The organism is Psychromonas sp. (assembly GCF_983033635.1).
The window spans coordinates 12,596-55,917 of record NZ_CEZLMY010000004.1; the positions used below are offsets into that span (position 1 = coordinate 12,596).

The window sequence follows — 43,322 nt, forward strand, 5'->3', positions numbered from 1 at the left end:
GATACATACTTAATCAAACTGATTACAAGTTTTATAAATAACTTAAGTCAGAAATAAAGAAACCTAGGAGCTTATTATGGTAGCAGTAGTAAATACAAACGTGATGTCACTGAATGCACAACGTCAGTTAAACAAATCACAAGGCACACAAAACCAAGCTATGGAACGTTTATCTTCTGGCTTACGTATCAATAGTGCTAAAGATGATGCAGCGGGTCTTGCAATCTCAACTGGCATGCAGTCACAAATCAAAGGTATCAACCAAGCGGTTCGTAATGCCAACGATGGTGTTTCAATGGCGCAAACTGCAGAGGGTTCAATGGATGAGATGACTAACATCCTACAACGTATGCGTGAACTATCTGTACAATCATCAAATGATACTAACTCAGCAGAAAACAGACAGGCAATCCAAAAAGAGGTTGACCAACTGCATGGTGAGCTTGACCGTATCGCTGAAACTACAGAATTCAATGGTACTAAATTACTTGACGGTAGTGCTGGCTCAACAACACTGCAAATTGGTGCAAACTCAGGTCAAACATTAAGCTTCTCAATTGATTCTGTAACAACCAATGATTTAGGTTTAAACGGTAACTTAAATAAAGGTGATGTAAACGGTGGTCGTGTAACAGTTGGTGATATGACTGCTACAGAAGTTGCTATTAATGGCGTAGCAATTGGTGAAGTTGAAACCGCCAAAGACTACGGTAATGCTGCGGGTAATATGGCCAGTGTTATTAATGAAAAAACAGCTGAAACAGGTGTAACTGCAAGTGCCTATAACGTGGTACAAGGAGATGCATTAGATTCTAATGGCGCAACACCAAGCGGTGTTACATCAGGTATGAGTATTGCGGTGGGTAATGGTGCTGCAGTAACACTTGGTGCCACCTCTTCAATGGATAACTTAGTTGAAACGATTAACCGTGATGTTGAGGGTGTAACTGCCTCATTAGGTGATAAAGGTGAGTTAGTATTATCAAATGATACGGGTGCATCGATTACTGTTGATGGTTTGACAACAGGCTCAGGTATGACTGATATTGACGGCACTGCACAGGAAGGCTACATTGCCCTTGATAGTAAAGATGGTAGTCCAATCACTGTACATGACCAAGAAGATCCTGCTGATGCATCAGATGCGACTAATATGGGCTTCAGTGTAACCAATGGTGCTGGCTCTGTTCTTGCCTCTGCGGGTACTTTTGCTGCACTTACAGAAACTTCTGGCGTACAAATTAATGGTGTAGACTTAGTATCAACAACTGCTACCATAGCTGGTCATGTCGCTGCAATTAATGGATTAACGGATCAAACTGGTGTAACTGCAACTGAAGATGCTAGTGGTGGTATCCAATATTCGACAGCCGATGGCAGTGCTGTAGAGATCACCTCTAATGCGGATACACAAGCTGAACGTGATACCTCACTAGCAGCTCTTGGTTTCAGCAAAGAGATGGGTGGTAAAGTCATTGACTCGATGGGAACTAACGTAAGCACGGCAGCAGGTGCCTCTAATACGATTGATAAGATTGATGAAGCATTAGATAAAATCAGTGGTTCACGAGCAAACCTAGGTGCGATTCAAAACCGTTTAGGTTCAACGATTTCTAACTTAGAAAACGTATCGCAAAACTTATCGGCTTCTAACTCGCGAATTCAAGATGCAGACTTTGCGGCAGAAACCTCTAAAATGAGTAAAGCGCAAATCTTACAACAAGCAGGTACCTCAATGTTATCGCAGGCAAATGCGTCAGCACAAAGTGTACTCTCTCTTCTTGGTTAGAAGGGTAGCTAGTTAAGGATACAATATAGCTCCCTAGTGATAGGGGGCTTTTTTGCTTTTAAAAGTATTGAACGAAAGTGGAGGTTATATGTCTGATTTAAGTGTTAATGTCTCATCATCGGGGTTTATCGGCTTAGAGTCGGAAAAAGTGCCTGCTGAGCCTGTCAACAAAAAAACTGAGTTTGAAGTGAAAACCTCAGAAGTTGATGCTGCAGAAGTTAAAGCTGAACAGGAAAAAAAGGAAGTGGCACCAGCAGAGGTGCAAGAAGCTGTTGAAGAGATGACCGCATTCGTACAAAGTATGCAGCGTAACCTCTCCTTTACTATTGACGAGCAACTTGGCGAGAAAATTATCTCTGTGACAGATACGGAAACTGATGAAGTGATTCGACAAATTCCATCCGAGGAATTAGTTGTTTTACGTAAAAAAATGGATGATGTGGTCGGTATATTATTTGATACAAAAGTATAGCCGCTTATTCCCATGTTTTTTCGCTGCAATCTTATTGGCGATTTATTGTTATTGTGCATCTGTTAACACAATATTTATTTTATTCCGCTGTGTTTATGGGGACGGTAAAGTAATAAAATACGCTTAAGTAATAAAATAAAGTTAAGTAATATAATATCAGCGGTTATATTATTCACCTTTACTTTATTATAAAGTTTAATATGGTCTGATTATTGCTTTAAAGTAGATGGGTTTATCTGCCTATGCCGATAATATTATTTATTTTGCCAAGTTCGTAAGGAGTATTTATGTCTTCAATCACCTCTACAGGTCTGGGCTCTGGACTTAATATAAATGATATTGTTACTGCGATTGTCGGTGCTGAAAAAGATCCCGCTTTGTCAAAAATGACGGCAGCTGCCGGAGAAGCAACGGCAATGATTTCCGCTTACGGTCTGCTTAATAGCGAACTTTCCTCTTTTAAATCATCCTATAAAGATCTCGGCTATGCCTCTAGTTTTGCCGCAGCCACCGCAACCAGCAGTGACAACTCTATTCTAGATGCGACATTAGGTTATGGTGCTGAAACCGGGCAGTGGGAATTTGAAGTCAAGCAGCGTGCACAAGCACATACCTTGGTTTCTGCAGAAGCCAATGCCTTTACAGAGGTAACAGATGAAGTAGGTGAAGGGATTATTAAACTGACATTCGGCAGTTACAGCGCAGATGGCAGTACCTTTACCGCAGATCCGGATAAAACGTTTGAAACAATCAATATCTCGAATACGATTGATCCCATCACGGGTAAAAGTAATAACTCGCTTGAAGGGCTGCGTGATGAAATTAATGATAAAGATAACAATTATAGTGTCTCAGCATCGATTATAAATGATGGCAGTAACTACCGTTTAATATTAACCAGTAAAGAAACAGGCGAGCAGAGCGCAGTTGAACTCACCGCCACCGATCTGGCGGGCGATCCTATTCCTGCAGGAACGGGCTTAGACCGCTTTACTTTCAGTGCGGCGAGCAAAAATATGAGCCAGACTGTAGACGCTCAAGATGCTGAAATTGTTATGAACGGCATTACTATTACCAGTGCGACCAATGAGGTAGACAGTGTTATCGAAGGAGTTACGTTAAACTTAAAAGGCGCTGAAGTAGGTAAAACAGTTACTTTAAAAATAGATAGCGATACCAGTAAAGTGGAAGAGCAAATTCAAGCTTTTGTTGAAAATTATAATAATACTATCACTAAAATGAATGAGTTAACTACTTTTAATGGCGTCGGTGCAGCTGGTAACGGTGTGCTTAATGGTGATTCAACGATACGAAATATTCAAAGTATGATGCGCGGTGTGTTAAATACACAGGTGGATCATATTGATGGAACGATTCATAGTTTTGCCGATTTAGGTATGTTAACGCAGCGAGATGGAACACTCGAACTAAATGCGACTAAGTTTGCCGAGGCTTTAAAAAATGATATGTCAGGTGTTGCAGACTTTTTCACCGCAACGGGCGCGGCTACTGATTCGCAAATTTCATTTGATAGTAATGATAGTGCAACAAAACCAGGCACCTACGCGGTGGAAGTGACACAACTGGCAACGCAAGGTGCTTTAGCCGCTACCCTAGGGCCGGGTCTGGTGATGGATGACACCAACAATAGTTTTCAAATACGGGTCGATGGTTATGAATCAAGCTCTATTGATTTAAATATCGGTACCTACAGCACCATTGAAGAGCTGGCGCTCGATTTACAATCTAAGATCAATTCCGATACAAATTTTGTTGATAACGGCATCAGCGTTAAAATTATTAATGATGCTGGAAAGCTTTCTATTAGCTCCAATAAATACGGTTCATCCTCTACTGTGGCATTTACCAATAGCGATGCTAATTTTATAGCAAATTTAGGCTTTACAGGCTCCACTAGTATTACCGGATTAAATGTTGAAGGCAAGATTGACGGAATCGCTGCGAGCGGCAGCGGTCAGTACTTATTATCTGAAACGGGTGACTCAGACGGTATTAAACTGCTTATTGAAGGTGGTGCCCTCGGCAGCCGTGGAAATGTCACCTATGCCGAAGGGATGACTAAGTTGATGAATGACATATTAGATGGAATTATAGATAAAAATGTCTCTGAATCCAATGGTGATATCGAGTCAAGTCAGGGCATTGTTGATGGTAAAATCGATTCATTGTACAAAAAAATAACCAACTTAGAAGAGCAGGAAAAAGCCCTGATATACCGCACAGATAAACTCGAGACTCGCTTGTATAAAGAGTTTAATGCGATGGATATGGCGGTTTCAAATTTGAATAATACCATGAGCTACTTGCAAAGTGCTTTAGATGCGTTACCTGGGTATACCCGTGAAAAATAATTAGCTGGCGTAAATGGGAGAGGGTGTTGATTATCAATCTCTCCTTCCTATCTATTATCTCCAATAGATTTAACGATATAGCGCACATATTATCTATTTTCTCTTATTTTGTAATTATCCTCCCTATATAATTGATCCCTGAATTAATTTATTTCAATTAGGTGCTTAGATGACGTCTCAGATAGATCCTTTAATAGTAAAAATACAAACGCAATTATTAAGGGCGACCTTTATGAAAAATATGGCGACATTAAAGGAGAGAATGCCGGAGATCTATCGTTATTATGAAAATTATACGCCGCAAAATGTGCAGCTTGCCTTTGACGAGAATGGCTTCATTAATTTAGTTGCTGATAATGCATTTGTGTATCAAGAAGATCCTAAGTTATCCTCTCAGCAGCAGGTTGATGCTTTTATAACCAAACCACCTCAGTTTGATTATGACGTTTATGTGGCTAAAAATCATCAAAGCAAGTATGAGCATGAACGGGTTATCCATCGCATATTTAATAAGCGTCACGATGAGTTAGGGGCAAACAGTTTTAATAGATTAAAAGTAGGAGATAGCATTAATTACTTGACCATAATGGGTAGTGGTCTTGGTTATCATATTGAAGACTTATTTGAAAAGTTTGCTATCCGCTCCGCTTTTATTTATGAGCCTGAGCCGGATTGTTTTTATGCAACGCTGCATACCCTAGATATCACAAAATTATTAGATGCTTGTCGGCAAAGAGGAGGTGAAATTAGCTTTAAAATAGGGGGGAATGAAAGAGAATTTGTTAATGAAATTTATCACAGCTTCAAAAGACAAGGCTTTTTTAATCTTGCGCAAATGTACCAATACAGGCACTACAAAAGCGATAAAACGACGGATGCCTTTAAAAAAATAAAAGAAGTGATGCACCGCTATCAGGCTGGTTGGGGGTTTTGTGAAGATGAAATTATCGGGATTTCTCATACTCTAACGAATATTTCGACTAATAAAGCACATACGTTATTACAACATGCAAAATTTCAAGTAAAAGAGCAGCCTGTATTTATTATTGGTAATGGCCCCTCTTTAGATGAGTGCTTGCCGTTTATTAAAGATAACCAAGAAAATGCGATAATTATCTCCTCGGGTACCTCGTTAAAACCACTACTTGATTATGGTATTCAACCGGATATGCATGTAGAGCAAGAGCGTCCCGCATTTATCTATCCGTGGATTAAAAAAGTGGGGCATGAGGAAGTATTAAAAGAGATTCCCCTTCTTTGTTTGAATACCGTCTACCCACGAATTCTTGCCTTATTTAAGCAGCCCTATCTGATGCTCAAAGCTGCTGATGCTGGCACGAGTTTTATCCATGATCATATTTCAGATAAATATGAAGAATTATTTTTCTGTAATCCAACTGTAACCAATGCCTCGACAGCAGGTGCGATTGCGATGGGCTTTAAGAAATTCTTTCTTTTTGGTTTAGATTACGGCTTTAAATCTGTAGAAAAACATCACTCAAAAGGCAGTGCTTATTATGATGCTGATACCGACTTTAGTTTATCGGGGGAGCTGACCGTCGCGGGTAATTTTGTTGAGTCGGTGCAAACGACGAGAATATTTGATAACTCTCGCAGTGTGCTGGAGATGTTGCTGGAACAGAATCCAGACGTTAAGTGCGTTAATAGTAGTGATGGCGCTAAAATTTCACTTACGACGCCATGTCGTGTAGAGAAACTTGCTAAACTAGCTAAAATAAAAAATAAACAGCAGGTTGTCGAACATTGTTTAAGTAGTAGTTTTGATAGTGATTATATGATCAATCATGATCTTTTCAGTGAATTCGATGCTGTTATGAAGCATTTTGATCTGTATATGCAAAAGCTGCTTAGCATGCTTGATGGGGTGAAAACAAAAGAGCAGTTAACCCAAGCTTTCTCTGCCCAGTACCGATTTATTAATGATCTTGATAATGATAAAGAGATAAAGCTTTTCCATCGTTTCTTTAAGGGATCTTTAAACTTTTTACAAACCAGTATTATGAGTAATGTAAGTCGCTACGATAATGAGCAAGCTCGTCATGCGTATATTCAATTTTGCATTAAAGAGATGTCTCAACATTTTGTTTGGTTACTAGCGGATCTTAAAGTCCATTATAATCAACCAGCAAGAGCGTAGTGCCATCAAGTAAGGAATATAAATATGCAACAAAACAAGTTGGTGGCTAAACTAAAGCTGGCAAGTTTAGAGTCGAGCAAAGAAAATTACATTAAGTCGATAGCTCTATGTAAAAGCATTATTAAAAAAGAGCCTAATTATGCGGTTGCTTATAAGTTACTGGTCACGAATTTACTCAAACTAAGCCGCTTTGATGAAGCAGAAAAAATATTAAAAAAAGTGATTCGCTTAGTAAATGAAGAGGAATCTTATCCTCTACTTCATCTGCTTGGGTGTAATTATATTAGCCAGCGAGAGTATCAAAAAGCGCTTTCTATACTGGAAGATCTATTTAATCAAACGGGTAATAGTAAAGTTTTACTGGACATTGCGTTGTCATATTTCAATTTAGATGAATATGAAAATGCGCGCGATGTTTATATGAAGTTAATAGAGTTAGAGCCAAATAATCACCAGGCAAAATTTAATTTATATCCCATTCTTTTACATTTTAAAGAGTATCAAGATGCGTGGGTGTGTTTCCATAGTCGACTTGAGCGACAGGAAGTAAAAGATCAGGTGCATTGGTTTGCCACTCCATGGAGCGGAGAGTCACTTGTTGACAAAACTATACTGATTTACCCTGAACAGGGTATAGGTGATAACCTTGCATATACGAGCTGTTTTGCAGAGGCTGTAGCCGATGCAAAAAAATCTTATATTGTTTGTGATAATCGCCTAAAAGCTTTATACCGGGATAATTTTCCAACTGCACACATTCTTTCCTATGCAGATGTGAACCGAGAGCAAGCAATTAATGCAGATCTTGATCTGCAAATTTTAGCCGGTTCATTATCTTACCTTTATCGACCTTGTGAAGAATCTTTTGCCAAACCAGCCAATCTAACCATTCCTAGCGAGTTGATTGCAGCGAAAAAGTCGCGTTTTTCTAAAAAAAGATTACGCATAGGGGTTTCATGGTTTCATGGGCGAATCAATGATGGTAATAAGTTTTCTATGTATCTTGAAGAGTTGTTACCTTTATTAAAAGTCGAAGGTATTGAGTGGGTTAATTTACAATTTGGTGATTGGCAGAAAGAGGTTGAAAGCCTCAAAGCTAAACACGGTATATCAATAAGTCATTTCGAAGACTGCTCGGCAGCGGGTGATTTTGAACATTATGGGGCACTGATTGCAAATTTAGATCTGGTAATTTCAGCGAGTAATGCAGCCTTAATGTTCGCATCAAGATTAGGCGTTAAATCATGGATGTTCTCACCGGGTAGCTGTCAGTCGAAAGAGCCAGAGAACTTCAAAGACTCCCATTTTATTAAAAATAGTCGTGATTTTTTTCAAGGTCAGCATAAAAACTGGGGTGGGGTGGTACAACAATTTTGTGATGAAATTAAGTTACTTTGATGCGGGAATTTATAATGCTCTCATAAAGTAGTTTGTTAATAAATGTATATAACCTTGAATATATTGCAACGCGCAATACTAGCGCGTTTCTATACTGAGGAACAAGGGAATAGACTAATCAATATTGATTATTAAACATAACTTATCTCGCTTTAAAAAATGGCTAATTATTTGTTTATTATGACTTATTTATAAGCCTTTAATTTATTTTTATTACGTTTTTGCAATAAAGACATTTCTTTTAATTGCTTAAAATGCTGTTCAGATTTGTTCTGCAGTGTTGCAATATTTGTTTCAAGCGTTTTAAGTTGCTCTATAACTGTGCTTAATGTTTCAGCTGAGTTGCTATCTAATAAAGTTTTAATTTGATTTGAAAAAATATCTTGCTGCTGCTGAAATAGATCATACTCTTGTTGATCAAGAAAAGTAGTCAGCTGTTGTTCAAGCTTAAACAGTTCGTCAAGTTGTTGTTCTATTTTACTCTGCATTATTTTTACCATCTTATCGGTGAATATATTGGAGAAGATTATACTAACCTGGTCAGGTTCGTTTCAGCTATAGAGGAAGCGTTTCTCTCGTTTGTACTATTTTTTGTACTGCTGACGCACATCATGCGGAATTGCATCCCAGCCTGATTTTATTTCTGCAATTAGGCTGATAACTTCTGTTAATGGCTCGATATCATTTTTGATATTGGCCTGGGTTACCTGGCTTATCATATAAGCGTAGAGGTTATAAAGGTTTGCAGATATTTCGCCACCTTGTTCCATATCTAAGCTGTTTTGTAGCTCGCCAATCAAACCAATTACTTTGCTAAGCATTTTGTTTTTGTTTTCGATCTCTTTGCGCTCAATAGCCCCTTTTGCTGCTGCTAAATTACCCATTATATGTTGCATAACAAGTGAGATCAGGGTGTGTGGATCCGCTTGTTCAACGTGTGCCATGCTTGTATTTTGATATTTTTTGATAGAACCGCGCATAATATGATTATTTCCTTACTGACTAACTTTTAGGTTAACTTTATCAGTTTACATCTGGTATTAATAAATGCATCTTTTTTAGAATAACTATGTGTCTTTTGACGCTTTATTAATTTTAAAGTAAATTTCATTAGTGATATACCAACAAAGCAATATATATACCAACAATTATAGATCAGTCATCGCTTAATGATTGTTCATTATTTGAACAACTCGGTGTCCTCTTCGCTGTCAGAATATGGTCATCGTCATGTTTTTGACTTTTATCGTTTTTCATTTGTGAAAAATATTATAAACTTGGCCGAGTTTAATTTTATAAGTGAATTTATATGGAATCTCGATCTCCAATTTACCTGGTTGATACTAGCCAAGAACAATACGATACATTAGCAACCGTTTTACATTTTATTGGTGAAACATGTGAAGCTGTCGCGAGTGTGGATTTATTAAATAAAGTTAATGAGCACAACCCGTTATGTATTATTTTGGGTGGGGCAATAGCTTCCTCTGAAGATCTTTTTAAGGACTTTTCTAATACGCCTTTTTTAACATTATCAGGACAAGTCACCAGTACAGAAAGAAACCATCTTGGCGTGTTAAGTTTGCCCATTGTTTATGCTGAATTAACGCAGTTATTACATTACTGCCAGTCATTTCATAATCCAGATAAAAAACTGCAAAAAGCCAATAAATATCTAATGTCATCTTTAGTTGGTCGTGGTTTACGTATTCAAGAGATTCGCTATTTAGTTGAGCAAGTTTCAGATAGTAAAGCTAATGTACTTATTCTTGGAGAATCGGGAACCGGTAAAGAAGTGGTTGCGCGTGCTATTCACGAAATATCAAACCGTAAAAAAGGGCCATTTGTACCTATTAACTGTGGTGCAATTCCTGCTGAATTACTTGAAAGTGAGTTGTTTGGTCATGAAAAAGGTGCTTTTACAGGGGCTTTTTCTGCACGTAAAGGACGTTTTGAATTAGCAGCTGGTGGCACGCTGTTTTTAGATGAAATTGGTGATATGCCGATGCCGATGCAGGTAAAGCTGTTGCGTGTTTTACAAGAGCGTACTTTTGAACGTGTAGGTGGAACAAAATCTTTACAGGCCGATGTGCGCGTTGTTGCTGCCACCCATAGAGATCTCGAAGCATTGATTACGGAAGGTAAATTTCGCGAAGATCTTTATTACCGTTTAAATGTATTCCCAATTGAAAAACCTGCGCTTCGTGATCGTCAGGAAGATATCCCGCTGTTATTACAAGAGCTTTTATCGCGCTTAGAGGGGGATCATAAAGCGACATTACGTTTCACACAGCGCGCACTTGATTCATTAATGAAACATGATTGGCCGGGTAATGTACGAGAATTATCTAACTTATTAGAAAGGTTACTTATTTTACATGCCAATAAGATTATCGATCTTGGTGATTTACCTATCAAATACCGTCATATTGACGCACAAGGTGATTTTGTTGAGCAGATTCAATATAGCCCAGAGGAAGAAGCGTTAGCTGAGCGAGATGCACTGTGTGGTATGTTTGGTGATGCTCCAGTGGTTTCTGATGAATCTGAATCGTTTGATGAGTCGCTAGGCTTTTTAGGGCACCTTCCTGCAGAGGGAATGAACCTTAAGAGTAAACTCACAGAGTTTGAGATTGAGATGATTCGCCAAGCATTAGAAAGTCAAGATGGAGTTGTTTCTCATGCGGCGGAACTGTTATCAATGCGACGCACTACTCTGGTTGAAAAAATGAAGAAATACGGTCTTAATAAAGATGGCTAAATGCTCTTTTGGCCAGTGATTAAATAGCCCGTGACAGTGTTTGTCTCGGGCTTTTTTTTTCTCAAAAAACAGTGTCATATTTATGGCTGAATGGTTTTAAGTTATTGTAATTTAATTACTTTTAAGTGTTGGCATAAAAACTGCTTTATAGCGTGTAAGAGCAAACTATAAAGCAGGGTTATGTGATGAATACAATCAATCAACAAGCAAAGGCACTGGAGCAGGAAAGTTTTTCTGGCGAGCTTAAGCAGTTGCGTGCGCAAGCAAATTATATGGAGCAGCTTTATAGTGAGTTGCCATCTGGTTTAATTGTGATTGATGGTAATGGTGTTGTTGAACAGGTCAACCGAGTTGCAATTTCATTATTAGGTGAGCCGTTAAAAGGGCAGTTATGGAGTGATATCATTAACCGTTCATTTGCGCCTAAAAATGATGATGGTCATGAAATTTCTCTAAAAAATGGTCGCCGTATTCAACTTTCTATCTCATCGCTTGAAGGCCAGCCAGGGCAACTTATCTTATTAACAGATTTGACCGATACCCGTGAACTGCAGGAGCATGTTGCAAAATTAAAACGTCTCTCTTCACTGGGTAAAATGGTTGCTTCTCTTGCTCATCAAATTAGAACGCCACTTTCAGCTGCTATGTTATATGGTGCAAACCTTGCGAATAAAACTCTGACTGAAAGCTCTCGTTCGCGTTTTCAGGGTAAATTAATGAATCGCTTGAATGATTTAGAAACGCAAGTAAATGATATGTTGTTATTTGCACGCAGCGGTGATCAAAAAATTGTTGAAGAGGTTTCATTAGTGGGCTTGCTTGAAGAGGTGCAGGATGCAAGTGAAAGCATGATTTTACAGGTTGAAGGACATCTGCAATGTCGTCTGCCTGATCCCGATCTGCTTATTATGGCTAATAAAAATGCACTGGCAAGTGCAATGACCAATCTTATTTCCAACGCAATTGAGGCCACTGGCAAAGGGGCTCAGCTTTATATAACAACCGCGCGCAGAGATGAAAACTTAGTGGAAATTTCAGTAATGGACAATGGCCCGGGTATCGAAAAAGGGCATATTGCTAAAGTAATGGAAGCGTTTTATACCACCAAATCACAAGGTACGGGATTAGGGCTGGCTGTTGTGCAATCTATTGCGCAGGCGCATAAAGGCAGCGTTGAGGTGAAATCAGAATTTGGCAAAGGCAGCTGCTTTACCTTGGTATTACCGTTACATCGAGTCGGTGAATACCGCCATCAGTTACATAATATGCAGTTTAATCAAGTGGTAGGAGGCTAATATGTCACAGGGTAAATTATTAGTTGTTGAAGATGATGCGGGTTTAAGAGAAGCCTTGATTGATACCTTACTACTTGCTGGTTATAACTGCTCGGAAGTGGATAGCGGAGAGGCGGCTTTGGTCGCTTTAAACAAACAGAAGTTTGATCTGGTGATCAGTGATATTCAAATGGGCGGCATGTCGGGTTTGACCCTGTTACAGAATATTAAAGATAAATACCCAACTTTACCGGTTTTATTAATGACCGCTTATGCAACCATTGATGATGCGGTAAATGCGATGCGTGATGGCGCAATTGATTATCTGGCCAAACCATTTTCGCCTGAGGTTTTGTTAAATCAAGTGAGTCGCTATGCACCTGTTCATAAGGTTGAATCACGCACTCCGATTTACGGCGATAACAGCACTGAAAAACTGTTTAAAATGGCAGAAAAAGTAGCGGCAAGCGATGCTTCCGTAATGATTACCGGTCCAAGTGGATCAGGTAAAGAGGTTTTATCGCGTTACTTGCACGATAAATCGTCTCGCTGCGAGCAAGCTTTTGTGGCGATTAACTGTGCGGCAATTCCTGAAACCATGCTTGAATCCACTCTGTTTGGTTATGAGAAAGGTGCATTTACCGGCGCGGTGCAAGCTTGCCCCGGTAAATTTGAACAAGCGCAAAACGGCACTATTTTACTTGATGAAATCACTGAAATGCCTCTGGAGTTACAAGTTAAATTATTACGAGTATTACAAGAGCGCGAAGTAGAGCGCCTTGGTGCACGTAAAACCATTAAATTAAATATTCGTGTGATAGCAACGAGTAACCGTGACCTTAAAAAAGCAGTTGCAGAAGGAAGCTTCCGTGAGGATCTTTATTACCGCTTGAATGTATTTCCATTGCAATGGCTGCCATTAGCAAAACGTACAGGAGATATATTACCGCTAGCGGAGCATCTGCTAATGCGCCATGCTGTTGATCAGTCTCAAGCCATTCCCGTGTTAACACAAGCCGCAAAAGCGATGTTATTAGCTTACCCTTGGCCGGGTAATGTACGTGAACTTGATAATGTTATGCAGCGTGCGTTAATTTTATCTGATGGAGAAACGGTTGATCAATCATCGCTTATTTTAGAAGATATGCAGTTTGAACATATTTGTGATCAACAAAAACCAAGCGAAGTTATCGCTGATGATGACCTTGTGCTAAACAATAATGCTCAACATATTGACAATGAAATTGTTGCTGATGAAGTGGCAGCATTAGGGCAGGGTTTAAAAGAGCAAGAGCAAAAAATAATTTTAGATGCACTGCATACTTGCCAGGGTAAACGTAAAGATGTCGCTGAGCTGTTAGGTATTAGCCCGCGCACCTTACGTTATAAAATCGCACGAATGAAAGATCAGGGTATTGCACTGCCAGTGTAGTGTATATCAAACGGCTTGAATAACTCTCTTTAGGCCGCTTGGCTACTTATCAGCTAAGGCATGGCGAATAAAGCCATTATGTTTGCTGAGTTTTTGCTGAGCAGTTTGTGCATCTAAACCGCTAAGTATCATTAAAATAGCTGTTTTACAGTGGTTAGCCGATTGTTCTAGCGCTTGTATTGCTTGTTGTTTGCTGCAGCCAGTCGCTTCCATAACGATATTTTTTTGACGCTGTAGCAATTTGGCATTGCTTGCTTGAACATCCACCATTAAATTACTGAACACTTTACCAGAGCGGATCATCGCCGCTGTTGTGATCATGTTTAGTATCAGCTTTTGTGCTGTACCTGCTTTCATACGCGAAGAGCCCGTTACTACTTCCGGCCCCACTATCGGCGTAATACTAATTTGTGCTAATTCACTCATTGGACTTTGTTGATTACAGCTAAGTGAAACAACGGTTGCACCTGCTGATAATGCGTATTCCATTGCCCCTAATACATAAGGCGTACGGCCGCTTGCGGCGATGCCGACCAGCACATCTTGAGCGTTAAAATTGATCTGCTTAAGATCGCTTGCACCCAGTTCACGATTGTCTTCTGCATTTTCTACCGCTTGTAAAATGGCCTGATGACCGCCTGCAATTAAACCAACCACAAGATCAGGATTAGCGCCGAACGTAGGAGGACACTCACTGGCATCTAAAATGCCTAATCGACCAGATGTTCCTGCGCCACTATAAATCAAACGCCCCCCAGATTGAAAAGCATTTACAACAGTATCAACGACTTGTGTTATTTCTGGAATAGTCTGCTGCACAGCAAGTGCGACTTTTTTATCTTCGTTATTGATCACTTTTAAGATCTCTAATGTTGATAAAGTATCAATCTGTTCACTGGCCTGGTTGCGGCTTTCTGTTACGAGTTTACTTAAATCAATCTTCATTTAATCTATCCATTAGAAATTTTAAAGCCTTTATGGTAACGCAGAACGCTGTGAAAGTGATTGTATAAATTGATAATTATCAAGTTTGATTGTTTAAAAAAAAGATATTAATAACAACTATTGCAAATGATAGCTATTATCATTACTATTAATGGTAATTGATAACTATTATTATTTGGAAAGAAGATGCTGATAAAAAAAATATGTACCTCTGCCATTGTATTGGCGACATTAAGTTTAATCACATTTGCTTCGCTTGCTGATGAAGTTAATGTTTATTCATTTCGCCAACCTTTTTTGATTGAACCAATTATGCAGGAGTTCACAAAACAAACCGGGATTAAAGTAAATATCTTATTTGCAAAAAAAGGGCTGATTGAACGGGTAAAACGTGAAGGTGAACTTTCCCCAGCTGATCTGGTATTAACAACAGATATCAGCCGTTTAATGAAACTGAACAACCTGAATTTAACACAAGCGGTTGATAGTAAAGTTTTAACTGCAAATATTCCCAGCCAGTATCGCGATCCAAAGCAACACTGGTTTGCATTAACTACCCGCGTACGTAATATTTACTCATCTTCAGAGCGTGTCGGTCCCGCTAATATCACCTATCAGGATTTAGCGAGCCCTGAATTTAAAGGTAAAATTTGTACACGTTCCGGGAAACATCCTTACAATGTATCACTTGTCGCCTCGGTTATTGCACATCAAGGTGAAGCCAGTGCAAAAGTGTGGTTAGAAGGGCTTAAAGCTAATCTTGCACGCAAACCACAAGGTAATGATCGCGCGCAAGTCAAAGCGGTTAAAGACGGTCTATGTGATTACGCATTAGGTAATAACTATTATTTAGGCAAGATGCTAGCAGATCCGAAGCAAGTGCCTTGGGCGCAGGCGGTAAATATTAATTTCCCAAATCAAAAAACAACCGGCGCGCATGTTAATGTTAGTGGTGTAGTCTTGGCTAAATACGCACCTAACAAAAGCAATGCAATCAAGCTAATGGAATTTTTATCAGATGATTTAGCGCAACAGATCTACGCAGAAGTCAATTATGAGTACCCTGTAAAAGAGAGTGTGCCAGCTTCAAAATTGGTTGCATCTTGGGGGGATTTTAAAGCAGACCAACTGCCACTTGCTGAGATTGCCAAACAACATAAAGCTGCCATTAAATTATTGGATGAAGTGAAGTTTGATCTCTAATTTTAATTTCTACAAGTTACTGCCTTGGGCAGTAACTTTACTTTTGATTTTACCAATTATTGCACTGATTTTTAATGCCTTTAGCATTGATAATAGTGGCACTTTCCAGCATCTGATTGATACTGTTTTATTGACTTACAGCTTAAATACCCTGTTTTTAATTTTGGGCGTGGTGAGTTTAAGTTTTATTTTTGCGCTGCCCGTAGCTTGGTTTGTTGCATGTTGTGAGTTCCCCAGCCGTACAATTTTGCAGTGGGCATTAATGCTTCCTCTGGCGCTTCCCCCCTATATTGTGGCCATTGTTTATACTGACTTGCTTGATTTTAGTGGGCCTGTGCAGCAATTTTTACGCAGTTTAATGGGCTGGCAACAGATCTCCGATTATTATTTTCCTGATATTCGCAGCCTTTTGGGAGCGATTTTAATCCTCAGTCTGACACTCTATCCTTACCTTTACCTGTTATTACGTAGCGCTTTTTTAGGGCAATCTGGCGCGCTTTTTCAAGCTGCTAGAAGCTTAGGTTTATCGCCGTTAGCTGCATTTTTCCGCGTCTCGCTGCCGCTTTCCCGATCTGCTATTGCCGTTGGATTATCTTTGATTGCCATGGAAAGTTTAGGTGATTTTGCAACCGTTAATTATTTTGCGGTGAGCACATTAACCACAGCTGTTTACGATACCTGGTTAGAGCTTGGCAGTTTAACGACGGCAGCTAAAATTTCATCCTTGATGCTATTAGCTTTAGTGGTTTTAATCACGCTGGAAAATTATAGTCGCCGTAAACAGAAAATTTATCAGCGCAGCGGGGCAACGCATACCGAGCTGCGTTTTGTTTTACGGGGCTGGAAAAAGTGGGGCGCACTGCTCTTTTCCTGGTCGCTACTTATTGGCGCTTTTATCCTGCCTCTGCTTACGCTTTTTTATTATGCGCTGAGTTATTTTAGTGAATCGTTAAATGCAAGATTATGGCAGTACACGCTAAATAGTTTTTGGCTGGCAATTATTGTTGCTGGTTTAGCGCTAGTGATTGCTTTAATTGTTAATTTTTATCAACGTCTATCTCCGGGAATCCTGGCTAAAAGCTGTATACGTTTATCATCATTAGGTTATGCAGTTCCGGGTACTGTAGTGGCGATTGCTGTGCTTATCCCCTTTACCAATATTGATCTGTTGCTAAATCAGTTACTTGTCGAGTTCGGTTTTTCACGTGTAGGCCTGCTCTTTTCAGGTACATTATTTATTTTAGTGATTGCTTACTTAGTGCGTTTTAGCGCGATTGCTGTCGGCAGTATTGATAGCAGTTTAGCGCAGGTCTCTCCCTCATTAGATTTAGCCTCTCGCTCCCTTGGGCAAAATGCAGCACAAACTATTCGCCGTGTTAATCTGCCTTTAATTAAAAAAGGGATGCTAAGCGCAACTATTTTAGTTTTTATTGAAGCGATGAAAGAGTTACCAACGGCACTGTTATTACGTCCGTTTAATTTTGAAACCTTAGCCACTTATGTCTATCAGTTTGTTTCCGATGAGATGATAGAATTCGCAGCCTTGCCTGCATTATTAATCGTATTAATGGGCCTGCTGCCATTTATTATTGTTAACCGTTTATTGGAGAACGCCACTTAATGTCTGCGTTAGTTGTTAATAAATTAAGTTGTTTTTATCAAGACAATCAAGTGCTTGAGTCACTTGATTTGGAACTTGAGAATAATGAGATCATCTGTTTATTGGGGGAGAGCGGCTGTGGTAAAACAACACTTTTAAAAGCGGTTGCAGGTTTGCAAACTAAGCTTTCAGGAGAGGTTAAGATTAATGGTAAAACCGTTAATGATAATGGTGTCAATGTTGCCCCGGAGAAACGCAAAGTAGGTTTGATTTTTCAGGATTATGCGCTTTTTCCACACCTTAATGTATTTGATAATGTCGCATTCTCACTATCTCAGTATTCAAAAGAGGAGAAGAAAAAACGCGTTGATGATGTTTTAGCTCTGGTACGACTCTGTGATTATGCGCAGCGTTTTCCGCATCAACTGTCAGGCGGTCAGCAGCAACGTATCGCCATTGCGCGAGCTTTAGCCTATCAGCCCGATTTAATGTTATTAGATGAGCCTTTTTCTAATTTGGATCATCATGTCCGCTTTCAGTTAATTCATGAGATTAGAGAGCTGCTCAAGGTGCGTTCGATGAGTGCACTGTTTGTCACTCATTCAAAAGAGGAGGGGTTTGCTTTTGCTGATAAAATAGCCCTGATGCAAGCGGGTAAAATAGTACAAATTGGCAGTGCACAAAACCTGTATAGCCACCCTAAATCTAAGTATGTTGCAGACTTTATGGGGCAGAGTAACTACCTGAAAGTGTGCGTAAAGGATAAATACAGTTATCAGTCGGATCTTGGTTTATTAACCAGTAATACGCTTATTGAATTCGAAACCGGTAAAGCGTTAAATCTGTTATTACGCCCGGAGCAGATAGCAATAGAAACGGCTGTTAATGGTTTAGGCACAGTTAAACAGGTGGATTTTTTAGGGGCGTACCAGCAAATAACGGTGAGCTATCAGAACAATGATTACCGGATAAAACAGAGTAATCACTTTGGGGACTGCATGCAGTTTAAAGTGGGAGATAAAGTAACATTAAGCGTTTTAAGCCATGATTTTGTGGTATTTACACAGTAGTTCTGCTTTCAAAAAAAATAAGGGGCATCAGCCCCTAAATTTATTTTTCCGGACTTAGTTCGCTGATTAAATTCGCTTTTAAGTTCTCTTCCTGCTGCTCTGTTAATGCATTTCCTTCTGCGGTTGACACAATAAACAGATCTTCTGCGCGCTCACCAATGGTGGATATTTTGGCGGTATCAAGCATCAAACCACTGCAGCGGAATACTTCACCGATATTAGCGAGAATACCCGGCGCATCAAAGGCCACTACCTCAATTTGCGTATGTTTACGGCGCGTTGCTAAAAATGTCACTTCAGGTTCAAATTTAAACTGACGTTTAACACGGGCTAAACGGGTCTGTTGTGTATTAACTTTTTCAGGTGCCAACAGCGCCATTTCAATGGCCTGTTTTAAACGCTGAATTTTATCGGGATCAATATGCTCGCCATCTTGCTCTAATACTGTAAAGGTACTGAGTGAGAAATCATCACGACTTGAGAGAATTTTTGCATCATGCACACTGAGCCTTTTATTATCAATTTCCGTGACCACGGATGAAAATAGCGCAGGCATATCTTTGTGGTAAACAAAAACTTCGGTCGCTCCACGTGCATTTTGGTCACTGATTAACACCATAGGTTGGCTATGGTCTTGATGTTTTAATAAGTTAACTGTGTGCCAGGCAATTTGTGCCGAGTTGTAACGGAAAAAATAGTTAAGTTTAAAGCGTTTCCAGAGTGGCTTAACTTGTTTTTCTGTAATCCCCTGTTCACGTAGCAGTCCCAGAGTTTTGTGTTGCCTGTCGCGAATACGATCGCGAATATCGGGCGGGTTTTCTAATCCGCGGCGCAACATTTTCAGGGTGCTGTAATATAAATCACGTAACAGTGTGCCTTTCCAGCTGTTCCATGTCTCTTCGTTGGTTGCACAAATATCGGCAACGGTTAAGCAAAACAGGAAGTTTAAATGTTTTTCATCACGCACTAAATGTGCAAATTCAATAATCACGCGCGGGTCGCTGATATCTCGACGCTGTGCGGTGACTGACATAGTGAGATGATGCTTGACTAACCATGCGACAAATTTACCTTCATGACGACTGAAACCGTGTAGTTCACAAAACTCCAGTGCATCAATAGCACCAAGTGTAGAGTGATCGCCTTTTTGCCCTTTAGCAATATCGTGAAAAATAGCGGCTAAAAAGAGCAGTTCAGTTTTTTCTAAATAACGGTAAATTTCATGTGCAAGCGGGTGCAGTTCTTTTGTATTGGGGTAGTTGTAAATATTTTTAATCAGTTTGTGGCTATGTTCATCAACAGTATAGGCGTGGAACAGATCAAACTGCATCTGTCCGATAATGCGGCTCCATTGCGGAATATAGGCGCCTAATACGCCATATTCATGCATTAAAGTAAAAGCAAGTCCCATGCCTCTAGGATGTTTGATAATGGTTAAAAAGGTATCCCGGCATTCCGGGATGTTTTGTAACCAGTACGTTAAACAGCGTCGTGCTTCGCGCAATTCACGCAGGGTTGGTGAGTAGATACCCTTAATACGGGGATCTTTAGCAATATGTAAAAACAGCTCTAACATCGATTCCGGCTGTTCATTAAACAAACCTGATGTTTTTAGCTCGATCATATTATCTCGAAGCTGAAAATGGTCATCAATACTTTCAATATGCTGTGCAATATTACCGAGAATGGCCTGATCAAAATACTGCAGTAACATCTCGTTGAGCTCTTTAACGCGATGAATGGTCTGATAAAACGTTTTCATCATCTGCTCAATGGCCTGGTTACCCTGGCCTTTATAACCTAACAGTTCAGCTACTTCATTTTGAAAGTCAAATAAAAGGCGGTTATCCGGACGGTTGGTTACCGTGTGCAGTGCAAAGCGGATTGTCCAAAGTTGTGCCTGGCAATCAACTAACTCCCGATATTCAGCTTGGGTAATATAGTTATAACTGGTTAGCTCTAACAAACTGTGTGCAGCAAAATGACGTTTAGAAATCCAGGCGATAGTTTGAAGATCACGCATTCCACCTGATCCGTTTTTAAGATCCGGTTCCAGGCTGTAACCATCTCCCCGGCAGTTTCTGTGGCGATTTATCTGCTCTTCTCGTTTTACCAGGAAAAACTGATCTGATGGCCAGAACTCTTTTGAGTCAATCACTTCTAAGAGTTTTGCGAAGTTTTGTTTATTACCTGAAATACAACGTGCTTCAATCATACTGGTGGCGATGGTGATATCAGCTTTGCCCTGCTCAAAGCAGTCGTGCAGGGTACGTACACTATGACCAATATCGAGTTTAAGATCCCAAAGTAGAGTAATAAAAGCGCTAATATTTGTTTCATCTTCAGGGAGGATATTTTGTTGGCAAAGGATCAGAATATCGATATCTGATTTTGGGTGTAATTCACCTCGACCATAACCACCTACTGCGATTAGACTTAACTCATAACTTTCGTTAAGCCCAAAGTGTTGCCATAAACGTGTTAACAACTCATCAATATAATGCGCACGACAACTCACTAATTCATTGATCTCTTGTCGCGCTTTAAAGTTTTCAATTTGCCACTGTTGAAACTGCTGCAGATTTTTTTTGAGAAAGGGCAGAGTGAGATTATCTTCGGGAATATTCAGCGGAGAGAGTGTTTCAAAATCCATTTTCACCTCGGAGCAGGTTATTAAGTTGCGCAGGAGTTAAGCCTCTATTTTTGGTCGATAGAGGCTTACTTTTTTAGTCGTGAGTGATAAAACGTTCGATAGTCTCTTCCGGGCGAAGTGTTAAAATTTCACAGCCCGTTTCAGTGACCAGTAAAGTATGTTCCCATTGTGCAGATAGTTTTTTATCTTTGGTAACTACCGTCCACTCATCTGTTAGTACTTTACAGGTTTTCTTTCCTGCATTGATCATCGGCTCTATGGTAAAACATTGCCCGACTTTTAAAATTTCACCCGTGCCGGCTTTACCGTAATGTAAAACCTGTGGTTCTTCATGGAAGCCCGCGCCGATACCATGACCACAATATTCGCGTACCACTGAGTAGTTGTTTTTTTCGGCATGTTTTTGGATAGCGGCCCCTAAATCACCTAATCTAGCCCCCGGTTTAACTAAGTTAATACCGATATATAAACATTCTTGTGCGATGCGGGTTAAACGTTCGGCTAAAATAGAAGGCTTACCAACCATAAACATTTTTGAAGTATCACCGTGATAACCATCTTTAATTACAGTGATATCAACATTGATAATATCACCATCTTTAAGTGCTTTATCATTTGGAATACCATGACAGACAACGTAATTAAGGGAGGTACAGATTGATTTCGGGAAACCGTGGTAATTAAGTGGTGCTGGAATCGCCTGTTGTTCGTTAACAATCATGTCATGACAGCGCTGGTTTAACTCATTGGTAGTCACCCCTTTTTGGATAAAAGGTTCGATCATCGTCAGTACATCTGCAGCCATTTGTCCTGCAATGCGCATTTTCTCGATTTCATCTGCCGTTTTAATGATTGCTGCCATCTATTTCTTCTCTTTAATTGTTACTGATAAATATAAAGGTTAACTATAAAGAATTAAGCGTTAGCACGCTAGTTAAGTTTATGAAAAATAACCCCTCCTGATACTGTGGATTTTCCCGGTAATGCTCACTGGACGGGGCATCCGCACCTTGTCATAACGTGTTATTTTTTGTCTCGTTTACACGCTATATTGCTAATGTGGATGCCGTATTGGTTATTTGTAAGCCTTCGCTTGTGAGCGTTTTCTGTAACTTTCATTTTTGGAGTTCCGCCTTGTCGGCGACTAGACGTTGAGAAACCGACAGGGCGAAACCCCAACAATGAAAGTCAAACCAAGCGCCACAAGCGAAAGCTTAAAATAATCGATGCGGTATTTACATTACCACGCAGAGCGTGGGAACGAGAAATTCCCTGCTTTCTGTTTTTTTTAAGTAACTAACCACCTTCACTGTAGCGTCATCAGGGGCAAGTCTTGCGTTTTGATAAGTTAGGCGCAGACAATCGCAGCGGCTGCTATATCTATTCGTATACTGGAGGCTTGAGGTTATTACAATTAGAGACTCCATTTCCCCCTTTTCAACGTCTGTAATAGAGGTTGAATGCAATAATTCAAAGCTATTAGCTACTTTAATTATTAATATCTCCTAAATGCAAAATACAGAGATAAGTTTTACTCGACGATTATTGAGTTGAATAGATAAATGTGATATAAAACGCCGCGAGATTATTGCTTCAATTTGTTGTGGTAAATCTCACTTAACTTATTAGGTTTTTTTTATTTAATTATTCACGTGTTGAAAGGTTAAATATAAAGACGTAATTACATAACACACACGCATCGACACGTAACTCGGGGTGCCTGTTATTCATTATTTGAGTATTGGGTCGAGTGTATGGGATGTGTGGAGGCCTAACCCCTTAAGAGGAAATTCTAATGGCAAATGTATCAATGCGCGATATGCTACAAGCTGGCGTACACTTCGGTCACCAAACTCGTTACTGGAACCCAAAAATGAAACCTTTCATTTTCGGTGCTCGTAATAAAGTTCATATCATTAACCTTGAGCAAACTGTTCCAATGTTCAACAAAGCACTTAACTTTTTAGAAGCGAAAGCGGCTAAAAAAGGTAAAGTTTTATTTGTTGGTACTAAACGTGCAGCTTCTGAAGCGGTTAAAGAAGCAGCGATTAGCTGTGATCAATTCTACGTTGATCACCGTTGGTTAGGTGGTATGTTGACTAACTGGAAAACAGTTCGTCAATCGATCAAGCGTTTGAAAGACCTTGAAGTTCAAAGCCAAGACGGTACTTTTGACAAGTTAACTAAAAAAGAAGCGCTTATGCGTTCTCGTGAGTTAATCAAACTTGACAAAACGCTTGGTGGTATCAAAAACATGGGCGGTATCCCTGATGTAATCTTCGTAATCGATGCAGATCACGAGCACATTGCAATCAAAGAAGCGAATAACCTAGGTATTCCTGTTATCGCTATTGTTGATACTAACTCATGCCCAGATAACATCGATTTCGTTGTTCCTGGTAATGATGATGCTATCCGTGCTATCAAACTGTACTTAGAAGCAGCTGCTCTGACTGTTAAAGAAGGTCGTGAGCAAGATGTTGTAGTTGCAGCAGAAGCAGACGGTTTTGTTGAAGAAACAGCTGAAAAATAAGCTCTTCTAATATTTAGAAGCTCTTATTAGCCAATCAATGGTTGGTTATCAGGGGTCTTTAGGACCCCTTTTTTATAGATTTAAAATAGGAATTCGACAATGGCTATTACAGCTAAGCAAGTTAAAGAACTTCGTGACCGCACAGCTGCGGGTATGATGGATTGTAAAAAAGCATTAGTTGAAGCAGATGGTGACATCGAGCTTGCAATTGAAAACATGCGTAAATCTGGCGCAATTAAAGCCGCTAAAAAAGCGGGCCGTGTTGCTGCTGAAGGCGTGATCTTAGCTAAAACTGCAGGTGCTGTTGCGCTTATTGCTGAAGTTAACTGTGAAACAGACTTCGTAGCAATGGATAAAAGCTTCCTAGCGTTTGCTAATAAAGTTGCAGATATTGCGCTGGCAAACAAAGTTGATTCAGTAGAAGCATTAAGTGCATTAGCATACGATGAAACAACTGTTGAAGACGCACGTGCGACTCTTGTTGCTAAAATCGGTGAAAACATCTCTATTCGTCGTCTGCAAATCGTTGAAGGTGAAAACCTAGGCGCATATGTACACAGCGGCAAAATTGGTGTTGTTTCTGTACTTAAAGGTGGTGATGCGGATCTTGCTAAAGATATCGCTATGCACGTTGCAGCTTCTGCTCCTCAGTATGTTAAACCAGAAGATGTACCAGCAGAAGTTGTAGCTAAAGAGAAAGAAATTCAGCTACAAATTGCTATCGATAGTGGTAAACCAGCTGAAATTGCTGAGAAAATGGTTACTGGTCGTATGGCTAAATTCACTGGTGAAGTGAGTCTTACTGGTCAAGCATTTGTTAAAGATCCTTCTATGAAAGTGGCTAAGCTTCTTAAAGATGCTGGTGCTGACGTTGAAACATTCATCCGCTTAGAAGTGGGTGAAGGTATCGAGAAGAAAGAAGAAGATTTTGCTGCTGAAGTTGCTGCGACACTAGCTGCTGCTGGTCAGTAATTTGCAATCTGCTTTATAAACAATAAGCTAGCGTTTATTGTTAAAAAGAACCGCGGCTACGACTGCGGTTCTTTTACATTAAAAATATAGCTATTTCACTAATAAATTGCTTTAAAAAGCAGAAAATTTATTAATGCAATCGCTATTACGTCCACTTTGAGGAAAGAACATTATGAGCACAAATCCTAAATCTGCATATCGTCGTATTTTATTAAAATTAAGTGGTGAAGCCTTAGTCGGTGAAGAAGGTTTTGGTATCGACCCCAAAGTACTGGATCGTATGGCACTTGAAATTAAATCTTTAATTGAAGCGGGTGTTCAGGTAGGTTTAGTTATCGGTGGCGGCAATATTTTCCGTGGTGCAGGTCTTGCCGAAGCTGGCATGAACCGTGTTGTCGGTGATCATATGGGCATGCTGGCAACTGTGATGAATGGTCTGGCAATGCGTGATGCACTGCATCGTGCACATGTAAATTCTCGTTTAATGTCAGCTATCCCGCTAAATGGCGTTTGTGATGACTACAACTGGGCGGAAGCTATCAAGTACCTTAAACTTGGTACGGTTGTTATTTTTGCTGCAGGTACGGGCAACCCGTTCTTTACAACGGATTCTGCTGCTTGTTTACGTGGTATTGAGATTGAAGCAGATGCTGTGTTAAAAGGTACTAAAGTTGATGGTGTTTATGATGCAGATCCAGTTAAAAATCCGGATGCGAAATTATACACTGAGATTGATTACCAGGTAGTATTAGAAAAAGAGCTGCAAGTGATGGATTTAGCTGCATTTACCCTGGCACGAGATCACAGTTTACCTATTCGAGTCTTTAACATGAATAAACCAGGCGCATTAAGTCGTGTAGTATTAGGTGATACTGAAGGTACAACAATCACACACTGTGCAGATGTAAAATAAACTAATAAAAACTTAAAAACTTAAAAATTTAAATTAAGAGAATTGTTATGATTAATGAAGTGAAAATTGACGCACAAACGCGTATGGGTAAAAGTCTTGAATCATTCAAGGGGCAACTTGCAAAAGTTCGTACTGGCCGTGCACACCCAAGTTTATTAGACGGCATTATGGTGCCATATTACGGAAGCAATACTCCACTTCGTCAAGTGGGTAATGTTTCAACTGAAGACTCTCGTACACTTACGGTAACTGTTTTTGATGCATCACTGATTCAAGCGGTAGAAAAAGCGATTATGGGTTCAAACCTTGGTTTAAATCCTATGTCTGCGGGTACGGTAATTCGTATTCCATTACCACCATTAACAGAAGAGCGTCGTAAAGATTTGATTAAAGTCGTTCGTGGTGAAGCTGAGAATAGCCGTATTGCGATTCGTAATATCCGCCGTGATGCAAATAACGATCTTAAAGCATTAGAGAAAGATAAAGATATCAGTGAAGATGAGCAACGTGTTGGTGAAGAAAATGTTCAAAAAATCACTAATGAGTTTATTAAACAGATTGATGATGTTCTGGCTGTAAAAGAGAAAGAGTTATTAGAAGTTTAATAACATTAAAATTAACGTACCTGATTAGCGGGTACGTTAATTAATAGTATTGCCGTTAGTTCTATTTATTAAGGCTATATGTGACAACGTTAAATCAACAAGTAAAAATTCCCAAGCATGTTGCCATTATTATGGATGGCAACGGGCGTTGGGCTGAAGCTAAAGGTAAACATCGTGTTTTTGGTCATAAACATGGTGTTAAATCTTTACGTAAAGCGATTGCTTTTGCCAGCGAAAACAATATTCAGGCGTTAACTATCTTTGCTTTTAGCAGTGAAAACTGGCAACGACCAGAAAAAGAAGTCAATATGTTGATGGAGCTGTTTTTTACTGTGCTTGGTAGCGAACTGAAAAAATTACAGAAGCACAATATTAAATTAAAGATTATTGGCGAACTAACTGGTTTCAGTGAACGTTTACAAAAAAAGGTCTTTGAAGCTGAGAAGGTAACCAAGGATAATACCGGCTTAGTGCTTAATGTTGCCGCTAATTATGGCGGGCGTTGGGATATAACTCAGGCGACGAAAAAATTAGCAAAATTAGTTGCAACAGGCGAGTTGGATGCAGATGATATCGATGAAGAATTACTAAGCCGAGCAATTACATTGCATAAACTTCCGGCTGTGGATTTAATGATCCGTACTGGTGGCGAACACCGTATAAGTAACTTTTTATTATGGCAACTTGCTTATTCCGAACTGTACTTTACAGATGTATTGTGGCCGGACTTTGATGCTTTGACTTTCCAAAGTGCACTCGACATGTTTTCAGGTAAAGAACGTCGCTTTGGACAAACAAGTGAGCAAGTTAGTTTGACAAAATCTGAGTCAAATTGAAAATTACAACCGAATTTAACAGGATACCTCTGTGAAACAACGAATTATAACCGCCTTGATTTTAGCACCACTCGCAATTGCAGGTGTTTTCTTCCTACCACTTAAATTCTTTATGCTGTTTTGTGCGGCTGTCTTTTTATTAGCAAGTAAAGAATGGGGCGGATTTGTCAGTAAAAAACCTTCGAGTTTAGTGCTTTATCTATTTGCTTTGCTACTCGGTGCGACATTGCTATTTATACCAGTTGAACAGATCTGGTTAAACGGTACGGTCAATCCTCTTCTCACAAATGGTTTAACCCTTGCTGCTGCGTGGTGGTGTTTGTCCCTAGTGATGGTAGTCACTTACCCAAAAACAGCATCTATTTGGAAAGATAATAAAATAATTAAAAGCCTGTTTGGTTTATTTACATTGATCCCTTTTTTCTGGGGCATGGTGTTATTACGCTCAGTGAATATTGATCATGATTTTTATTATGGTGCTGAGTTATTAATGTTTGTGTTTTTATTAGTATGGGCCGCGGATACCGGCGCATATTTTTGTGGTAAAAAGTTTGGTAAACATAAATTAGCAGCCAATGTTAGTCCTGGTAAAACCATCGAAGGTTTTCTAGGTGGAATGATGAGTTCAATGGTTGTGGCATTTATTGCCAGTGTTTTTTTTGTTATTCCAGCAGAAAAGATGGTCTTCTTCTTTATCGCAGCTTTTGTCACTAATATTGTTTCTGCGTTGGGTGATCTTAGCGAAAGTATTTTCAAACGCGAGGCGGGACTTAAAGATAGTGGCAATTTATTACCGGGCCATGGTGGTATTTTAGATCGCATCGATAGTTTAACGGCTGCTGTACCTGTTTTTGCCGTTCTATATCTGATTTGGCTTAATTAAAAGATGAAAAAATTAGCCATTTTAGGCGCCACAGGGTCAATAGGGGCAAGTACGCTGAGTGTTTGTCGCGCTAACCCTGATTTATACAAAATTACTTTATTAGCAGCCTCTGCTAGCGTTGATAAAATGTTTTTGCTGTGCCAGGAGTTCTCTCCCTTATATGTCTCCATGAGTGAAAAACATGCTCGCTTGCGTTTAGCTGAGTTACTCAAACAGGCAAACTCACCTTGTCAGGTGCTTGATAACGAAGCACAGTTACTGCAATTATTAGCAAGCTGCGATGTTGATAGTGTGATGGCTGCCATTGTTGGTGGTGCGGGCTTAAAAACAACATTAGCAGCTGTAAATGCGGGCAAAGAGATTTTTCTTGCCAATAAAGAAGCATTAGTGATGTCGGGGGCACTGTTTATTGATGCGGTTAGCAAGTCGGGTGCTAAGTTATGGCCAGTTGATAGTGAACATAATGCGATATACCAGGCTTTATCGACAAATCTGCAAAACAGTCTTGGTGCTTGTGATCTGCAAGGTCAAGGCGTAGCAAAGATATTGCTGACGGGATCGGGTGGCCCCTTTTTAGAAAAACCGTTAAGCGAATTTTCGCTGATAACGCCGGCTCAAGCAGTTAAACACCCTAATTGGTCAATGGGACAAAAAATATCGATAGATTCAGCAACCATGATGAATAAAGGGCTTGAGTATATTGAAGCGCGTTGGTTGTTTAACGCCTCTGTCGATCAGTTACAAGTGGTTATTCATCCTCAGTCTGTTATTCATTCAATGGTGCAATATAAAGATGGCAGTGTGATTGCACAAATGGGTAATCCGGATATGCGTATTCCTATTGCTCATGTGATGGGGGGAGGGCTGCGTATCAATAGTGGCGCGGCTCCTTTAGACTTTTTCTCTGGTGTTAACTTTAACTTTTTAGAGCCTGACTTTAATCGTTATCCCTGTTTGAAATTAGCGATTGATGCCTGTTATCAAGGGCAACAAGCAACCACCACCTTAAATGCGGTAAATGAAGTGGCAGTTGCAGCGTTTTTAAATAAACAGATAAAATTCACTCAAATTTCACAGCTTACCGAGCGTGTATTAAACAGTAGCGAGACTCAGCAGATTAACTCGATTGAACATCTGTTAGCAATCGACATTGAGGCTAAAGAGGCCGCACACAAAATAATTAAACGAGATCTTTTATGTTAAGTGCTTTATGGAATTTAGGCTCATTTATTATCGCACTTAGTATTCTGGTTGCGATCCATGAATATGGTCACTTTTGGGTGGCCAGACGTTGTGGTGTAAAAGTACATCGTTTTTCAATTGGTTTTGGTAAAGTCCTTTTTAAACGCACAGATCAACAGGGCACTGAGTTTGCAATTGCGGCCTTTCCACTGGGTGGTTATGTAAAAATGCTGGATGGGCGCGCAGAGTGCTTATTACCTGAAGATGAGCAGTACGCTTTTGATAAAAAAACAGTTTGGCAGCGTATTGCTATCGTAGCTGCCGGACCAATTGCTAATTTTTTATTGGCAATTATTGCGTTCTTTTTTATGTATATGATTGGTATTAATAGTGCAAAACCGATTATTCAAGAGACGCTTGCTGATACGCCTCTGAGCATTATTAAAAGTGATACTCCTTTTCAAGTGACCGCTATTAATGAGCAACAGATTGGAGATTGGGAAGCCCTTAATCTGGCATTGATCAGTCAAATTGGTGAAAATGAGTTTAATATCACTATTACGCCATTAACTGCTGATAAAAATAGTCATAGCTTTGAACCAACAAAAACTTTTAAGGTCTCATTGCTGAATTGGGTATTTGATCCAAAAAAAGAGTCAATTATAAGCAGTTTAGGCCTGCTTCCTTATACACCTGATGTCCACTTGCAAGTGGAAAATATAGTAAAAGGTGGTGCTGGTGATAGAGCAGGGCTGCAGATTGGTGATAAGTTACGTGCGATTGATGGTGTTAAATTAAGCAATTGGCAGGAATTTGTTGAACTGATCCAGAAAAATGCTAACCAGGCGCTGAAACTTGAAATTGAAAGAGGCACAATAGTCACAACTGTTGAGTTGACACCCGAGGCAAGAAAGCTACAGTCTGATTCTATACAAGGATATATCGGAGTATCGCCTGTAGTTGATCCGTATCCGGAAGAATATCTTGTAAAATTGCAGTTTTCTCCATTAAACGCCTTTATTAAAGGCGTTGAAAAAACAGGGCAGTTAACTAAGCTGACTTTTGATACGTTAATAAAGTTGGTGATAGGTGATATTTCTGTTACCAATTTAAGCGGCCCTGTTTCTATTGCCAAAGGTGCAGGAATGAGTGCTGGTTATGGCATTGAATACTTTTTGGGCTTTTTAGCTTTAATTAGTGTTAATTTAGGTTTGATGAATTTAATCCCATTACCGGTATTAGATGGAGGACATCTGCTTTATTACTTTGCGGAGCTGATAGCTGGAAAACCTATTCCAGAGAAAATTCAAGAGATAGGGTTTAGGATCGGCGGGGCTATTTTAATGACCTTAATGACCGTCGCCATACTTAATGATTTTGATTTATTATAGATTGCAGTGATTTAGTAGTTGATAAATCATTGTGTTGAAAGTGTATTTATAACTTTATAAACTCCGTACCTTGTTAAATGAATAATTGTATTTTAATCGCTTTCAGTTTGGCCATAGTGTTAGAATTTGTGGTTATATCAGAAAAAACGGCACTTAGCGGGCTAAATAAAAAACACAATATAAGTGTTGTAAAGGATTAACGAATAAAATGATCAAGAAATACCTACTTACCTCTGCACTAATAATTGGCAGCTGTTTCCCTCTGTTTTCTGCTGCAGAGAAATTTACAATTTCTGATTTGCAGTTTGATGGTTTACAGCGTGTTACTTTAGGGGCTGCCTTATTAAGCCTGCCTATTCGCGAAGGGGATGTTATTGATGATTATGAATTGTCAAAAGCACTGAAAAAGCTTTATGCAAGTAGTCACTTTGAATCGATCGAGTTATTTAGAGAAGGTGATATTTTAATCTTTAAAGTTAAAGAGCGTCCAACGATCAGTAATGTGGAATTGGTTGGTAATGATAAATTAACAGAAGAACAGATCTTTGACTCGTTGAAATCATCGCAGATACAAGTCGGTGAAACATTAGACAGAACAACGCTTACTGGTATTGGAAAAAGTCTGGAAGACTTTTATCATAGTGTCGGTAAGTACAGTGCTCAAGTTGAAACAATTGTCACCACTCTGCCACGTAATCGCGTCTCCCTTCAGTTTGTTTTCCGCGAAGGTCTGTCTGCTAAAATTGAGCAGATAAATATTGTCGGTAATACTGTTTTTTCTGATCAGCAGCTGTTAAAGCGCTTAACACTGAGTGATTCTGGTGGTTGGTGGGATTTTTTTGCTGATGATAACTATCAAAAACAAAAACTTGCCGGTGATTTAGAGGTAATCAAAAGTTATTATTTAGATCGTGGTTATATTCGTTTTCAGATTGAGGACACTCAAGTTTCATTAACCCCCAATAAAAAAGGTGTTTATGTAACCGTTAATCTTGATGAAGGTGCAGTATATAAAGTTTCTGATGTGAAATTTATTGGTGACCTGTTAGATAATGATGCTGAAATAGCTTCATTAGTCCCTTTTTCAAACGGTGATGTTTATGCGGCATCAGATGTGGCATTTACAGAGCAAAGTATTCGTAAATACTTCGGCCGTTTAGGTTATGCCTACCCGGAAATAACAACCTACCCTGAAATTGATGATGCAACCAATAGTGTAGTGGTTAATTTTTCTGTTGAACCAGGTCAGCGAGGATATGTCCGTCATATCAATATATCAGGTAATACCACTACCAAAGATGTAGTCTTGCGTCGCGAGATGCGTCAAATGGAAGGTGGCTGGTTATCTAGCGAAAGTATTGAAACCTCAAAAGCACGTTTAAATCGTTTAGGTTTCTTCTCTAAGGTTGATATAAATACCGAAAGAGTGAGTGATGATTTAGTTGATGTTAATGTTAATGTTGAAGAACAAGCATCTGGTTCATTTAATGCGGGTGTTGGTTTCGGTACTGAATCAGGATTAAGTTTAACTGCTGGTGTGCAGCAAAATAACTTCCTGGGTTCAGGTGATAAAGTTGGCTTTGAAGCAAAAACAAACCAATATAGCTTAAGTGCAAATGTCAATTACACTACTCCTTATCTTACCAAAGATGGAGTTAGTGGCGGTGGTCGAATCTTTTATGATAAATTTGAGGCGGGTGAAGCGAATATTGTCGACTACACCAATACCACTTACGGTGCTCGATTAAATGCAGGATTTCCTGTGGACGAACTTAACCGCTTAGGTTTAAGTTTTGGTTGGGAAAATAATGGCATTTCACAACTGAAATCCTATGAGCAATTAAGACAATTCTGGGATATTTACGCTTCACAGTTAGATTCTGACGGTGCTGTTAATTTTCAAAATTTTGATGTTTCTTTAAAGTGGACACGAAATAATCTTGATAAAGGACAGTTAGCGACTCAAGGTATGAAACACTCCTTTTGGACTAAAATGACCATACCCGGTTCAGATTTACAATATTTTAAAGTCAATTTTGACTTTAGTAATTACCAGCGTCTTTCTGATGACGGTGATTGGACAACATTAATAAGAGCATCTGCCGGATACGGAAATGGTTACGGACAATTTGAAGGTAATGATCAAATATTACCTTTCTTTGAAAATTACTATGCAGGTGGCTACCGAACTTTACGCGGTTTCTCAAGTAATACCGTAGGCCCTCGTGCTATGTATGTTGGAACTGATGGCGGTAATAGCACTCTGGCTTTAACGGATAGTGCCGTTGGTGGTAACGCTAAATACACTATTAGCGGTGAGTTGATTTTCCCGGTTCCGTTTTTAGATGAAGCCTATACAAGACAAGTTCGCAGTAGCATATTTATCGATGCAGGCGAAGTTTGGGATACAGAATTTGATTATGATAAGTATAGTCAAATGAGTTGTTCATATAATTGCGATTATTTTGGAGATTATTCAAAACCAGGCAGAATACGTGCTTCGTTGGGGACGCAAATCACTTGGATATCGCCGATGGGACCTTTAATTTTCACACTCGCAGTGCCTCTAAAAGAGTATGAAGGAGATAGAACTGAAGTATTCTCATTCAATATTGGTGAAACATTCTAATTATTTATTTACAAATATGATAATAACTAGCTAAATCGCATACTGATAGATTAATATGTTTAGCTACTTTTTTATCTTATTATCTTTTTTATATTACGGAGTTACAAAATGAAAAGCTTTTTTAAAGTAGTTACATTAGCAGTTGCAATGGTTTCAGTATCAACAGCAAACGCTGCGCAGGAAACGCAAAAAATTGGCGTAGTTTTCCCTTCTAAAATTATGAAACAATCACCGCAACGTGAAAAAACCATGAAGAAGTTAGAAAATGAATTCAAAGGACGTTATGAGGACCTGCAGGTTCTGGAAAAAGAGATAACTAAGATAGAAGCCACACTTGAACGTGACGCCGAAATGATGGCGGCGAATGAAGTAACCAGCTTAAAACGTAAAGCTGAAGTTAAACTATCTGAGTACAAATTAAAACGTAAAGCATTTGAAGAAGATAATCGTCGCCGTCAAGGTGAAGAACAACAAAAAGCATTAATTCAGGTACGTGAAGTTATTAATGCAGTCGCTTTGAAAGATGGCTACGATCTTATTTTAAATGGAGAGCAGATTGTTTTTTCTAAACCTGAACTTGATATTTCTGATGTTGTTATTAAAGAAATCAGCAAAAAGTAGGTTCTAAAAAATGACATACAATTTGGCACAGTTAGCTAAGTTATTAAACGCGCAACTTGGTGGCGATGCTGAACAGCTTATAGATCGCCTGGCAACGTTTGATCAAGCTAATCAAGGAGATATTACTTTTGTCTCTGATAAGAAGTTGTTAAGCAAACTTGATGAATGTAAGGCGAGTGCAATTGTACTGCCTACAGCTTTAAAGGAAGAGTATCAAGGTAATGCCCTGTTTATGGATACCCCTTATGTGGGTTATGCATTATTAGCTCGCCTATTTGATACAACACCGAATTTAGCAGCTGGTATTGCTGCCTCTGCTGTGATCCATGAAACGGCGGAAATTGGTGAAAACGTAGCGATTGCCGCTAATGTTGTGATCGAGGCCGGCGTTAAAATTGGCGATAACTGTCAAATTTCTGCCAATGTGGTGATAGGTTTAAATTCACAAATTGGTGAACAGAGTAAAATTTACCCGAATGTAACCGTTTATCATAACTGTCAACTTGGTAAACGTTGTATTATCCATGCAAACAGTGTGATTGGCTCTGATGGTTTTGGCAATGCACCTTATCAAGGTACCTGGGTTAAAATTCCTCAGATAGGTCAGGTTTTGATTGGGGATGATGTTGAAATTGGCTCCTCAACAACCATTGACCGCGGTGCATTATCAAATACAGTCATTGCAGATGGTGTTAAAATTGATAATCAGTGTCAGATTGCTCACAATGTGTCGATCGGCGCTCATACGGCAATCGCCGGCGGTTCAAATGTTGCCGGCAGTACAAAAATTGGTAAAAGCTGTATACTCGGCGGCTCGGTTGCGATGAATGGCCATTTGAATATTGCCGATAATGTGGTTATTACCGGCGACAGCATGGTGATGCGCAGTATTAATGAAGCTGGGGTTTATTCATCAGGTGTACCTGCACAAAAAAATAGAGCATGGCGCAAAACAACCGCATATACGTTAAAAATTGATGATTTATTTAAACGTGTTAAAGAACTTGAAAAACAACTTAAAGATTAAATAAAGGAACAGATCGTGAGTAATGAATTAAATTCACTGGATATTAAAGAGATCATGGATCTTTTGCCGCATCGCTACCCGTTTTTATTAGTGGATCGTGTATTAGATTATGTTCCTGGTAAAACACTGCATGGTGTCAAAAACATTTCTTTTAATGAACCGCAGTTTCAAGGACATTTTCCTGGTACTCCGGTATTTCCCGGTGTAATGATTGTTGAAGCATTAGCACAGGCAACGGGTGTATTAGCATTTGCAACTTACGGCAAACCTGCTGAAAATGAGCTGTATTTTTTAGCCTCTATCGATAAGGTGCGTTTTCGCAAGCCTGTTGTTCCTGGTGATATTTTAAACCTGCATGTTATCTATTTGAAAGATCGTCGCGGCATGGGTAAATTTGAATGTGTGGCAAAAGTTGACGGTGAAGTTGTTTGTCAGGCGATGATCATGTGTGCAAGAAGAGAGATCTAATGACAAATTCAACAGCAAGAATTCATCCAACTGCAATTGTGCATGAAAACGCCATAATCGGTAAAAATGTAGAAATTGGTCCATATACTATTATTGGTGATCGAGTTGAAATTGGTGATAATTGCTGGATTGCACCGCATGTTGTTATCAAAGGCCCGACTAAAATGGGTAAAGGCAATAAGATTTTTCAATTTGCCTCTGTCGGTGAAGATTGCCAAGATCTAAAATATGATGGTGAAGAAACATTTTTAGAAATCGGCGACAATAATGTGTTTCGTGAAAGCTGTACTATCCATCGTGGTACGGCACAGGATCAAGGCACAACCCGTATTGGTAATAATAATTTACTGATGGCTTATGTGCATGTAGCCCATGATTGTATCCTTGGTGATAATATTATTTTATCAAATAATGCAACATTGGCTGGTCATACTAAGCTGGCTAATAACGTGATTATTGGTGGTCTTTCTGCACTGCATCAATTCACACGTGTTGGTGAATTTGCCATGATTGGCGGATGCTCTGCGGTAAATAAAGATATCCCGCCTTATTTTATGGCGACCGGTAATTATGCAAAAGCGCAAGGTATTAACTCGGTTGGTTTAAAACGTCGTGGTTTCAGTAGTGCTGCTATTATGGAAATCAAGCGTGCCTATAAAGCTATCTGCCGTCAAGGTAATACTCTTGAACAAGCAAAACTGGAAATTGCCGAGAAATTAGAAGCCTGCCCTGAACTGCAAATCTTATATGACTTTATCTGTGAAGACAGTCGCGGCATTGTGCGTTAAGATCCTGGGTAATATATATTATTAGAAAAAGGCTCATTTGAGTCTTTTTTTTTAAACATCGAATAAGAAAAGATTATGAATAAACCACTACGAATTGGGTTAATTGCAGGTGAAGCTTCCGGTGATATTTTAGGTGAAGGTTTAATTAAGGCATTAAAAGAACATTATCCTGATGCTGTTTTTGAAGGTATTGCAGGGCCGAAAATGATAGCGCAGGGCTGTAAAGCGTTACATCCGCTTGAAGCCTTGTCAGTAATGGGCTTTGTAGAAGTACTAGGAAAATTACCTAGCATTTTGCGTATTCGTAAATCTATTATTAAACATTTTATCGCTAATCCTCCCGATATTTTTATTGGCATTGATGCGCCGGATTTTAATCTAACGGTTGAATTGAAATTAAAACAACAAAATATAAAAACAATTCATTATGTCAGTCCTTCAGTATGGGCTTGGAAACAGTGGCGTATTCATAAAATAGCCAAAGCGACCGATTTGGTTTTAGCATTTTTACCTTTTGAAAAAGCATTTTATGATAAGTTTAAGGTGCCCTGTCAGTTTGTCGGTCATACGCTTGCAGATCAGTTGCCGTTACTTCCGGAGAAAAATATCGCGCGGCAAAAATTGGGACTGGCAGAGCAAGATAAATTGTTAGCAATTTTGCCCGGTAGCCGTAAAGCAGAAGTGGAACTGTTAGGGCCGATATTTTTACAGTCTGCAGCTATTATTAGCAAACAATATCCGCAGCTTAAATTTATTGTACCTATGGTTAATGCGGCACGTAAAAAGCAGTTTTTACTCCTGCAAAAACAATATGCACCTGATTTACCCTTAACTGTTTTTGATGGTCAAGCAAGCGCCGTTTTACAATCTGCCGACACAGTATTACTTGCGTCCGGTACAGCAGCTCTTGAAGCTATGCTTGCCAAAGCACCTATGGTGGTTGCTTATCGTGTGAAACCAATAACCTATGTGATAGCTAAAGCGATGACTAATATAAAATACACATCATTGCCTAACTTAATTGCTGACAAAGAAGTGGTTAAAGAGTTAAGTCAACACGATTGTACGGTGGAAAATATTGTTGCTGAATTGAATAGTTTATTAGGGCAAGACAATAGCGATATGATTAAGACTTTCACTGAGTTACATCAATTAATAAAATGCGATGCAGACTCGCAGGCTGCCCAAGCTGTTGTGAATTTATTAGAAAAGCGCTAAACGTTAATAGAGAGTTATATGAGCAAGTTAAAAACCGATTTTCCCGATGTTGTTTATCCCGACTTTAATGTAATTGCAGGTGTCGATGAGGTCGGCCGTGGCCCACTGGTCGGGGATGTTGTTACCGCAGCTGTTATTTTAGATGCCAATAATCCGATTGAAGGTTTAACTGACTCTAAAAAATTAACTGAAAAGAAACTGCAGTCGTTATTTGAGCAGATACAGGAAAAAGCACTGTGTATTGCAGTTGGTCGTGCCAGTCCTGATGAAATTGATCAGCTTAATATCCTGCATGCAACCATGTTGGCGATGCAACGTGCGGTTGAGCAGCTAAGTATTCAGCCTGAATTTGTATTTATTGATGGTAATCGCTGCCCGAAATTGAATATGCCGAGTGAAGCGATCGTGAAAGGTGATCTGCGTGTTGCAGAGATAAGTGCAGCATCAATAATTGCTAAAGTAACACGCGATCGTGAAATGGTTGAGCTGGATATTCGTTATCCGGAATATGGTTTTGCTAAACATAAAGGCTATCCTACCAAGGCGCATTTTGAAGCTTTAGAGAAGTTTGGCGTTATTCCTGAGTATCGCAAAAGCTTTAAACCCGTAAAAAAAGCACTTGGTTTGTTGTAAGATATAGGGATATTGCCACTTTCTATATTTTGGCATGCTAAAGTTATCCCCATCAATAGCGCATTTTGAAGCTTTAGAGAAGTTTGGCGTTATTCCTGAGTATCGCAAAAGCTTTAAACCCGTAAAAAAAGCACTTGGTTTGTTGTAATATATAGAGCTATTGCCACTCTCTATATTTTGGCATGCTAAGGTTATCCCCATCAATAGCGCATTTTGCAGCTATAGAGAAGTTTGGCGTTATTTCTGAGCATCGCAAAAGCTTTAAACCTGTAAAAAAAGTACTTGGTTTGCTGTAATATATAGAGCTATTGGCCCTGTGCATGCTTACTAAGGATATACTAAGTGCATGCTAAGGTTATCCTCATCAATTAGCGCATTTTGCAGCTATAGAGAAGTTTGGCGTTATTCCTGAGCATCGCAAAAGCTTTAAACCTGTAAAAAAAGCACTTGGCATTTTATAAAGTAAATTGATACAAAGCATTAAAGCACTCAGCATTATTAATTGAGAACCTATGTCTGAAACACAAAGCACTGCAATATCGACACTGCAACCAAAATTTATCCATTTAAGGGTCCATAGTGATTTTTCTATGGTGGATGGCTTAACTAAGGTAAAACCGTTAGTTGCTAAAACAGCCGCTATGAATATGCCTGCATTGGCGATAACCGATCAAACCAATTTTTGCGGCTTGGTTAAGTTTTACGGCGCCGCTCATGCTGCGGGTATCAAACCGATTGTCGGAGCTGATTTTTGGGTACAAAGTGAACTGCTTGAAGGTGAACAATTTCGAATTACCGCATTGGCAATGGATGATGTTGGTTATAAAAACGTTACTGAGTTAATTTCGAAAGCCTATTTACGTGGTCATGTGGCTGGCCGTGCCATTATTGATCAAGCGTGGTTGGTTGAACATAATCAAGGTGTTATTTTACTCTCTGGCGCAAAAGAGGGGGATCTTGGTAAAGCATTATTAAAAGGCAATCATGAACTTGCTGAGCAGATTACTGACTTTTATACACAATATTTTCCGCAGCGTTATTACCTTGAACTAATTCGTACCAATCGAGCTGGAGAAGAAACTTACCTGCATTTTGCGCTTGCCTGGGCTGAAAAATTTAAACTGCCGGTGGTTGCCACTAACCAGGTTGTTTTTGCTGATCAAGAGTTGTATGACGCTCACGAAATCCGTGTTTGTATTAACCAGGGTTATACATTAGGTGATGATCGCCGTCATAAAGATTACAGTCCCGAGCAATATCTACGCAGTTCAGAGGAGATGTGTGAGCTCTTTTCAGATATCCCAGAAGCACTTGAAAATAGTGTCGAAATTGCCAAGCGCTGTAATGTCACATTACGTTTAGGCGAATATTTTCTACCTGATTTTCCGACTGGCGATATGTCGATTAATGATTTCTTCTGTGAGGTTTCCCGCAAGGGGCTAGAGGCACGTTTAGAATTTCTTTTTGATAAAAATTCACCTGATTTTGCTGAGATCCGTAAACCCTATGATGAACGTCTGCAGATTGAATTAGACGTGATTAATACCATGGGTTTCCCGGGTTACTTCTTAATCGTAATGGAGTTTATCCAGTGGAGTAAGGATAATTATATTCCTGTTGGACCGGGTCGAGGCAGTGGTGCGGGATCATTGGTTGCGTATGCACTAAAAATTACCGATCTTGATCCCCTTGAATTGGAACTACTATTCGAACGATTCTTGAATCCTGAACGTGTCTCTATGCCCGATTTTGATATCGACTTCTGCATGGATAGACGTGATGAAGTAATAGATCACGTTGCCGAGCTTTATGGCCGTGATGCCGTTTCGCAGATTATCACTTTCGGTACTATGGCCGCCAAAGCGGTTATTCGTGATGTCGGACGTGTGCTTGGCCATCCTTATGGTTTTGTTGACGGTATCTCCAAATTGGTGCCGCCGACACCGGGCATGACGCTTACAAAAGCATTTGAAGAAGAGCCTAGGTTACAAGAGCGTTATGACGGTAGTGAAGAGGTACGAGATTTAATTGATATGTGCCGCACACTTGAAGGCACAATACGTAATGCCGGTAAACATGCTGGTGGTGTGGTTATTTCACCAACAACGATTACCGATTTTGCGCCGCTTTATTGTGATGATGAGGGTAAAAACCCGGTTACTCAGTTTGATAAAAATGATGTTGAAACTGCGGGTTTGGTTAAATTCGACTTTTTGGGTTTACGTACACTGACCATTATTCAGTGGGCAATTGATATGGCTAACGCGCATAAAAAAACGCGCGGTGAAGAGCCAATTTTTATCGAAAAAATAGATCTTACAGAGCCGGCTTGCTTTGAGTTATTAAAACGCTATGAAACTACGGCAGTATTCCAGTTAGAGTCGCGCGGTATGAAAGACCTGATCCGCCGATTACAACCTGACTCTTTTGAAGATATGATCGCACTGGTTGCGCTGTTTCGTCCCGGACCATTGCAGTCCGGCATGGTAGATAACTTTATCGAGCGTAAACATGGTCGAGAGGAAGTTTCCTACCCTGATGCAACCTGGCAGCATGAATCATTAAAAGAGATCTTATCACCAACCTACGGCATTATTTTATACCAAGAACAGGTAATGCAGATTGCTCAGGTCTTATCCGGCTATACACTGGGTGGCGCGGATATGTTACGTCGTGCTATGGGTAAGAAAAAGCCGGAAGAGATGGCAAAACAGCGCGCTACCTTTGAAGAGGGCGCGATTGCCAATGGGGTTGATGGCGAACTGGCCATGAAGATCTTCGACTTGGTAGAAAAATTCGCTGGTTACGGTTTTAATAAATCACACTCAGCAGCTTATGCACTCGTTTCATATCAAACGCTGTGGATGAAAACCTTCTACCCATCCTATTTTATGGCCGCGGTTATGTCTGCGGATATGGATAATACCGAGAAAATCGTTATTTTGGTGGCAGAGTGTCAAAGTATGGGATTAGATCTTGGTCCCCCTGATGTCAACGAAGGTTTATTCAAATTTAACGTTGATCCGGATCTGCGCATTGTTTACGGTATTGGTGCGGTGAAAGGGGTGGGCGAAGGCCCTGTTGATGCGATTATTGAAGCGCGTGAAGCGGGTGGCAAGTTTAAAGATCTTTTTGATTTTTGTAACCGTATTGATCTTAAGCGTTGTAACAAACGTATCTTAGAAAAGCTGATTTTAGCCGGTGCGTTAGATAAGCTTGGGCCTCATCGTGCCGCTTTAATGGAAACGCTACCGAATGCACTGCAATCAGCTGTGCAGCATAAAAAAGCTGAATCATTCGGACAAAGCGATCTGTTTGGTGTGTTGACCACTGACAGTGAAGAGATAGCCAATAAGTTTGCATCGGTGCCGGAATGGCCGGAAAAACAGTGGTTAGCCGGTGAAAAAGAGACGCTTGGGTTATATCTAACAGGGCACCCTATCAACCAGTATGAGTCACATATTCGAGCTTTTCATTGTACTAAACTGGTGGATCTTATCGCTAACCGTCGCGGTCAAAACAGCCGCGTCGCAGGGCTTATTTTAAGCATGCGCGTAATGGTTACTAAAGCGGGTAAACGTATGGGGATTATTACCCTTGATGATAAAAGCTCGCGTATGGATATTACTGTATTTGCAGATCTGCTGGATCAATATGAAGAACTGTTGGTGACAGATAGTGTTGTGGTGTTACAAGGTCAAGTGAGTGAAGATTTCTTTAACGGCGGCTTAAAAATGAATGCCCGTGAAGTGATGAGTATTGATCAGGCGCGTGAACGCTTTGCATCAAAATTACGTTTAAAAGTAAATTTCCTGCAAATAGGCGCTGATTTTCAAACACAGTTAAATGAGGCTTTACAACCGGCAAAGGGTGGTTTGTGTCCTGTTTTTATCGAATATAAAAATCAACAAGCACAAACAGAGCTGTCATTAGGGCGCGCTTGGTCGGTAACACCCTCTGATGATCTATTGTTTTCATTGGAGCGTCTCGTGGGTGAAGAAAATGTTAGCTTACACTTTGATCATGTCAGTTAATTTTATTGGAGGTGAGACTTTAGTCTCGCAAGGTTTGTGATTTTATGCGACAAGATGATTTGTTAGAAGAATTCGCCAAGCAGCTGTTATCTGCACCTGTAACTGACAATATTGATTATCATATCGCCTTAAGTGGCGGTTTAGATTCCGTTGTGCTGTTGCATCTTTTCGCCAGATTACGCGAAATAGAGCCGAATTTAACCCTTAGCGCTCATCATATTAATCATGGGCTAAGTAAAAATGCGCAGAGCTGGAGTGATTTCTGCCATGATTTATGCGCTAATTTAGTCATTGATTTTACCTGCTCAAGGGTGCATCTAAACAAACAAACCCGTACTAGCCTTGAAGCTCTTGCCAGAGAAAAACGTTATGCCTGTTTAAGAGAAAGATTATCTGCCAATAGCTATTTAGTTACTGCCCACCATCAAGACGATCAGCTGGAAACGGTATTGTTAGCATTAAAAAGAGGCTCTGGTAATACTGGGCTGCAGGGCATCCGTCACAAGCAGAAGCTTAAGTCGGGTTATTTAATCCGGCCATTATTAAACTGCTCTCGGGCACAGTTAGAGGACTACGCAGCTCTGTTTCAATTAGATTGGATTGAAGATGAAAGTAATGACGATCAAGTTTTTGATCGAAATTTCATCCGTCATACTATTTCACCATTATTAAAAATGCGTTGGCCCGGCATCAGTAAATCGGTGGCTCGCACCGCAACTATTTGTCAGGAACAGCAACAGATTTTAGACGAAATAGCCGCACAGGATTTCAGCACTGCTGTGTTTTGTTTTTTAAATCAGCAAGCTTTAAATTTTGAGCAATTAAAAAAAATAAGCAGCGGGCGTCGCAATAATGTTTTACGTTTTTGGTTTAAAGAAAATGAGCTGGATTACCCGTCTGCGATACAATTACAAACCATTTGGACCGATGTTGTCTTAGCAAAAAATGACGCTTTACCCGTTATGCAGTTTAAAGGTTATTCTATCCGTCGCTACCGCCAGCATATTTACCTGCTAAGGGATCGAGATATCGCAGCAGACTGCTGTGAGTCAATTGTCTGGCAAGGTGAAAAAAAAATAAGTTTAGCGGATGGACGGGTAAAGTTATTTTTCAATCATATTGAAGGCGAAGATAACTTAAGTGAAGTGCTGAAATTCCAAGAAAATTCAAAAATTGAAATCTGTTTTCGCCAGCAGTTGCCGGCTCAATTAACCTGCAAGCCAATTGGTCGAACAGGCTCCCGCAGTATTAAAAAATTATTACATGAATACCATGTTCCGCCCTGGTTACGTGATTTGGTGCCGTTTATTTTGATAAATGGTGAGCTGAGATTGGCCGTTGGTTTATGGCAGTGTCAAACTTTAGCAAGTGAAGCACCGTCGTGTAATTTACGCATCTCATTTGCTTAATCCTGTACTACTCTTTCGAATCCTGTACTACTCTTTCAAGTCCTGTACTACTC

33 protein-coding genes and 3 pseudogenes are annotated in these 43,322 nt (G+C 39.7%); 31 read left to right on the forward strand and 5 right to left on the reverse strand.

The features are described 5' to 3' along the window. Positions 1-76: 76 nt before the first annotated feature. The 5 genes from AC4GME_RS01125 (at position 77) to AC4GME_RS01145 (ending at position 8,189) form a co-directional block, all read left to right on the forward strand. Positions 77-1,789 (forward strand): flagellin N-terminal helical domain-containing protein, encoded by a 1,713-nt coding sequence (locus AC4GME_RS01125; RefSeq protein WP_490375470.1) that lies wholly within the window; start codon positions 77-79, stop codon positions 1,787-1,789. 88 nt (positions 1,790-1,877) lie between these two features. Next, complete coding sequence (locus tag AC4GME_RS01130) at positions 1,878-2,261, forward strand: flagellar protein FlaG (protein WP_490375469.1); 384 nt, start codon at positions 1,878-1,880, stop codon at positions 2,259-2,261. A gap of 287 nt (positions 2,262-2,548) precedes the next feature. Then, entirely contained in the window at positions 2,549-4,633 is a 2,085-nt protein-coding gene (gene fliD / locus AC4GME_RS01135; RefSeq protein ID WP_490375468.1) for a flagellar filament capping protein FliD, read from the forward strand. 169 nt (positions 4,634-4,802) lie between these two features. Continuing rightward, positions 4,803-6,791, forward strand: coding sequence for a motility associated factor glycosyltransferase family protein (locus AC4GME_RS01140; RefSeq protein ID WP_490375467.1), 1,989 nt, complete (start codon positions 4,803-4,805; stop codon positions 6,789-6,791). A gap of 24 nt (positions 6,792-6,815) precedes the next feature. Further along, entirely contained in the window at positions 6,816-8,189 is a 1,374-nt protein-coding gene (locus AC4GME_RS01145; RefSeq protein ID WP_490375466.1) for a tetratricopeptide repeat protein, read from the forward strand. 185 nt (positions 8,190-8,374) lie between these two features. Here AC4GME_RS01145 and AC4GME_RS01150 read toward each other — a convergent pair whose 3' ends face one another. Together AC4GME_RS01150 and fliS are read right to left on the reverse strand one after the other, a co-directional pair. Beyond that, positions 8,375-8,677: a hypothetical protein gene (locus AC4GME_RS01150; RefSeq protein WP_490375465.1), complete on the reverse strand. Its 303-nt coding sequence runs from the start codon at positions 8,675-8,677 to the stop codon at positions 8,375-8,377. Positions 8,678-8,773: 96 nt separating this feature from the next. Next, positions 8,774-9,169 (reverse strand): flagellar export chaperone FliS, encoded by a 396-nt coding sequence (gene fliS, locus AC4GME_RS01155; RefSeq protein WP_490375464.1) that lies wholly within the window; start codon positions 9,167-9,169, stop codon positions 8,774-8,776. A 329-nt stretch (positions 9,170-9,498) separates the two neighbouring features. Here fliS and AC4GME_RS01160 point away from each other — a divergent pair, with 329 nt between their 5' ends. From AC4GME_RS01160 to AC4GME_RS01170, 3 genes are all read left to right on the forward strand, one after another. After that, a complete protein-coding gene (locus AC4GME_RS01160) occupies positions 9,499-10,950 on the forward strand; it encodes a sigma-54 interaction domain-containing protein (RefSeq protein ID WP_490375463.1) in 1,452 nt (483 codons plus the stop codon). A gap of 185 nt (positions 10,951-11,135) precedes the next feature. Next, positions 11,136-12,245, forward strand: coding sequence for a sensor histidine kinase (locus AC4GME_RS01165; RefSeq protein WP_490375462.1), 1,110 nt, complete (start codon positions 11,136-11,138; stop codon positions 12,243-12,245). 1 nt (position 12,246) lies between these two features. Continuing rightward, positions 12,247-13,656 carry a sigma-54-dependent transcriptional regulator gene (locus AC4GME_RS01170; protein ID WP_490375461.1) on the forward strand — a complete coding sequence of 470 codons (1,410 nt, stop codon included), beginning with the start codon at positions 12,247-12,249 and terminating at the stop codon, positions 13,654-13,656. A gap of 42 nt (positions 13,657-13,698) precedes the next feature. Here the strand turns inward: AC4GME_RS01170 and murQ are convergent, their stop codons facing one another. Next, positions 13,699-14,601, reverse strand: coding sequence for an N-acetylmuramic acid 6-phosphate etherase (gene murQ, locus AC4GME_RS01175; RefSeq protein ID WP_490375460.1), 903 nt, complete (start codon positions 14,599-14,601; stop codon positions 13,699-13,701). A gap of 186 nt (positions 14,602-14,787) precedes the next feature. Between murQ and AC4GME_RS01180 the strand changes: the two genes are divergently transcribed. Genes AC4GME_RS01180 through AC4GME_RS01190 form a run of 3 tightly spaced genes read left to right on the forward strand, consistent with a single transcriptional unit; the run spans position 14,788 to position 18,474 of the window. Next, the gene (locus AC4GME_RS01180; RefSeq protein ID WP_490375459.1) at positions 14,788-15,804 is read left to right on the forward strand and encodes a Fe(3+) ABC transporter substrate-binding protein; all 1,017 of its coding nucleotides are present in this window, start codon (positions 14,788-14,790) and stop codon (positions 15,802-15,804) included. After that, a complete protein-coding gene (locus AC4GME_RS01185) occupies positions 15,794-17,425 on the forward strand; it encodes an ABC transporter permease (RefSeq protein WP_490378913.1) in 1,632 nt (543 codons plus the stop codon). The genes AC4GME_RS01180 and AC4GME_RS01185 overlap by 11 nt, the downstream gene beginning before the upstream one ends. Further along, positions 17,425-18,474 carry an ABC transporter ATP-binding protein gene (locus AC4GME_RS01190; RefSeq protein WP_490375457.1) on the forward strand — a complete coding sequence of 350 codons (1,050 nt, stop codon included), beginning with the start codon at positions 17,425-17,427 and terminating at the stop codon, positions 18,472-18,474. The genes AC4GME_RS01185 and AC4GME_RS01190 overlap by 1 nt, the downstream gene beginning before the upstream one ends. Positions 18,475-18,514: 40 nt before the next feature. On the opposite strand, the gene glnD is transcribed toward AC4GME_RS01190, so the two are convergent. Together glnD and map are read right to left on the reverse strand one after the other, a co-directional pair. Continuing rightward, complete coding sequence (gene glnD, locus AC4GME_RS01195; RefSeq protein ID WP_490375456.1) at positions 18,515-21,127, reverse strand: [protein-PII] uridylyltransferase; 2,613 nt, start codon at positions 21,125-21,127, stop codon at positions 18,515-18,517. Between the two features lie 73 nt (positions 21,128-21,200). Next, positions 21,201-21,989 (reverse strand): type I methionyl aminopeptidase, encoded by a 789-nt coding sequence (gene map / locus AC4GME_RS01200; RefSeq protein WP_490375455.1) that lies wholly within the window; start codon positions 21,987-21,989, stop codon positions 21,201-21,203. A gap of 933 nt (positions 21,990-22,922) precedes the next feature. Between map and rpsB the strand changes: the two genes are divergently transcribed. The 20 genes and pseudogenes from rpsB to tilS all read left to right on the forward strand — a co-directional run bounded on the left by rpsB (position 22,923) and on the right by tilS (position 43,269). Continuing rightward, positions 22,923-23,660 (forward strand): 30S ribosomal protein S2, encoded by a 738-nt coding sequence (rpsB, locus tag AC4GME_RS01205; RefSeq protein WP_490375454.1) that lies wholly within the window; start codon positions 22,923-22,925, stop codon positions 23,658-23,660. Positions 23,661-23,759: 99 nt separating this feature from the next. Then, positions 23,760-24,632, forward strand: coding sequence for a translation elongation factor Ts (gene tsf, locus AC4GME_RS01210; protein WP_490375453.1), 873 nt, complete (start codon positions 23,760-23,762; stop codon positions 24,630-24,632). Between the two features lie 172 nt (positions 24,633-24,804). Then, a complete protein-coding gene (pyrH, locus tag AC4GME_RS01215) occupies positions 24,805-25,545 on the forward strand; it encodes a UMP kinase (protein WP_490378914.1) in 741 nt (246 codons plus the stop codon). Between the two features lie 47 nt (positions 25,546-25,592). Then, positions 25,593-26,150, forward strand: a complete 558-nt coding sequence (gene frr / locus AC4GME_RS01220; RefSeq protein ID WP_490376117.1) for a ribosome recycling factor — start codon at positions 25,593-25,595, stop codon at positions 26,148-26,150. A gap of 80 nt (positions 26,151-26,230) precedes the next feature. Beyond that, the gene (gene uppS / locus AC4GME_RS01225; RefSeq protein ID WP_490376118.1) at positions 26,231-26,986 is read left to right on the forward strand and encodes a polyprenyl diphosphate synthase; all 756 of its coding nucleotides are present in this window, start codon (positions 26,231-26,233) and stop codon (positions 26,984-26,986) included. Positions 26,987-27,017: 31 nt separating this feature from the next. Continuing rightward, the gene (locus tag AC4GME_RS01230) at positions 27,018-27,869 is read left to right on the forward strand and encodes a phosphatidate cytidylyltransferase (RefSeq protein WP_490376119.1); all 852 of its coding nucleotides are present in this window, start codon (positions 27,018-27,020) and stop codon (positions 27,867-27,869) included. Between the two features lie 3 nt (positions 27,870-27,872). Further along, the gene (gene ispC / locus AC4GME_RS01235) at positions 27,873-29,072 is read left to right on the forward strand and encodes a 1-deoxy-D-xylulose-5-phosphate reductoisomerase (protein ID WP_490376120.1); all 1,200 of its coding nucleotides are present in this window, start codon (positions 27,873-27,875) and stop codon (positions 29,070-29,072) included. Then, complete coding sequence (rseP, locus tag AC4GME_RS01240; protein WP_490376121.1) at positions 29,066-30,442, forward strand: sigma E protease regulator RseP; 1,377 nt, start codon at positions 29,066-29,068, stop codon at positions 30,440-30,442. Before ispC ends, rseP begins: the two co-directional genes overlap by 7 nt. Before the next feature lie 208 nt (positions 30,443-30,650). Further along, complete coding sequence (gene bamA, locus AC4GME_RS01245; RefSeq protein ID WP_490376122.1) at positions 30,651-33,071, forward strand: outer membrane protein assembly factor BamA; 2,421 nt, start codon at positions 30,651-30,653, stop codon at positions 33,069-33,071. Between the two features lie 108 nt (positions 33,072-33,179). Next, a complete protein-coding gene (locus AC4GME_RS01250) occupies positions 33,180-33,692 on the forward strand; it encodes an OmpH/Skp family outer membrane protein (RefSeq protein WP_490376123.1) in 513 nt (170 codons plus the stop codon). Positions 33,693-33,702: 10 nt separating this feature from the next. After that, the gene (lpxD, locus tag AC4GME_RS01255) at positions 33,703-34,719 is read left to right on the forward strand and encodes a UDP-3-O-(3-hydroxymyristoyl)glucosamine N-acyltransferase (protein WP_490376124.1); all 1,017 of its coding nucleotides are present in this window, start codon (positions 33,703-33,705) and stop codon (positions 34,717-34,719) included. A gap of 15 nt (positions 34,720-34,734) precedes the next feature. Continuing rightward, positions 34,735-35,187, forward strand: coding sequence for a 3-hydroxyacyl-ACP dehydratase FabZ (gene fabZ / locus AC4GME_RS01260; protein WP_490376125.1), 453 nt, complete (start codon positions 34,735-34,737; stop codon positions 35,185-35,187). Beyond that, entirely contained in the window at positions 35,187-35,975 is a 789-nt protein-coding gene (gene lpxA / locus AC4GME_RS01265) for an acyl-ACP--UDP-N-acetylglucosamine O-acyltransferase (protein ID WP_490376126.1), read from the forward strand. The genes fabZ and lpxA overlap by 1 nt, the downstream gene beginning before the upstream one ends. Positions 35,976-36,050: 75 nt before the next feature. Then, entirely contained in the window at positions 36,051-37,193 is a 1,143-nt protein-coding gene (gene lpxB / locus AC4GME_RS01270) for a lipid-A-disaccharide synthase (protein ID WP_490376127.1), read from the forward strand. A gap of 18 nt (positions 37,194-37,211) precedes the next feature. After that, entirely contained in the window at positions 37,212-37,826 is a 615-nt protein-coding gene (gene rnhB, locus AC4GME_RS01275; protein WP_490376128.1) for a ribonuclease HII, read from the forward strand. 49 nt (positions 37,827-37,875) lie between these two features. After that, positions 37,876-37,974, forward strand: a pseudogene (gene rnhB, locus AC4GME_RS01280) (ribonuclease HII); the annotation flags it as partial. A gap of 49 nt (positions 37,975-38,023) precedes the next feature. Further along, positions 38,024-38,122, forward strand: a pseudogene (gene rnhB / locus AC4GME_RS01285) (ribonuclease HII); the annotation flags it as partial. Between the two features lie 57 nt (positions 38,123-38,179). Further along, a pseudogene (gene rnhB / locus AC4GME_RS01290) lies at positions 38,180-38,287 on the forward strand (ribonuclease HII); the annotation flags it as partial. A 51-nt stretch (positions 38,288-38,338) separates the two neighbouring features. Then, positions 38,339-41,860 carry a DNA polymerase III subunit alpha gene (dnaE, locus tag AC4GME_RS01295; RefSeq protein ID WP_490376129.1) on the forward strand — a complete coding sequence of 1,174 codons (3,522 nt, stop codon included), beginning with the start codon at positions 38,339-38,341 and terminating at the stop codon, positions 41,858-41,860. Between the two features lie 44 nt (positions 41,861-41,904). Further along, positions 41,905-43,269, forward strand: coding sequence for a tRNA lysidine(34) synthetase TilS (gene tilS / locus AC4GME_RS01300; protein ID WP_490376130.1), 1,365 nt, complete (start codon positions 41,905-41,907; stop codon positions 43,267-43,269). Positions 43,270-43,322: the final 53 nt, after the last annotated feature.

Excerpts from the sequence above, each read along its gene's own strand:
- tsf (WP_490375453.1), top strand. The coding sequence starts at position 23,760 with ATGGCTATTACAGCTAAGCAAGTTAAAGAACTTCGTGACCGCACAGCT.
- glnD (WP_490375456.1), bottom strand. The coding sequence starts at position 21,127 with ATGGATTTTGAAACACTCTCTCCGCTGAATATTCCCGAAGATAATCTC.
- lpxD (WP_490376124.1), top strand. The coding sequence starts at position 33,703 with ATGACATACAATTTGGCACAGTTAGCTAAGTTATTAAACGCGCAACTT.
- AC4GME_RS01250 (WP_490376123.1), top strand. The coding sequence starts at position 33,180 with ATGAAAAGCTTTTTTAAAGTAGTTACATTAGCAGTTGCAATGGTTTCA.
- AC4GME_RS01165 (WP_490375462.1), top strand. The coding sequence starts at position 11,136 with ATGAATACAATCAATCAACAAGCAAAGGCACTGGAGCAGGAAAGTTTT.
- lpxB (WP_490376127.1), top strand. The coding sequence starts at position 36,051 with ATGAATAAACCACTACGAATTGGGTTAATTGCAGGTGAAGCTTCCGGT.
- lpxA (WP_490376126.1), top strand. The coding sequence starts at position 35,187 with ATGACAAATTCAACAGCAAGAATTCATCCAACTGCAATTGTGCATGAA.
- AC4GME_RS01130 (WP_490375469.1), top strand. The coding sequence starts at position 1,878 with ATGTCTGATTTAAGTGTTAATGTCTCATCATCGGGGTTTATCGGCTTA.
- fliS (WP_490375464.1), bottom strand. The coding sequence starts at position 9,169 with ATGCGCGGTTCTATCAAAAAATATCAAAATACAAGCATGGCACACGTT.
- AC4GME_RS01145 (WP_490375466.1), top strand. The coding sequence starts at position 6,816 with ATGCAACAAAACAAGTTGGTGGCTAAACTAAAGCTGGCAAGTTTAGAG.
- dnaE (WP_490376129.1), top strand. The coding sequence starts at position 38,339 with ATGTCTGAAACACAAAGCACTGCAATATCGACACTGCAACCAAAATTT.
- AC4GME_RS01140 (WP_490375467.1), top strand. The coding sequence starts at position 4,803 with ATGACGTCTCAGATAGATCCTTTAATAGTAAAAATACAAACGCAATTA.
- ispC (WP_490376120.1), top strand. The coding sequence starts at position 27,873 with ATGAAAAAATTAGCCATTTTAGGCGCCACAGGGTCAATAGGGGCAAGT.
- fliD (WP_490375468.1), top strand. The coding sequence starts at position 2,549 with ATGTCTTCAATCACCTCTACAGGTCTGGGCTCTGGACTTAATATAAAT.
- AC4GME_RS01125 (WP_490375470.1), top strand. The coding sequence starts at position 77 with ATGGTAGCAGTAGTAAATACAAACGTGATGTCACTGAATGCACAACGT.
- rnhB (WP_490376128.1), top strand. The coding sequence starts at position 37,212 with ATGAGCAAGTTAAAAACCGATTTTCCCGATGTTGTTTATCCCGACTTT.
- rseP (WP_490376121.1), top strand. The coding sequence starts at position 29,066 with ATGTTAAGTGCTTTATGGAATTTAGGCTCATTTATTATCGCACTTAGT.
- frr (WP_490376117.1), top strand. The coding sequence starts at position 25,593 with ATGATTAATGAAGTGAAAATTGACGCACAAACGCGTATGGGTAAAAGT.
- AC4GME_RS01160 (WP_490375463.1), top strand. The coding sequence starts at position 9,499 with ATGGAATCTCGATCTCCAATTTACCTGGTTGATACTAGCCAAGAACAA.
- murQ (WP_490375460.1), bottom strand. The coding sequence starts at position 14,601 with ATGAAGATTGATTTAAGTAAACTCGTAACAGAAAGCCGCAACCAGGCC.
- AC4GME_RS01180 (WP_490375459.1), top strand. The coding sequence starts at position 14,788 with ATGCTGATAAAAAAAATATGTACCTCTGCCATTGTATTGGCGACATTA.
- rpsB (WP_490375454.1), top strand. The coding sequence starts at position 22,923 with ATGGCAAATGTATCAATGCGCGATATGCTACAAGCTGGCGTACACTTC.
- AC4GME_RS01150 (WP_490375465.1), bottom strand. The coding sequence starts at position 8,677 with ATGCAGAGTAAAATAGAACAACAACTTGACGAACTGTTTAAGCTTGAA.
- bamA (WP_490376122.1), top strand. The coding sequence starts at position 30,651 with ATGATCAAGAAATACCTACTTACCTCTGCACTAATAATTGGCAGCTGT.
- tilS (WP_490376130.1), top strand. The coding sequence starts at position 41,905 with ATGCGACAAGATGATTTGTTAGAAGAATTCGCCAAGCAGCTGTTATCT.
- AC4GME_RS01170 (WP_490375461.1), top strand. The coding sequence starts at position 12,247 with ATGTCACAGGGTAAATTATTAGTTGTTGAAGATGATGCGGGTTTAAGA.
- AC4GME_RS01190 (WP_490375457.1), top strand. The coding sequence starts at position 17,425 with ATGTCTGCGTTAGTTGTTAATAAATTAAGTTGTTTTTATCAAGACAAT.
- map (WP_490375455.1), bottom strand. The coding sequence starts at position 21,989 with ATGGCAGCAATCATTAAAACGGCAGATGAAATCGAGAAAATGCGCATT.
- pyrH (WP_490378914.1), top strand. The coding sequence starts at position 24,805 with ATGAGCACAAATCCTAAATCTGCATATCGTCGTATTTTATTAAAATTA.